The 55,341-nt window shown below is 61.7% G+C and carries 58 protein-coding genes and 2 pseudogenes (2 of these 60 only partly in view); 34 read left to right on the top strand and 26 right to left on the bottom strand.

Going from position 1 to position 55,341, the window contains the following annotated elements; translation table 11 throughout:
• From L0U81_RS08040 to L0U81_RS08030, 3 genes are all read right to left on the bottom strand, one after another.
• On the bottom strand, window positions 1-258 hold the 5' portion of the coding sequence (locus tag L0U81_RS08040) for a RidA family protein (RefSeq protein ID WP_233801518.1). The gene continues 207 nt to the left of window position 1, outside the view; only the first 258 of its 465 coding nucleotides appear in the window; its start codon is at window positions 256-258; the stop codon falls past the left edge of the window.
• Window positions 259-409: 151 nt separating this feature from the next.
• Entirely contained in the window at window positions 410-1,102 is a 693-nt protein-coding gene (locus tag L0U81_RS08035) for an NnrU family protein (protein ID WP_233801516.1), read from the bottom strand.
• A 559-nt stretch (window positions 1,103-1,661) separates the two neighbouring features.
• A complete protein-coding gene (locus tag L0U81_RS08030; protein ID WP_233801514.1) occupies window positions 1,662-2,105 on the bottom strand; it encodes a hypothetical protein in 444 nt (147 codons plus the stop codon).
• Window positions 2,106-2,451: 346 nt separating this feature from the next.
• Here L0U81_RS08030 and L0U81_RS08025 point away from each other — a divergent pair, with 346 nt between their 5' ends.
• The 14 genes from L0U81_RS08025 to L0U81_RS07960 all read left to right on the top strand — a co-directional run bounded on the left by L0U81_RS08025 (window position 2,452) and on the right by L0U81_RS07960 (window position 18,408).
• The gene (locus L0U81_RS08025) at window positions 2,452-3,495 is read left to right on the top strand and encodes an NAD(P)-dependent alcohol dehydrogenase (RefSeq protein ID WP_326489828.1); all 1,044 of its coding nucleotides are present in this window, start codon (window positions 2,452-2,454) and stop codon (window positions 3,493-3,495) included.
• 36 nt (window positions 3,496-3,531) lie between these two features.
• Window positions 3,532-3,849, top strand: coding sequence for a hypothetical protein (locus L0U81_RS08020; RefSeq protein ID WP_233801510.1), 318 nt, complete (start codon window positions 3,532-3,534; stop codon window positions 3,847-3,849).
• Complete coding sequence (locus L0U81_RS08015) at window positions 3,846-4,868, top strand: CobW family GTP-binding protein (protein ID WP_233801508.1); 1,023 nt, start codon at window positions 3,846-3,848, stop codon at window positions 4,866-4,868. Before L0U81_RS08020 ends, L0U81_RS08015 begins: the two co-directional genes overlap by 4 nt.
• Complete coding sequence (locus L0U81_RS08010) at window positions 4,865-5,959, top strand: WD40 repeat domain-containing protein (RefSeq protein ID WP_233801506.1); 1,095 nt, start codon at window positions 4,865-4,867, stop codon at window positions 5,957-5,959. The genes L0U81_RS08015 and L0U81_RS08010 overlap by 4 nt, the downstream gene beginning before the upstream one ends.
• A 40-nt stretch (window positions 5,960-5,999) precedes the next feature.
• Window positions 6,000-6,203 carry a hypothetical protein gene (locus tag L0U81_RS08005; protein ID WP_233801504.1) on the top strand — a complete coding sequence of 68 codons (204 nt, stop codon included), beginning with the start codon at window positions 6,000-6,002 and terminating at the stop codon, window positions 6,201-6,203.
• A gap of 413 nt (window positions 6,204-6,616) precedes the next feature.
• Window positions 6,617-8,287, top strand: coding sequence for an aromatic/alkene/methane monooxygenase hydroxylase/oxygenase subunit alpha (locus tag L0U81_RS08000; RefSeq protein ID WP_233801502.1), 1,671 nt, complete (start codon window positions 6,617-6,619; stop codon window positions 8,285-8,287).
• 87 nt (window positions 8,288-8,374) lie between these two features.
• A complete protein-coding gene (locus L0U81_RS07995) occupies window positions 8,375-9,427 on the top strand; it encodes an NADH:ubiquinone reductase (Na(+)-transporting) subunit F (RefSeq protein ID WP_233801500.1) in 1,053 nt (350 codons plus the stop codon).
• 70 nt (window positions 9,428-9,497) lie between these two features.
• The gene (locus tag L0U81_RS07990) at window positions 9,498-10,580 is read left to right on the top strand and encodes an aromatic/alkene monooxygenase hydroxylase subunit beta (protein ID WP_233801498.1); all 1,083 of its coding nucleotides are present in this window, start codon (window positions 9,498-9,500) and stop codon (window positions 10,578-10,580) included.
• 56 nt (window positions 10,581-10,636) lie between these two features.
• The gene (locus L0U81_RS07985) at window positions 10,637-10,990 is read left to right on the top strand and encodes an MmoB/DmpM family protein (protein ID WP_233801496.1); all 354 of its coding nucleotides are present in this window, start codon (window positions 10,637-10,639) and stop codon (window positions 10,988-10,990) included.
• An 81-nt stretch (window positions 10,991-11,071) separates the two neighbouring features.
• Window positions 11,072-12,097 (top strand): amidohydrolase family protein, encoded by a 1,026-nt coding sequence (locus L0U81_RS07980; RefSeq protein WP_233801494.1) that lies wholly within the window; start codon window positions 11,072-11,074, stop codon window positions 12,095-12,097.
• A 35-nt stretch (window positions 12,098-12,132) separates the two neighbouring features.
• On the top strand, window positions 12,133-12,975 hold the full coding sequence (locus L0U81_RS07975; protein ID WP_233801492.1) for an iron-sulfur cluster assembly protein: 843 nt from the start codon (window positions 12,133-12,135) through the stop codon (window positions 12,973-12,975).
• Between the two features lie 43 nt (window positions 12,976-13,018).
• A complete protein-coding gene (locus L0U81_RS07970) occupies window positions 13,019-14,656 on the top strand; it encodes a molecular chaperone GroEL (RefSeq protein ID WP_233801490.1) in 1,638 nt (545 codons plus the stop codon).
• A gap of 164 nt (window positions 14,657-14,820) precedes the next feature.
• A complete protein-coding gene (locus L0U81_RS07965; protein WP_233801488.1) occupies window positions 14,821-16,146 on the top strand; it encodes an Nramp family divalent metal transporter in 1,326 nt (441 codons plus the stop codon).
• Between the two features lie 294 nt (window positions 16,147-16,440).
• Complete coding sequence (locus L0U81_RS07960; RefSeq protein ID WP_233801486.1) at window positions 16,441-18,408, top strand: sigma-54-dependent Fis family transcriptional regulator; 1,968 nt, start codon at window positions 16,441-16,443, stop codon at window positions 18,406-18,408.
• 26 nt (window positions 18,409-18,434) lie between these two features.
• Here the strand turns inward: L0U81_RS07960 and L0U81_RS07955 are convergent, their stop codons facing one another.
• Window positions 18,435-18,722 carry a hypothetical protein gene (locus L0U81_RS07955; RefSeq protein WP_233801484.1) on the bottom strand — a complete coding sequence of 96 codons (288 nt, stop codon included), beginning with the start codon at window positions 18,720-18,722 and terminating at the stop codon, window positions 18,435-18,437.
• 61 nt (window positions 18,723-18,783) lie between these two features.
• On the opposite strand from L0U81_RS07955, the gene L0U81_RS07950 reads away from it, so the two are divergent.
• Window positions 18,784-20,379 carry a methyl-accepting chemotaxis protein gene (locus L0U81_RS07950; protein WP_233801482.1) on the top strand — a complete coding sequence of 532 codons (1,596 nt, stop codon included), beginning with the start codon at window positions 18,784-18,786 and terminating at the stop codon, window positions 20,377-20,379.
• 385 nt (window positions 20,380-20,764) lie between these two features.
• On the opposite strand, the gene L0U81_RS07945 is transcribed toward L0U81_RS07950, so the two are convergent.
• Together L0U81_RS07945 and L0U81_RS07940 are read right to left on the bottom strand one after the other, a co-directional pair.
• Window positions 20,765-20,974: a hypothetical protein gene (locus L0U81_RS07945; RefSeq protein WP_233801480.1), complete on the bottom strand. Its 210-nt coding sequence runs from the start codon at window positions 20,972-20,974 to the stop codon at window positions 20,765-20,767.
• A 27-nt stretch (window positions 20,975-21,001) separates the two neighbouring features.
• Entirely contained in the window at window positions 21,002-21,247 is a 246-nt protein-coding gene (locus L0U81_RS07940) for a hypothetical protein (protein WP_233801478.1), read from the bottom strand.
• A 309-nt stretch (window positions 21,248-21,556) separates the two neighbouring features.
• Here L0U81_RS07940 and L0U81_RS07935 point away from each other — a divergent pair, with 309 nt between their 5' ends.
• The 3 genes from L0U81_RS07935 (at window position 21,557) to L0U81_RS07925 (ending at window position 24,400) form a co-directional block, all read left to right on the top strand.
• Window positions 21,557-21,874, top strand: a complete 318-nt coding sequence (locus L0U81_RS07935) for a hypothetical protein (protein WP_233801476.1) — start codon at window positions 21,557-21,559, stop codon at window positions 21,872-21,874.
• Between the two features lie 313 nt (window positions 21,875-22,187).
• Window positions 22,188-23,771 (top strand): response regulator, encoded by a 1,584-nt coding sequence (locus tag L0U81_RS07930; protein ID WP_233801474.1) that lies wholly within the window; start codon window positions 22,188-22,190, stop codon window positions 23,769-23,771.
• The gene (locus L0U81_RS07925) at window positions 23,768-24,400 is read left to right on the top strand and encodes a response regulator (protein ID WP_233801472.1); all 633 of its coding nucleotides are present in this window, start codon (window positions 23,768-23,770) and stop codon (window positions 24,398-24,400) included. The genes L0U81_RS07930 and L0U81_RS07925 overlap by 4 nt, the downstream gene beginning before the upstream one ends.
• 20 nt (window positions 24,401-24,420) lie before the next feature.
• Here the strand turns inward: L0U81_RS07925 and L0U81_RS07920 are convergent, their stop codons facing one another.
• Both L0U81_RS07920 and L0U81_RS07915 read right to left on the bottom strand, forming a co-directional pair.
• On the bottom strand, window positions 24,421-27,252 hold the full coding sequence (locus L0U81_RS07920) for an ATP-binding protein (protein WP_233801470.1): 2,832 nt from the start codon (window positions 27,250-27,252) through the stop codon (window positions 24,421-24,423).
• Window positions 27,249-28,382, bottom strand: coding sequence for a substrate-binding domain-containing protein (locus tag L0U81_RS07915; RefSeq protein WP_233801468.1), 1,134 nt, complete (start codon window positions 28,380-28,382; stop codon window positions 27,249-27,251). Before L0U81_RS07915 ends, L0U81_RS07920 begins: the two co-directional genes overlap by 4 nt.
• Before the next feature lie 424 nt (window positions 28,383-28,806).
• Here L0U81_RS07915 and L0U81_RS07910 point away from each other — a divergent pair, with 424 nt between their 5' ends.
• The 4 genes from L0U81_RS07910 to L0U81_RS07895 all read left to right on the top strand — a co-directional run bounded on the left by L0U81_RS07910 (window position 28,807) and on the right by L0U81_RS07895 (window position 30,057).
• Entirely contained in the window at window positions 28,807-29,298 is a 492-nt protein-coding gene (locus L0U81_RS07910) for a phasin family protein (protein ID WP_233801466.1), read from the top strand.
• A 110-nt stretch (window positions 29,299-29,408) separates the two neighbouring features.
• Window positions 29,409-29,606 carry a hypothetical protein gene (locus L0U81_RS07905; RefSeq protein ID WP_233801464.1) on the top strand — a complete coding sequence of 66 codons (198 nt, stop codon included), beginning with the start codon at window positions 29,409-29,411 and terminating at the stop codon, window positions 29,604-29,606.
• Between the two features lie 95 nt (window positions 29,607-29,701).
• Complete coding sequence (locus L0U81_RS07900; protein WP_233801462.1) at window positions 29,702-29,860, top strand: hypothetical protein; 159 nt, start codon at window positions 29,702-29,704, stop codon at window positions 29,858-29,860.
• Window positions 29,861-29,898: 38 nt separating this feature from the next.
• Window positions 29,899-30,057, top strand: coding sequence for a hypothetical protein (locus tag L0U81_RS07895; protein WP_233801460.1), 159 nt, complete (start codon window positions 29,899-29,901; stop codon window positions 30,055-30,057).
• Here the strand turns inward: L0U81_RS07895 and L0U81_RS33675 are convergent.
• Complete coding sequence (locus L0U81_RS33675) at window positions 30,008-30,160, bottom strand: YceI family protein (protein ID WP_326489816.1); 153 nt, start codon at window positions 30,158-30,160, stop codon at window positions 30,008-30,010. The genes L0U81_RS07895 and L0U81_RS33675 overlap by 50 nt on opposite strands.
• Before the next feature lie 28 nt (window positions 30,161-30,188).
• On the bottom strand, window positions 30,189-30,404 hold the full coding sequence (locus L0U81_RS07890) for a hypothetical protein (RefSeq protein ID WP_233804260.1): 216 nt from the start codon (window positions 30,402-30,404) through the stop codon (window positions 30,189-30,191).
• A 645-nt stretch (window positions 30,405-31,049) separates the two neighbouring features.
• Between L0U81_RS07890 and L0U81_RS07885 the strand changes: the two genes are divergently transcribed.
• The gene (locus L0U81_RS07885; protein ID WP_233801458.1) at window positions 31,050-31,367 is read left to right on the top strand and encodes a DUF4148 domain-containing protein; all 318 of its coding nucleotides are present in this window, start codon (window positions 31,050-31,052) and stop codon (window positions 31,365-31,367) included.
• A gap of 58 nt (window positions 31,368-31,425) precedes the next feature.
• Here the strand turns inward: L0U81_RS07885 and L0U81_RS07880 are convergent, their stop codons facing one another.
• Both L0U81_RS07880 and L0U81_RS07875 read right to left on the bottom strand, forming a co-directional pair.
• Complete coding sequence (locus tag L0U81_RS07880) at window positions 31,426-31,689, bottom strand: hypothetical protein (RefSeq protein ID WP_233801457.1); 264 nt, start codon at window positions 31,687-31,689, stop codon at window positions 31,426-31,428.
• Window positions 31,690-32,142: 453 nt separating this feature from the next.
• Window positions 32,143-32,382, bottom strand: coding sequence for a hypothetical protein (locus L0U81_RS07875; RefSeq protein ID WP_233804382.1), 240 nt, complete (start codon window positions 32,380-32,382; stop codon window positions 32,143-32,145).
• A gap of 504 nt (window positions 32,383-32,886) precedes the next feature.
• Here L0U81_RS07875 and L0U81_RS07870 point away from each other — a divergent pair.
• The 3 genes from L0U81_RS07870 to L0U81_RS07860 all read left to right on the top strand — a co-directional run bounded on the left by L0U81_RS07870 (window position 32,887) and on the right by L0U81_RS07860 (window position 36,348).
• On the top strand, window positions 32,887-34,419 hold the full coding sequence (locus tag L0U81_RS07870; RefSeq protein WP_233801455.1) for an amino acid permease: 1,533 nt from the start codon (window positions 32,887-32,889) through the stop codon (window positions 34,417-34,419).
• Window positions 34,420-34,445: 26 nt separating this feature from the next.
• Window positions 34,446-35,228, top strand: a complete 783-nt coding sequence (locus tag L0U81_RS07865) for an SDR family NAD(P)-dependent oxidoreductase (RefSeq protein WP_233801453.1) — start codon at window positions 34,446-34,448, stop codon at window positions 35,226-35,228.
• A 121-nt stretch (window positions 35,229-35,349) separates the two neighbouring features.
• Window positions 35,350-36,348, top strand: coding sequence for a helix-turn-helix domain-containing protein (locus L0U81_RS07860; RefSeq protein ID WP_233801451.1), 999 nt, complete (start codon window positions 35,350-35,352; stop codon window positions 36,346-36,348).
• Between the two features lie 125 nt (window positions 36,349-36,473).
• Here L0U81_RS07860 and L0U81_RS07855 read toward each other — a convergent pair.
• Window positions 36,474-36,692: pseudogene (locus L0U81_RS07855) on the bottom strand (DDE-type integrase/transposase/recombinase); the annotation flags it as partial.
• A gap of 862 nt (window positions 36,693-37,554) precedes the next feature.
• Between L0U81_RS07855 and L0U81_RS07850 the strand changes: the two are divergent.
• Complete coding sequence (locus L0U81_RS07850) at window positions 37,555-37,773, top strand: YdcH family protein (protein ID WP_233801448.1); 219 nt, start codon at window positions 37,555-37,557, stop codon at window positions 37,771-37,773.
• 305 nt (window positions 37,774-38,078) lie between these two features.
• Here the strand turns inward: L0U81_RS07850 and L0U81_RS07845 are convergent, their stop codons facing one another.
• From L0U81_RS07845 to L0U81_RS07835, 3 genes are read right to left on the bottom strand one after another with little or no spacing between them, the layout of a single operon-like run.
• Complete coding sequence (locus tag L0U81_RS07845; protein WP_233801447.1) at window positions 38,079-38,855, bottom strand: ATP-binding cassette domain-containing protein; 777 nt, start codon at window positions 38,853-38,855, stop codon at window positions 38,079-38,081.
• The gene (locus tag L0U81_RS07840) at window positions 38,852-39,826 is read right to left on the bottom strand and encodes an ABC transporter permease subunit (RefSeq protein WP_233801446.1); all 975 of its coding nucleotides are present in this window, start codon (window positions 39,824-39,826) and stop codon (window positions 38,852-38,854) included. Before L0U81_RS07840 ends, L0U81_RS07845 begins: the two co-directional genes overlap by 4 nt.
• A gap of 28 nt (window positions 39,827-39,854) precedes the next feature.
• A complete protein-coding gene (locus L0U81_RS07835) occupies window positions 39,855-40,835 on the bottom strand; it encodes an ABC transporter substrate-binding protein (protein WP_233801445.1) in 981 nt (326 codons plus the stop codon).
• A 447-nt stretch (window positions 40,836-41,282) separates the two neighbouring features.
• Between L0U81_RS07835 and L0U81_RS07830 the strand changes: the two genes are divergently transcribed.
• Window positions 41,283-42,353, top strand: a complete 1,071-nt coding sequence (locus L0U81_RS07830; protein ID WP_233801444.1) for a DNA-binding protein — start codon at window positions 41,283-41,285, stop codon at window positions 42,351-42,353.
• Between the two features lie 77 nt (window positions 42,354-42,430).
• Here L0U81_RS07830 and L0U81_RS07825 read toward each other — a convergent pair whose 3' ends face one another.
• The gene (locus tag L0U81_RS07825; RefSeq protein ID WP_233801442.1) at window positions 42,431-42,838 is read right to left on the bottom strand and encodes a hypothetical protein; all 408 of its coding nucleotides are present in this window, start codon (window positions 42,836-42,838) and stop codon (window positions 42,431-42,433) included.
• A 295-nt stretch (window positions 42,839-43,133) separates the two neighbouring features.
• Between L0U81_RS07825 and L0U81_RS07820 the strand changes: the two genes are divergently transcribed.
• Entirely contained in the window at window positions 43,134-44,489 is a 1,356-nt protein-coding gene (locus L0U81_RS07820; protein WP_233801440.1) for an MFS transporter, read from the top strand.
• Between the two features lie 19 nt (window positions 44,490-44,508).
• Here L0U81_RS07820 and L0U81_RS07815 read toward each other — a convergent pair whose 3' ends face one another.
• Window positions 44,509-47,034: a penicillin-binding protein 1A gene (locus tag L0U81_RS07815; RefSeq protein ID WP_233801438.1), complete on the bottom strand. Its 2,526-nt coding sequence runs from the start codon at window positions 47,032-47,034 to the stop codon at window positions 44,509-44,511.
• A 134-nt stretch (window positions 47,035-47,168) separates the two neighbouring features.
• Here L0U81_RS07815 and fabV point away from each other — a divergent pair, with 134 nt between their 5' ends.
• The gene (gene fabV / locus L0U81_RS07810; protein WP_233801436.1) at window positions 47,169-48,365 is read left to right on the top strand and encodes an enoyl-ACP reductase FabV; all 1,197 of its coding nucleotides are present in this window, start codon (window positions 47,169-47,171) and stop codon (window positions 48,363-48,365) included.
• A gap of 82 nt (window positions 48,366-48,447) precedes the next feature.
• Here fabV and L0U81_RS07805 read toward each other — a convergent pair whose 3' ends face one another.
• The 4 genes and pseudogenes from L0U81_RS07805 to L0U81_RS07790 form a co-directional block, all read right to left on the bottom strand.
• Window positions 48,448-48,792 carry a hypothetical protein gene (locus L0U81_RS07805; RefSeq protein ID WP_233801434.1) on the bottom strand — a complete coding sequence of 115 codons (345 nt, stop codon included), beginning with the start codon at window positions 48,790-48,792 and terminating at the stop codon, window positions 48,448-48,450.
• Window positions 48,793-48,903: 111 nt separating this feature from the next.
• Window positions 48,904-49,113: pseudogene (locus L0U81_RS07800) on the bottom strand (glutathione binding-like protein); the annotation flags it as partial.
• Window positions 49,114-49,872 carry a COG4705 family protein gene (locus L0U81_RS07795; protein WP_233801430.1) on the bottom strand — a complete coding sequence of 253 codons (759 nt, stop codon included), beginning with the start codon at window positions 49,870-49,872 and terminating at the stop codon, window positions 49,114-49,116.
• 220 nt (window positions 49,873-50,092) lie between these two features.
• Window positions 50,093-50,374, bottom strand: coding sequence for a hypothetical protein (locus L0U81_RS07790; protein ID WP_233801428.1), 282 nt, complete (start codon window positions 50,372-50,374; stop codon window positions 50,093-50,095).
• Between the two features lie 108 nt (window positions 50,375-50,482).
• Between L0U81_RS07790 and L0U81_RS07785 the strand changes: the two genes are divergently transcribed.
• Window positions 50,483-50,701, top strand: coding sequence for a hypothetical protein (locus L0U81_RS07785; protein WP_233801426.1), 219 nt, complete (start codon window positions 50,483-50,485; stop codon window positions 50,699-50,701).
• Window positions 50,702-51,005: 304 nt separating this feature from the next.
• Window positions 51,006-51,155 (top strand): hypothetical protein, encoded by a 150-nt coding sequence (locus L0U81_RS07780; RefSeq protein ID WP_233801424.1) that lies wholly within the window; start codon window positions 51,006-51,008, stop codon window positions 51,153-51,155.
• Window positions 51,156-51,541: 386 nt separating this feature from the next.
• Here the strand turns inward: L0U81_RS07780 and L0U81_RS07775 are convergent, their stop codons facing one another.
• A complete protein-coding gene (locus tag L0U81_RS07775) occupies window positions 51,542-52,441 on the bottom strand; it encodes a LysR family transcriptional regulator (RefSeq protein WP_233801422.1) in 900 nt (299 codons plus the stop codon).
• Between the two features lie 93 nt (window positions 52,442-52,534).
• On the opposite strand from L0U81_RS07775, the gene tam reads away from it, so the two are divergent.
• A complete protein-coding gene (gene tam / locus L0U81_RS07770) occupies window positions 52,535-53,332 on the top strand; it encodes a trans-aconitate 2-methyltransferase (protein ID WP_233801420.1) in 798 nt (265 codons plus the stop codon).
• Window positions 53,333-53,537: 205 nt separating this feature from the next.
• Window positions 53,538-53,903, top strand: a complete 366-nt coding sequence (locus tag L0U81_RS07765; RefSeq protein ID WP_233801419.1) for a hypothetical protein — start codon at window positions 53,538-53,540, stop codon at window positions 53,901-53,903.
• A 154-nt stretch (window positions 53,904-54,057) separates the two neighbouring features.
• Here the strand turns inward: L0U81_RS07765 and L0U81_RS07760 are convergent, their stop codons facing one another.
• The 3 genes from L0U81_RS07760 to L0U81_RS07750 form a co-directional block, all read right to left on the bottom strand.
• Window positions 54,058-54,423: an ArsR/SmtB family transcription factor gene (locus L0U81_RS07760; RefSeq protein ID WP_233801417.1), complete on the bottom strand. Its 366-nt coding sequence runs from the start codon at window positions 54,421-54,423 to the stop codon at window positions 54,058-54,060.
• Window positions 54,407-54,868: an SRPBCC family protein gene (locus L0U81_RS07755; RefSeq protein ID WP_233801415.1), complete on the bottom strand. Its 462-nt coding sequence runs from the start codon at window positions 54,866-54,868 to the stop codon at window positions 54,407-54,409. The genes L0U81_RS07760 and L0U81_RS07755 overlap by 17 nt, the downstream gene beginning before the upstream one ends.
• A 116-nt stretch (window positions 54,869-54,984) precedes the next feature.
• Window positions 54,985-55,341, bottom strand: the 3' end of a protein-coding gene (locus L0U81_RS07750; protein ID WP_233801413.1) for an MFS transporter. 1,011 nt of this gene lie beyond the right edge of the window; only the last 357 of its 1,368 coding nucleotides appear in the window; its start codon lies beyond the right edge, outside the window; the stop codon is at window positions 54,985-54,987.

The raw sequence follows: 55,341 nt of genomic DNA, 5'->3' as shown, positions 1-55,341 counted from the left end.
GCGCTCGAAGCCTCCGAGATGCCGCGAGATCTGCGCGAGCACGTTGAGCGCGGCGAGTTGGGCAGCCTTGCGGCCCTGTTCGAGTGTCAAGGTCTCGCCGACGCGCCCCGTATAGGCCATCTTGCCCTCGGAAAGCGGTACCTGGCCTGAGACGAAGAGCAGGTTTCCGGCTTCGCTGACAGCCGTATAGCTGCCGAGGGGTTGCGGCGGCGCGGGCAGTTCGAGACCGAGTTCGGCGAGTTTCTCGTGGACGGACATGATGGGCTCCTTGAGCGTGGTGGCCAGTGCGAGAATAGGCGCATCCGCCGCGAACTCGAACACACACCGTGGACAAAGAGTCTTGCGTCGCGAGAACAAATCTCGTTGGACTGCTGATTGATTGGATAGTCGGAACAATGGCCGCCGGCGGCTAAAGCCAGCGCCAGATGCCTGCGGGCCAGCCGGCGAGCGGGATATGAGCCCAGGTCGCCACGAGCCAGACAACGATGCCGCCAACAAGCGCGTGCATGCCGAACCCGCCCAACCGCGCACGGCCGGCGGCGATCGCCGCGAACGGCAGATAGCTCGTCTTCGATTCCCATGCGGGCCACAGATCGGGCTGCAACCGCCGCTTCTTGCGGTCCTGTAACGCGGCACCGACAAGCGCGAGGATGATGATGGCTATGGCAAGTACGATGTTCCGGGTGACCGGGAACACGGCGATATGGCACAGTCCCCAAAGCGCGAACGACCACATCATCGGGTGACGCGTCACCGCGTACACGCCGCGCGCCGCGTCGGGCAATGCGGGGGATCCGCCGCCGGTGGGCAACGCCGGGTTGCGGATCAGGGAGCCCATCAGAAGGATCGACGCGATCAGCATGAGCACGGTCGCAACCGCCCACAGCGCGTCGCCCGCCGGCCATAGCGGCGCGGAGACGGGCGTCCGGTCGTAAGCCATGACCATCCAGCCGAATGTCAGGATCGCAATCAGCGAATAGACGCCCATGGCGCCCCGTTCGCCGATCGCGTGGACCATACCCGCCCGCAGCGGATGGGACAGGAGAAAGTGGCTGCCGACAAAAGCGAATGCCGCCACGACAAGTGTGTAGATGCTTCCCATTGGCCCGGCTCCTCAAGTCAGATCATCGGTCGACCGTGTGCACAGGGGAATAATACTTCGTGCCGCAACGACCACCGCAACCAATGCGAATAGATACAACGCCCTGCACGGACGTCGGCAGTCGATCAGGGAAGCGTGCTCAGGTAAAGGCTGTGACGGAGCTGCTCGGGCGTCGCGTCACGTGCAGCTTCAATCCGTTCGGTGGTGGAAGGGGGAGTCGGTAGATGGATACCCCGATCAACGGCCGAGGCAGGGTCGAGAATGCTTGAGGCCTGATACAGACAAACCCAATCCGGGTGCTCCGGCTGCAGCGGATCGCGTTCGACTAACCAGTTTGTATTGCAGATGCGGCAACAGTAACGTTGCAGGAGCACGGGACGACGGCCGAGCGGGCGCAGCCGGGTTCGCCCGTCGCTGATCCGCAGACCGTCGTGTGGCTGGACCGTGTCGCCCAGTTGCATTCTTTCGCAGGCTTCGCAAAACATGGCTGACCCGGTAGCGCTGAACGAGTCACCGACTATAGCACCGCGTTCGGCAACGTAGAGCGAGTCAGTCTCGCCTACTCGCCTTTTGCCGGCCGGCCCGTCTTCACGGTTTCGAGCGCCGAGATTGCAGCCACGAGCCGCTTGGCGGGAGCCGATTCCAGCATCTGAAGACCGGCGCGCAGCAGTTCGCTCTTTTTCGCCGTCACGCCCGCCTCGAGGCATTTGCGTTTGAGAAGCGCGATTCGATCGTAGTCTGTTCTGGGCATCGTGAAACTGTCACGCACGACCTTTTCTTTCTTCGCGCGCTTGCTTTTGACTTTGCCGGGAGCTTCACTAACGGGCGCATCTGCCGCAGTGCCAGCGGTACTCACCTCGACTGCTACGGACTTTGTGTTCGCGGGCTTGGCGCTACTTTTCCTGGCAGGCTTGGCTGTTTCGCCTTCCGCCTCCGGCGTGACCGAAGACTTCGGGAAATGAAATGCCTTCTTCGAGGGCTTGCGTGTGGTCGGTGCTGTCATGGCTATCTCCAGGGGCGAAAAACGATATAAACAGTATATACGGTTTATATCGAACGTCATACGCACTTTCGCTCATAGGGTCTGTTTCGATGCGTCCGATTTTCAGACAATCTGTCGCCCCGCATCCTCGTTGAGCGTCCGATTTTGCGACAGTTCGCCTGCTGGCGCGCCTGTTCGCCGCTGCGGACGAGGCCTCCTTTTCATGCCTGCACGGCAACTGAGGACTGCTTCGCTACTTTCCTGGCGTTTGGCATGGACGTTGCGAGACAAGCATTCGCCGCGCGCAAAAGCGCTATTCGTACGGTTCGCGCATTTCCTGGCCACACCTGAACGGAGGAGACAAAAAGTGAAAGCTGCCGTGCTGCATCAGTACGACGAGTCATTGACTCGCGAAGAATTCGTGCGCTACGAAGATGTCGCCGATCCGAAGATCGTGCGGCCCACCGACGTCATCGTCCGGATTGGCGGTGCGGGTGTGTGCCGTACCGATCTGCACATCGTGGAAGGTATCTGGCGCAGCAAGGTCGATGTGGCATTGCCCTACATCATGGGCCATGAAAATGCCGGCTGGGTCGAAGAGGTGGGCCGTGGAGTGGAGAGTGTCAAGGTGGGCGACCCGGTCATCTGTCATCCACTGGTGACGAGCGGACACTGCCTCGCCTGCCGGCGCGGTGACGATATGCACGCGACGGACAGCCGGTTTCCCGGCATCAACGCCAACGGTGGCTACGCGCAATACCTGTCGACTGGCGAACGCTCGCTGATCCAGTTGCCGAAATCGCTGGCGCCGAAAGACGTCGCGCCTTATACGGACGCCGGCTTGACTGCTTACCGCGCCGCAAAAAAGGCCTCGCGCCATTTGCTCCCCGGTCAATATGCCGTCGTGATCGGCGCCGGTGGCCTCGGGCACATCGGCATTCAGGTTCTCAATGCGCTTTGCGCGGCCGAAATCATCGTCGTTGACCGCTCCGACGTTGCGCTGCAACTTGCGAAGGATTGCGGCGCGCATCATACGGTCAAGGGGGACGGCAATGAAGTCGAACGCGTGCTCGAACTGACGGGGGGCAGCGGCGCGGAAGCGGTCATCGATTTTGTCGGTGAGGGCGACGCGATCGCCAAGGGCCTCGCCATGACGCGCAACGCCGGCTACTACTACATCGTCGGTTATGGCGGAAAGATCGAGTTGCCGACGATCGACATGATCACCAGCGAGAAGACCATCGTCGGCAATCTGGTCGGCACCTATCCCGAACTCGTCGAGTTGATGGCGCTGGCCGACCGTGGCCTCGTCCATCTGGCGACACGGGAGTACCGTCTGAGCGAAGCGAACCAGGCGCTCAAGGACCTGCATCACGGAAAGATCAAAGGCCGGGCGGTGTTGATTCCGTAAACGCTTTGACGGAACGACCTTAGCGTGGAGATTGCCGTGACCCTGGAGCGCGACGCAGCATCGCTTTTCGAGCGCATGCATCTGGTTATCGCACTAACCGAAGTCAATTCCCGCCACTTGCGCGGCGAAAGCCGACGCGCGGGCGCGCAGATCGAACTGGCGTGCGCACTGGCCAGCGCGGAGCGCGACGGCGTCTCACAGGAGGGCGCGGCGTATATCGAACAATTGCGCGAGCGGCTCGACGAAGCCGAATGCGCGTTGCGGGCGATCGAATCCGAGCGGGATCGGCTTGCCAACGAGCTGGCTCACCTGGACTGTCGAGCGTCGTCGGGTGCACAAGGGGGCTGGCAATGAATCGCATCCCGGTTACGGTGCTCACCGGTTTTCTCGGCGCTGGCAAAACCACGCTGCTCAATCGCATTCTGCGCGAGCAGCACGGCCGGCGTTATGCGGTGATCGTCAACGAATACGGCGCCATCGGTATCGACGGTGATCTTGTGGTCGGCGCCGAAGACGAGGTCATCGAATTGAACAACGGCTGCGTCTGCTGCAAGGTGCGCGGCGATCTGATTCGCGTGGTGTCAGCTCTCGTCAAGCGTAAGGATGGCTTCGACGGGATTCTGATTGAAACCTCCGGTCTGGCCGACCCGGCACCGGTGGTGCAAACCTTCTTTATCGACGATGAGATCCGGCAGCGCACGCGGCTCGACAGCGTGATTTGCGTGGCCGATGGCGCGCATCTGCAGGCGCGCCTCGCGGACAGCCGTGAGGCCGCGGAGCAACTCGCGCAGGCCGACGTCGTACTGATCAACAAGATCGACCTCATCGACGCGGCCGCTCTCGCTTCGGTTCAGGACGCCGTGCGGTGCATCAACCCGACCGCTGAACAGCTGACCAGCGTGCGCTGCGAAATACCGCTTGCCGTGCTGCTCGATCGCGGCGCGTTCGATCTCAAGCGCCTGCAGCTTGCGGCATCGCCCGGTTCGACTATCGGTGCGGCAAGCGGCGAGCGGACTTACCGCTACGTCCCGCTTCGTGCTGGCGCCTCCGTCAGGCAAGCTCACCATAGTCACGGGATCGATAGCATCTCGCTGCGCGTCGAGCGGCCGCTCGAACGAACACGCTTCCTCTCGTGGCTGCAGCGACTCGTGGTTGAGCAAGGCCAGGACCTGCTGCGTGCGAAAGGTATCGTCGATCTCGCGGGATCGGAGCGTCGCTTTGTGTTCCAGGGCGTGCACATGACGATGGATACCGACTTCGACCGGCCCTGGCGAGACGGCGAACAGCGTGATAGCCGCCTCGTGTTCATCGGCCGCAATCTCGACCGGCGCGAGTTGCGCGAGAGCATCAGGCACTGCGAGATCGACTCATGAACGCGCCGCATGTTCTGATGGATCTGCTTGGGGCGTGTTGGGATGTCGACGCATCCGTCGTCGAAGTCGTGTGGGACACATCGGGGCAAGGTGCTGGATTCGCGCTTGGCGACGGCACGCTTGCGCTCGCCGCCGGTGCGTGGGAGGGCGGACCTCGACTCAAGCCACGCGAGAGCGGCGGCGTCGAATTCGTGCAGCCGCAAGCGCCACCGGCGCCGCTTGCGCGCTTCGCCGTTCATGCGGGCACGTGCCTCGCCCTTGCCGCCGACCCTGCGGGCGGATTCCTCAGCGGCGGAGACGATGGCCGTCTCGTCCATCTGCGTCTCGATGGCACGAGCGAACTCGTCGCGCATGAGGCTGGCGCGTGGATTGACCGCGTGGCCACGAGCCCGGTGAGTGGCCGATGCTATGCGAGCGGCCGCAGGGTTCATTGGCTGGGGCCGAAACCTGCCTGCCTGATGCTACCCGGATCGGCAACCTCCATGGCTTTCGACCCGACCGGTACACGATTGGCGATCTCGCACCACGGTGGCGTCACGCTTTGGGCGGCCGACACACTGCGCGAGCATCAACTTGCGTGGCCGGGCTATCACCGGAACGTGGCGTGGAGTCCGGACGGCCGCTATCTCGTGAGCGGCATGGAGGAGAACGCGCTGCACGGCTGGCGACTTCCAGACGGAGCGGACATCGAAATGGGAGGCTACCCTGGGCAGCCTCGCTCGTTGTCGTTTTCCGCTGACGGTCGTTTTCTCGCCACGAGCGGCGGAATGCGCGCGGTGTGCTGGCGCTTCGATCCGCCCGGCACAGATGACGCGCCGCATGAAAGCGGCATCGCGGGCAAGACGCCGGTAAGCGTGGTGGCCTGCCACCCGGCTCATCCGCTGATTGCAGTCGGCTACCACAGCGGCGCGGTGCTGCTGTGTCAGCCAGGCAGTCGCGACATCCTGTTCATCAAGCGTTCCGGCAACAGTGCGGTAAGCGCGATGGCGTGGTCGCCGGATGGTCAGCAGCTCGCGCTCGGAACCGAGGCGGGCGAGTTAGCGCTGGTGTTTCTGCCGGACGAGCTATTCCGCTTCTCACGCCACGGGTAAGCGCGCCGTGCTTCCCTCACATAGCCAGATAGAGGCAATCATGAATAACGGACATCCTTCAAAAGAACAGTTCTTCGAACGCCTTGGCGCTGTGGCGGACGCGATGATCGAAGCGTACGGCAAGGATTTCACGCTGGGAGCGCTCATTCTTACCGCACGTTTTGTCGCTGAAGGCAAAGATCCCGCAGACGCGGCCCAAAGCATGATTCTCACGGCTGATAGCCAGGGCAGCATTACCCGGTAGACGCAGCATCTGCCCTTCGATTGCGAACGTCCCAATATCGGACAGCATCGGGAAGTCGAGTTGTCGCAGAACAAAACATGGCGCACTGCGAGATTTTTTGTCCGTTGCCTCTGTCCGTTACCAGGCTTGAAACGGAAGAAAGAAATACGTCTGGCACGCTTATCGCTCTATAAGCGCAGGTCAATCCGAAAGCGTTGACGTCAAGAAGCGCACAACGAAAACAGCAGGAGACAAGATCATGAAGACGGGTACAGCAGGACCTTCATCCGATTCGTTCTCCTCTACGTATTACTGATCAACGAGACGGGCCGCCCGCGTCGTTGAATCTGGTGTTGACTCTGGTCCCGGCGCTAGCCGGCCCTGCCCGAAGCGTCGCATTGCGACAGTTATCGAAGTGGAACAAGGAGAGCTCAATGTCTGATGGATTAACGCTCAACAAGATCACGTCCCAGCGCGGAATCAGCATTGGCGAGGCGGCACGCCGCGTCGCCGATCTCGGCTGGACTCCGAGTTATGTCCAGGAGGCCATGACCTTCCCGACGGACTACAAGATCAGCAAGGTGCCACGCGACCCGATGAAACAGGTGCTGCGCTCTTATTTCCCGATGCAGGAGGAAAAGGATAACCGCGTCTACGGCGCACTCGACGCGGCATTGCGCGGTGACATGTTCCGCAATGTCGAGCCGCGCTGGGTGGAATGGATGAAGCTGTTCCTCGCGATCATTCCGTTCCCCGAGATTTCGGCGGCGCGTTCGATGTCGATGCTTGGCCAGCTTGCGCCCGGAGAAGAACTGCGTACCGGCTTTACGATGCAGATGGTCGATGAGTTCCGGCACTCCACGATCCAGATGAACCTGAAAAAGTGGTACATGGAGAACTATATCGATCCGGCCGGGTTCGATATTACTGAAGCGGCATTTGGCAAGTGCTATGCCACCACGATCGGCCGTCAGTTCGCAGAGGGGTTCCTCACTGGCGATGCAGTCACTGCTGCCAACGTCTTCCTGCAAGTGGTGGCCGAGACGGCGTTCACGAATACGCTGTTTGTCGCGATGCCATCAGAAGCCGCCCGCAACGGCGACTATGCGCTGCCGACGGTGTTCCTTTCAGTGCAGTCGGATGAAAGCCGCCATATCGGCAATGGTCACTCGCTATTGATGTCGATCATCAATGATCCGGACAACCATCTGCTACTGGAGCGTGATCTGCGCTACGCGTTCTGGCAGAACCACGCGATCGTCGACGCCGCGATCGGCACCTTCATCGAGTACGGCACCACGGACCGCGACAAGAACAAGGAATCGTACGCCGAGTTGTGGCACCGGTGGATCTATGAGGATTACTACCGCACCTACATGCTGCCGCTCGAGAAGTACGGCATCAAGATTCACCATGACGATGTCGCTGCCGCCTGGGATCGCATCGTCAAGCAGAACTATGTCCACAAGGTCGCGCAGTTCTTCTCGGTCGGCTGGCCGGTCAACTTCTGGCGCATCGAAGCGCAGACCGAAAAAGACTTCGAATGGTTCGAGCACAAGTACCCGGGCTGGTACGCCGAATTCGGCGACTACTGGAAGTGGTATGCGAAGAAAAGCGTACCGGGCGAAACCAATATGCTGTTCGATCAGGAAAACGGTTACGTGTACCCGCACCGTTGCTGGAGCTGTCTCGTGCCTTGCCTGATTCGGGAAGACTTCGTGGTCGATGAAGTCGACGGCCAACTGTACACGTATTGCTCGGAGCTGTGCCGCTGGACGCATAAGGTCGCGTTCGCGGAGGAATACGAGGGCAGGCCGACTCCGGCGATGGGGCGCTTCAGCGGGCGCCGTCAATGGGAAGAGTGCTACCACGGCTGGGATCTGGCCGATTGCATCAAGGATCTGGGTTTCGTGCGCAGTGACGGCAAGACGCTCGTGCCGCAACCGCATCTACGCTTTGACGACAGGCAGATGTGGACGCTCGACCATGTGCGCGGGTACACGATCCAGAGCCCGCTCGTTTTGCTGCGGGGTATGACGCCGGAACAGCGCGAGAAACACATTGCCGAGTATCGCGCCGGTTTCAAGATCAATCCGGTGAATTGAGGAAGGCGCCCGATCCGGCGGCGCGTGGTTTGCCGCGGGACGGGTCATGAGCCACGGATCAGCGACACGCAAGAGACGAGGAACACAATGGCGGACAAAGGCGACGACGAGATATTCCATACCGTTTACTTCGAGCCGGTCGGTGTGCAGATGTCGGTAGCGGAAGGCGAGACCGTGCTCGATGCCGCGTTTCGCCAGGGCATCGCGGTCATGCATGGATGCAAGGAGGGACAGTGCAGCAGTTGCAAGTCGCTGCTGCTCGAAGGCGATGTCGAACTGAAGAAATATTCGACGTTCGCACTGCCCGACTACGAACGCGAATCGGGCCATATCCTGCTATGCCGAACGCTCGCCTACAGCGATCTGACCGTCGAGCTGCTGAATTACGACGAAGACCTGATGCGCCGCTCGATTGCGGTCAGCGAATATGACGCAACACTCACGAAGATCACGGCGCTCACGCACGACATCAGGTTGCTGGAAGTGAGCTTGTCGAGGCCGTTGCGCTTTTGGGCCGGACAGTATGTCGACCTGACGATTCCGGGCGCGGGCATCACGCGATCGTTCTCGATGGCCAATACGCCTGACGGCCAAAAGACGCTGCAATTCATCATCAAGAAGTATCCCAACGGGGCATTCTCGTCGCGACTCGACGGCGGCTTGAATCCAGGCGACAGGCTGATCGCGAAGGGGCCGTACGGTACCTGCTTCCGGCGCGAGGACCAGCCCGGACCGATGGTGCTCGTGGGTGGTGGTTCAGGCATGTCGCCGCTGTGGTCGATCCTCAATGATCACGTGCAAAGCGGCGAAGAGCGCCCGATCCGCTTTTTCTACGGCGCGCGCAGTCGACGCGATCTGTTTTATCTCGACGAGTTCGCGGATCTGGAGCAAAAGCTGCCGAATTTCCGATTTATTCCGGCGCTCTCGAATGCCGAACCGGACGACGGCTGGATGGGCGAGACCGGCTTTATCCACGAAGTGGTCAGCCGCACTTTGCGCGAGGAAGCGCTCGCGGGTGAGATCGACGCTTACGCATGCGGTCCCGCTCCGATGATCGAGGCGGTGATGCCGGTTCTTCAGATGGCTGGCGTCGCACCCGAGCGGCTTTATTTCGACAAGTTCACGCAGGCGGTTCGCTGAGCGGATCCGATCGAATCTGACGTAGCGCCCGTTCGTAGTGTCCATAACCGAAACATGAAGGAGGACTAACATGAGTACGTTGGCAGAGCAGTCGCCAGTGAAGTCGGGCGCGGCCGGCGCAGCCCAGTTTGTCGGCTGGGACAGTCGCAAGTACAACTACTTCGAACCGAAGGGACGCAAGGCGAGCCACTACGAAGACATGACGGTGGATGTCCAGCCCGACCCGAACCGGTATCTGCTGCAAGACTGGATCCTTTCATTCGCTGACGGAACGCCGACGTATTCGCAAACCTGGACGGCGGCCAAATGCTCGGACTGGCACAAGTTCCGCGCTGTCGACGAGGAGTGGGAGCGCACGCATTACCAGCGTCAGTCGACCATCGTTGGCATGATCACCGGCGCGATCCAGAACGCGCGGCGCTCGGGCGCAGTAAAGCGCTTCGACAAGACGTGGATCAAGGTGCTTGAAGCGCATCTGGGCGCATACAAGCATGCTGAGTTCGGTTTGGGAACGGCAACGATGCATGCGCAGCGTTACGGCTATACCCAGATGATCAATAGCGCCATCCTGACGAACGCGTCGTACAAGCTGCGCTTCGCTCAGGACCTGACGCTTTACCTGGGTGAGATCGCCCTGGATCTCCCGAATCTCGACCTCGATGCGGGCAAGCAGCACTGGCTGACCGACCCAATCTGGCAGGACACGCGCCTGGCGGTGGAAACCATTGGCGGAGTCAGCGATTTTCTCGAGAAGTACTTCGCGGTGAACATCGTATTCGAGCCCCTCGTCGCGGATCTGTTTCGCAGCGGATTCATCATGCAGGTTGCCGCCGCGCAAAACGATTTTCTGACGCCGACTGTCGTGTCCGCGGCGGAAGGCGACTACGAGCGCAATCTGGCCAATGCCGTCGAGCTTTTCCACATGCTCGCCAACGATCCGCAGCACGGTGACGCCAATCGCAAGCTGTTTGCCGAATGGCTCGAAAAGCACGGCGTGCTGGCCCTGGCCGCAGCGCAGCGGTTGCAGCCGATCTGGTCGATTCCGCATGTGAAGACGGCCCAGTTCAACGACTGTCTGGATAGCGCGATAGAGCGGGCGGAGATGATCGCCAGAGAAATCGGCGTTCATTTTCCCTCGTCGGTCCATGCCTGAGCGCTCTCCGAACCATTGCTCGAACCATTCGAACCAACCGCGCAGAGGAGTACGCAATGTCAGTGCATACAGCCAATATTTTCAAGTCGATGAAAGATGTCCGCTTCGAACAGACCATCTCGCATCAATGTGGTGTGACGATGAACGACAGCGTCGAGGCCCGGGCGATTGCCGAGCTGATGTCTACCAAACCCGGCATTACGGTGACCTATCTGCCCGCGATGATCCGCATCGACGGACAGGGCAAGATCGAGTTCAGGATGAGCGAAATCAGCGAAGTGCTAGGCCGCGAGATGACGCCGCATCTGTTCGAGATCTCCACCTCGACCCATTACGGGCGAATGGTGATGATCGATGACGAGACGGTCGTGCTGTTCGGCAATATGGATGACGCGATGGCTTACGAGTGAGCGAACACATTGCCAGCTAAACAGGCGGCCGGTTTCCCGCAACGGCGACGGGCCGCTCGTGCAACCAAGGAGACGAATGTCATGTATCGAACCGCGGACGGAGAAGAAATCTTCATCATCGACGGGCACGTTCATCTATGGGACGGCAGCAAGGCCAACATCAAAAACGTGCACGGCCAGCAATTCATCGACTGCTTCTACGCGTATCACTCGAACCTGAGCCCCAAGGAGTATTTGTGGCCCAAAGAAAAGTTCGACAAATACGGCGAAGAAGCGATGTACAACGACCTGTTCGTCACGGGTTATGACGACATGGCGATCTGCCAGCCGACCTATTTGACGGACTTCTACAAGAACGGCTTCAACACGACCGAGGCCAACTATGTGTTGAAGAAAAAGTATCCGAACCGCTTTATCGTCAACGGCGCGTTCGATCCCCGCGATGGGGAAGCGGGACTCGATCATCTCGAGGAACTCGCGGCACTCTACAAGATTCAGGGCGTCAAGCTGTACACGGCGGAATGGCGCGGCGACAGCAAGGGCTACAAGCTGTCGGACCCCAGCGCGCAACGCTTTTTTGAACGCTGCGAGAAGCTGGGGATCAAGAACATCCACGTCCACAAGGGGCCGACGATTCTGCCGCTGAATCGCGACGCGTTCGACGTCGCCGATGTCGACGATGCTGCAACCAGTTTCCAGAACCTGAATTTCATTGTCGAGCACTGCGGTTTGCCGCGCCTCGACGACTTCTGCTGGATCGCCACCCAGGAGACGAACGTCTACGGCGGTCTTGCCGTCGTGCTGCCGTTTATCCATACACGGCCTGAGTACTTCGCGCATGTGATCTCGGAACTGCTGTTCTGGATCGGCGAGGACAAGATCCTTTATGGCAGTGACTATGGCATCTGGTCGCCGAAATGGCTGATCGAAAAGTTCATGGCCTTCGAATTGCCCGAGTCCGTCAGTAAGGAAACCGGCGTCCAGTTGTCGCTGACGGCCAAGAAGAAGATCCTTGGACTCAACGCGGCGCGCTTGTATGGCATCGACGTCGAAGCGCAAAAGACACAGCTGGAGGACGTTCGGCACTCGGCAGCGGTTGGCGCATGAGCACCCCGCATGCTGTGCAAGCACCGGCGCTCGTCGTGTCGAAGGGCGCTTCGAGCCGGGTTGCCGAGGTCTGGTCCCGGCTCGAGGCGGTGTCCGACCCGGAACTCGACGAGCCGGTGACGGAGCTGGGTTTCGTCACCGCAGTGGAGGTCGATGACGGCTGTGTATCGATCGGCTTCCGCTTGCCGACCTACTGGTGCGCGGCCAACTTCGCGTACCTGATGGCGGACGACATGCGACGAGCGATCATGGTCCTGCCGTGGGTGACGAACATCACGATCACACTCGACGAGCATATGTATGCCACCGAGATCAATCGAGGTGTAGCCGCTGGACACACGTTCCAGCAGACCTTTGGCAGCGAGGCCAATGGCGAGGTGGAAGACGTACGGCGCATTTTCCTCGTCAAGGCTTTCCAGCGGCGGCAGGAGGCGCTTTTGAGTTGGCTGCTGGCACAAGGCAGCGACCCTGCGATGCTGGTTCGGCTGAGCATGGCGCAGCTGTCGACGTTAGCAGACGCGAGCACGGACGATGGGAAAACCCGGCGCCTTGTCGCGCGCTATCGGGAACGGCGTTTTGTAGTGGGCCTCTGTCCCGACGAAGCAGCGCAGGAGGATGAACCGGCTTTTATCGACACGCAAGGTGCTCCGCTGAATCCGGACGGACTGGGGGCGTACCTGCGCGCGTTGCGAAGAGTCGGTGTCAATGCCGAATTCAACGGCGCGCTATGCCGCGGTCTTCTGGCTGCGCGCTATGGCGAAAGCTGCGCCTCGGCGCAAACGGTCGAGATCAAACCGGTGCACTTCGTCCGCACTGGCGGCGTGAAGCCTCAGGCTCCATTCGCGCCGGCACGAGAGGCGTCTAGCGCAGCAGAGTAAAAAAAGAGCAATCGGAACTAACCGGATCAGGAGAGACAGGATCATGCCGAATATCATGCTGCATGACGACGAGGCGCGCATGGCGCTAGGTCGAGGCATTGCGAAACTCGCCAGGGCAGTCCGAGGCACGCTCGGCCCGCGCGGAATGAACGCAATCATCGACCGGCCGATCGGCACGCCGATCATTTCGCGCGACGGTGTCAGCATTGCCAGTGAGATCGAACTCGAAGATCCGTTCGAGAATATCGGCGCGCAGGTCGTGCGCGAAGTGGCGAGGCAAACCAACGAAGTCGCCGGCGACGGTACGACCACCGCGACTGTTCTCGCGGACGCACTGGTGCAGGACGGTCTCGCCTGTCTCGCGCAAGGCGCAAACCCGGTTGAACTGGTGCAAGGCCTGGAACTTGCCGTCAACGAGGCAATCGACTCGCTCAAGCGCGCTGCGACGCCCCTGCGCAGCAGTGACGAAGTGCGCGCCGTAGCGGTGGTGGCGGCCAACGACGAGTTCACCGGGAAGCTGGTGGCTGAGGCGTTGGAGCGAGTGGGCGCCGACGGGATTGTCGATGTGGAGTACGGCAACACCGTCGAAACCCGTCTTGAGGTCGTGGACGGGATGGCGTTCGATCGAGGCTACCTGTCTCACCACATGGTGACGGACATCGAGAGAATGCAGGTGGTGCTGGACAACCCGCTCATTCTGATGACCGACCAGCGGCTGCAATCACAGGACGAAGTCGCGGTGCTTCAGGCGCTTGCGACTCATAGCAAACGGCCGCTACTGATCATTGCCGAAGAGGTCGCGCCAGCCTGCGTGATGGCGTTGCTGGCGTGGCGCGACAACGGCGGCATGCCCGTGGCGGCGATTCATCCACCGGAGTACGGGCACTGGCGCAAGGCGATGCTCGAGGACATCGCCATCGTTACCGGTGGCAAGGTCGTTGCCCGCGACCTCGGCGGGAAACTGCAAGCCACGCAATTGAGCGACCTCGGCAGCGCGCGCCAGGTGCGCATCTCCTCGAACCAGACCATCATCACGGCCGGCAGCGGCGATCCGGCGGCGGTAGCGGCACGCCGTCAGCAGGTGACGCGCCAGTACGAAATGGCGCCGGAGAACGTTGAGCGCGACAAGTTTCAGGTGCGCCTTGCGAAACTGTCGGGCGGCACCGCGCTGATTCTCGCGGGTGGCGCGACCCCGGTCGAACAGAAGCGTCGGCTGCATCTGATCGACGATGCGATTCACGCGGCGCGCGCGGCGATCGCCGAAGGCGTCGTGCCGGGTGGTGGCATGGCCCTGTTGCGGGTCGCATCCGAACTCGAGGGCGTCATTGCTCGTAGTCATGGCAGCGTGCAGCAAGGCGCGCGGCTCTTGCAGGCAGCGTTGGCCAAGCCGCTCTTTCACATCGCGACGAATTGCGGCCTCGACGGGACTGCGATGGTAAGCGAAGCGGTGCGGGCGAAACCCGGCATGGGTCTCGACGCACGTCGTGGCGCATTCGTGAACCTGGCCGAAGCAGGCATCATCGATCCGGTCAAGGTCAGTTACAGCGCGGTGCGCAATGCGGCCTCGGTAGCAGGGTTGATTCTCACCACCCAGACGCTGATCGCGAAGAAACCGGAGACGATCGATCCGACCGCCGGACCGGCGCTGGGCGCTGGCGCCGAACGGCTTGGCCGTCCATAGACTCGTGAGACCGATCTGGCCGGCCTCCGTATCCGCGGAGACCGGCACAGAAACCCGCCGGTAGGGGGCGGTGTCGCCGGCGCGATCATGAAAGCAATCATGTGATCTCCATGCATGCCGGGGCGCCCACTCCTGCGAATTGCAGGAAAAAGGGGAGAACCCGCATGGATGATCGCGTCCGGGCGACAAGCCTCGCGAATTTGGGGGCGAGCACCGCCCGTACGGCGCTCGCCGCGCAAGAGGTACTGGAAGGACGCCGCCGCGGTGCGTTGAATCTGCTGCCGTTTGCCGGTCCCGCAGTCGTCGTTTCCGTGGCCTACATGGACCCCGGCAACTTCGCGACGAATATTCAGGCGGGCGCCAGATACGGTTACGCGTTGCTGTGGGTGGTGTTGTTGGCGAACCTTGTGGCCATGTTGTTTCAGGTGATGTCGGCGAAACTTGGCATCGTGACTGGCAAAAACCTCGCGCAATTGTGCCGCGAACGGTTTCCGAAGCCGGTTGCGCTATTGATGTGGGCAGTGAGCGAAATCGCAGCGATGGCCACCGATCTGGCCGAATTTCTTGGCGGCGCAATCGGACTCGCGTTGCTATTTCACCTCCCGTTACTCGCGGGTATGGCCATTACGGCGTTGGTAACGTATGGACTCCTGCTGTTCGAAAGCGCGGGATTTCGGCCTCTCGAACTGGCCATTGGCGCACTGGTGGGCGTCATTGGCCTCTCTTATCTCGCCGAACTGTTCATCGCGCCTGTGATCTGGCCGCAGGTTCTCCTCCATACGTTTTCGCCGCGCTTGCCGGACAAGGATGCGTTGACGATCTCGGTTGGTATCGTCGGCGCGACGGTCATGCCTCATACATTGTTCTTGCACTCGGGACTCACGCAGGATCGCGTGCGTGCACGGACCGAAAAGGAGCGTAGAAAGCTGCTGAAGTTTTCGAACATCGAAGTGCTTGTCGCGCTGAGCATCGCCGGCGTGATCAATATGGCAATGGTGATCATGGCCGCGAGTGCATTCCATCAAGGCCATCCCGAGGTCGCGGAAATCAGGGAGGCCTACCAGACACTCGCGCCACTACTCGGCGCAGGCGCGGCGGGCGTCTTCCTGATGTCTCTGATCGCTTCGGGCGTATCCAGTTCGGTAGTGGGCACCATGGCGGGCCAGATGATCATGCAGGGGTTTGTCGGCTTTCGAATTCCGCTGTGGTTGCGCAGAGCCATCACAATGGTCCCCGCATTCGCAGTGGTAGCGCTCGGCGTCGACGCGACCCGTGCGCTGATCCTGAGTCAGGTGGTATTGAGTCTCGCGCTGCCGTTTCCGATGGCGGCCTTGCTGTGGTTCACGCGTTGCGAAGCGGTGATGCGCGGCTATACGAATCGCGCCTCGATGACAATCATCGCCACGTTCGCCGCGCTGGCGGTTTTATCGTTCAACGTCGTGCTGGTGCTGCAAACGTTCGGTGTTGGATTTCCCGGTTTGGGGGGCTGACAATCTGGCTGGCAAAGAGATCAACAAAAGACTCTGGCATAAGGGTGCGATTCGGCGTGCAGACCGCGTTTCTCCCGAAGACTTGCTGAAGATCCAGGCATATACTAGGTGCGCGTTAGCTGCTGGGTTTGATTGATTGAAGTCAGCAAAAATGCGCCCGGCCATAACACTCTAGCTAGTCATGACGAAGCCAGCCACAGAACCAGGCTGCGCGTTGAACCATCGCCCAGGAGGAAAGTAGTGGCGAGGAGACATCAGCTTGGCAGCATGTTGGGTCTAGGTGACGAGGCCACGATGCGTGGCATCGTAGCCAACGCGCAGCGCGCTAACCTGCGTCATTCCGACCGGGGCACGATGCGAGCGTGGGAGCGATTTCTTGCCGGCGAGTCGTCGACGTCCGCTCCCCAGGCACTCGTCGACTCATGGAAACGCAGCTTGCAATCCGGCGTCAGTCCAACTGCGGTCTCGGCGCCGATCGCGGTACACGGTGACGAAGTCGCGGCGCTACTCTGGCGCCATCGCGACCTTCTAGCCGCAGCTGATCGTCTGTTCACCGTTACGGCCGATCTTTTCGCTGATTCACATTCAATCCTGCTGCTCACGAACCAGGACGGCGTAATCCTTAAGGCGGCCGGCGATTTGCGCACGCGAGCGGCGGGCGAAAAAATCCATTTGACGATCGGCGGCGACTGGGGCGAGGGGAGAGCGGGCACGAATGGTATCGGCACCGCGCTCGCAACCCATGAGCCGACCTATATCCATGCTTCGGAGCATTTCTGTGAAGGCATCAAGTCGTGGAGTTGCGCGGCGGCGCCGATATGCGAGCCAGGCACCGGCGCGGTGATCGGTGTGCTTGATATCTCCGGACCACCTTCCACCTATCAGATCAACAACCTCACATTGGCCGTGACCGCGGCGCGGCAGATTGAAATGGTGCTCGCCGAACAGGCCGCTCGCGAGCGTTTGCGTTTGTTGGCCTGCTGCCTGCAGCGGGTGTCGTCGTCGTCGGACGCAACCGGGATGGTGGCTATCGACCGCAGTGGCCGGCTTGTGCACACCACGGGCAGAGTCACTTTACCGGTCGGCATCGGCGAGCGTTTCCCGGGGATGAGCGAGACGTCGCCGGTGGAGGACTGGGTGCAGCATTTGCCCGCGGGCTTGCACGCCGATTGGTTCAATCCTGTCGTCGTCGATGGCAACACGATCGGGGCGATGCTCGTCGTGCCGGCGCGAAGCCGACCCGTCACCGTGCCGCTCGCGGAGCGCAACGGGGAAGCGGATCCCCAGCGTAATCGCTTCGCGCAAATCCAGGGGCAAAGTGCGGCGATGCTGGCCGCCATTCATCGCGGGCGTCAACTCGCCAGCAGGCGTGTACCGGTGCTGATCGAGGGTGAGACCGGGGTTGGAAAGGAACTGTTCGCGCGCGCGATTCATGGCGAAGAGGGCGGAGGCGGCCCGTTCGTCGCCTATAACTGTGGGGCTGCGTCGAAAGAGCTGATTGCCAGCGAGTTGTTCGGTCACGTGCGTGGTGCTTTTACCGGCGCGACGACGGAAGGGCGGGCGGGCCGATTCGAACTGGCTCACGGTGGAACGCTTTGTCTCGATGAGATCGGTGAGATGCCGCTCGAACTTCAGCCCGTACTGTTACGCGTGCTGGAAGAGGGCGTGATCTACCGGCTTGGCGACACGCAACCGCGCCGCGTCGATGTGCGTCTGCTCGCAATGACCAATCGCAATCTGCGCAAAGAGGTCGAGTCCGGTCGCTTTCGGCGCGATCTTTATTACCGGATCAGTGTTACGCGCCTACGCATTCCGCCGCTGCGCGAGCGGGATATCGACATCGATCTGCTAGTCGAGCACTTTAACCGGAAGCTTGCCTTGCGCCACGGTGTCCCCGAACGACAACTGAGCGCGGAGGTCATGGCGGTGCTGCGCGCTTATTCCTGGCCCGGCAATGTCAGGGAAATGCGCAACGTAATCGAGAATATGCTTTTGACGTCCAGCGAACCTGCCGTGTCGCTCGATGATTTGCCCGCCGAGTTGCTCGATGAAGTCTCAACGTCCGAGGTCATCCCATCGGCGCCGGATGAGGGGGCAAGTCTGGAGGCAGCAGAACGTTTAGCGATCGCTCGCGCCGTACACAATACACACGGCAACCTTGCCCAGGCCGCTCGAGCCCTCGGTGTTTCGCGAAGCACACTCTATCGCAAGATCGAGTTCTATCAGATGGAAGGTCTCGTCAAGCCAATGCCCAGGGAATGAGGCTTTAATTATTGACAGGGTAAAAATTACGGAAAACCGTAATTTAAAACCGCTTTCGCGAATATCACGCCTTTTTTACAGAAATCATACAAGCCGGCGTAGTCTGCGAAAATCGCTGATTTTATTTGTCTAATAAATACAAGACTTAACGATAAATAATTTCGATAGAAGAATTCAATATTTTGCAAACGTTTGCGGATTGGACCTGGGGCCAATCCGCACTTCAGTTCGTCAAGTCCGCCGCCGTAAATGAATATGCGAGGCGCATTCTTTTGCTGGCAGCGCGGGCGCATACCGTTGAGTGACTTGGGCATCGAGAATGCGATCGCGATCGCCCGAATTTACTTGCCCCTCCGTTGAAAATGGGATCGAAAGATGACTCTGAATAAACTATCCGTGAAGGCAAAGCTAACAGGGGCTTTCGGGGCATTGGCCGTGGTCGTGCTGATCGTTTCAGGACTATCGCTGAAGGAACTGAACGACGCGAACGAGCGCTTTTCCGGCTATATCAGTGGTATCAAAGCACGCGCCGACATGGCCGAAGCCGTTCGCACCGCCGTTGATGATCGAGCCGTGGCGGTGCGCAATCTTGTGCTGGTCACCACGCCTGCCGATATCGAGCAGGAAAAGACCGCTGTCATCGACGCGGAACACAGAGTCGAGGCCAACCTGGAAAAGTTCAATGCCATGGTAGCTGGCGCTTCCGACATGAGTGACAAGGCACGACAACTCGCGGGTGAACTTCCGCGAATCGAAGCGCTTTACCGTCCCGTGGCCCTGGAAATTGACAGGCTGGCGGTCAATAACCAGCGCGACGCGGCGATTGCGGATATCGACACCAAGTGCAGGCCACTGCTTGCGGCCTTGATCAAGGCGTCCAACGAATATGCGAACTTTACCCGTGAACGCGCAGAACAAATGGTCCGCCAGTCGGGTGATGAATTCGCCACCCAGCGGAACCTGCTGATTGTGATCTGTCTGGCTGCGCTCACGCTGGCGGTCGTGGCGGGTGTCATCATCACGCGGAGTCTGCTGCGCGCTTTGGGTGCCGAGCCCGCGGCACTGGTCGAAGTGACGCAGCGCGTGGCCGGCGGAGATCTGAGTCCGGTGCCGGGGGCGGACAATGCGCCGAGCGCCAGCGTGCTCGCCTCGATGGGCAAGATGCAGGCTAGCCTCGTTCGCCTGATCGGTCAGGTTCGTACGTCGGCAGACAGTATCGCGACGGGTTCGAGCCAGATCGCTTCGGGCAATGTGGATCTTTCCACGCGCACGGAACAGCAGGCTGCGTCCTTGCAGGAAACCGCCGCGAGCATGGAAGAGCTGACCTCGACAGTGAAGCAGAATGCCGAGAACGCCCAGCAGGCGAGCTCGCTCTCGGCCAACGCATCCGAAGTCGCGGGACGGGGCAATCAGGTCGTTGGCAAGGTGGTCGACACGATGAGCGAGATCAGGACGAGTTCCACCCGAATCGCGGATATCACCGGGATCATCGAAGGGATCGCCTTCCAGACCAACATCCTTGCGCTGAATGCTGCGGTGGAGGCTGCCCGTGCAGGCGAGCAGGGACGTGGGTTCGCGGTGGTCGCGAGTGAAGTACGCAGCCTCGCTCAGCGCTCGTCCAGTGCCGCGAAGGAGATCAAGGATCTGATCAACGAGTCGGTGCAGAAGATCCAGGATGGATCGTCCCTTGCCAACGAGGCGGGAAGGACGATGGCGGAGGTGACGCAGGCCGTGGCGCGAGTGACCGACATCATGGGGGAAATCGCAGCCGCGTCGACCGAACAGAGCCGGGGGATCGAGCAGGTCAATCTGGCGATCACGCAGATGGACGAAGTCACGCAGCAGAATGCCGCGCTGGTGGAGGAAGCCGCGGCTGCGTCGAAATCGCTCGAGGATCAGGGCGGTCAGTTGAACCAGGCAGTTTCGTTCTTCCGGCTGGACTCCCGGGCCGCGGCCCATTCAATGGCTTGAGCCGCTGGCGCGGCAAACCTGCCGATATGCCGCGTGCGCACCGCGCGGCCAGGGGCAGTTCGGGCTAGCATCATAGTTACAACGCTAAGGTTTTTAACGCTCGCTGATTGGCCAGCATCGCATCGATAACAGCGCGAGCCTCGCGGTCAACGCACGTGAGCGCAACGCTCTCCGACTCGTATGTAACGGGATCGGCGAACTCACCTGTGACGTCCTGTTTTCGTGTGTCTCTATGCAACGACCACGTAACGCGATATATCAGCGCGAGTCGATCGGACAAACGGGCAGTCCGCGGCTCCATGTGCGCTTCGATAACGAATCCGCGATAACGCCCGACGATGTGATGTTTCATTGATTGGCTTCACCGTTTTTCGGGCCTCGCCTCTCAGTGCACGACGCCGAAGAACAGAGTCGCGCCTTCGGCTGGCGTCAGGCCCGCCTTGAAGTAGCCTTCGAGCCGGTAGGCTGTCGCTTCGTCGAGCGTGAAGGGTGGATGGACGTAGCCCACGGCGAATGCATGGTCGTACCAGTCATTGAGCCACGCGCGCAGTTCGATCACGTCCTTCGGCAGTGGGTTCAAAGCATCGTCGTGCATGTGCGTTTCCCCTGGCTTGCTGAACGATCAGGCCGCCATGCGGCCTATCCCCATTTCCGGACGGCGCTGATCCGGCGGAAACACGTGCCATGTGCGGTCGGCATGGCGAAAGAAGAAGAGTGAAAAGGCCCCGGTCGGCCCATCGATTTGAATGTGCACCCGGCATGTTCCACCCGAGCGCGAGCGTTCCAGCAGACGCACGCGCGCCCCGTGCCCCCCCGTCGGTCCAACGAGTTTTTCGACCTGAGAACGCAGCGATCTGTTGCCCGCCATGATTTTCCCCGCGATGCACGATGAGTCGATGCTATGGCGATCGGTGAGTGGGTCCAATCGGCGCAGGCGGAATGTCGTCTCAGGAAACACTGGTTTCAGGCGTCAGGATTTCCTGAATCAGAACCGGCCTGTCAAACGGCATTCAAGGGTTTTTCCCATCGGCGGGGCTTTTCAGCATGAATGGCACTAAGGATTTCCTGACACGCGAATCAGGATGTCACACCCTGATTTTCCAGCTTGTGCTGAATGCGACCCACGTTCTGGTCGTAGATGATGAGCCATCTAAATGCCATGTCGAATTGATGCATCATGATCGGCTATCTGTCAGAGCGGGAGAACGTCATTGAGCAAATCGACTCGATATGTCTGCGACTGTTCGACACCTGGTGCGAGACGCGCAGCGTGACATCGCTTGCGTATTTGATGCACTGCTGGCCGTTGATCGACAGCACACCCAACGCGCTCAGGCGTCTGGGTGAAACAATGCGTGATCTGCGGCGCAATCACGCGGATCAGATCGACGAGCATGACTTTCGCGCGCTGTGCGAAGTGGCCGATCTGATCGACGAACTGACCGAGCGGCGCACGGTCCGACTGATGGCTGTAGTGGGAGAGGTGCTGGAATAGCGAACGGCAACGCCGGCAAAAGCACAGAAAAGCATGCCGGCGGCGTGGGGTGGCAGGGAGGCTGCGACGCGCGCCGTTTCATCGGAAGTTTGAATCCCGATGCGAGCGCGGTAGACCAGGCTCCGGCATCGAGTGCAGAATAGGACACACACAAAGGCAGCACTCGCGGGGATATATGGCGCTCGACATTTTCGACGCATGGTGGAGCGGGCTCCGTTACGTGCGGCGCAGCGGGGCGCTGCGCCTGCTCGTGACGGTGCTCGTCCGTGATCCGGCAACTCGCTGAGCGGTATCTCGAAGGGAACACCGCATCATGAGCCATCTCGCCGCTCCAGCCGCGTATACGGGCACGATTCTGATCGTCGACGATACGCCGGGCAATCTTGGCGTGGTTGTCGACAGTCTCGAGGCGCGCGGCATTCGCGTGCTGGTGGCCCTCGACGGTATCGAAGCGTTGGAGCGCGCGGCGTTCTCGCAGCCCGATGTGATCCTGCTCGACGTGAAGATGCCGGGCATCGACGGCTTCGAGACCTGTCGGCGCCTCAAGCGTGATGAGCGCACGCGCGATATCGCCGTCATCTTCATGACCTCGCTGATGGAAACCGAGGACCGCGTCGAAGGCTTCCTCGTGGGCGGTGTCGATTATGTAACCAAGCCGTTGCGCGTCGAAGAGATGGTCGCGCGCGTGGGCGTGCACCTCGAGCTGCGGGTGATGCACAAGCAGGCTCTCGCGCAGAACCGGCAACTGCTCGCGGAAGTCGCCGTGCGCAAGGAGACGGAGGCTGCGCTATCGCAGGCGCGCGACGATCTCGAGCGGCGCGTCGCATTGCGCACCGAAGAACTGGCGCGCGCCAACGCGAACTTGCAGGCAAGCGAGGCCCGCTTTCGCGCGATCGTCCAAACGAGTCCGGTGCCACTGTGCATCACGTCGATGCCGGATGGCCACATCCTGTACACGAACCAGCCGCTGCGCGAACTCTTCGGCATGGACGAAGGCTTGTCTGCCAATATCGCGGATTTCTACGCCGAGCGGAGCGAGCGCGAGCGACTGATCGAGCATCTGCGCACGTACGGCAGCTTGCGCAATACGGAGGTACAGTTCCGGCGCCCGGACGGTACCCGGTTCTGGGCGATGGCGACGGCGCGCGTCGCGACTTACGACGATTCTCCCGCGATCTATGTCGGCCTGAACGACATCACGGGGCGCAAGCAGATGGAACAGGAACTCGTCGAATCGCGCGAGCAGCAGCGCGAACTGTCCGCCTACATGGAGGCGATCCGCGAGGAGGAGAGAAAGCGCATTGCGATGGAAATTCACGACGAACTGGGGCAATTGCTGACTGCGCTCAAGATGGACGTGTCTCTGCTCAAAATGCGCATCGCGCACGACGCGGAAGCGACAAAAAAGACCGACGATATGCGCCAACTGGTCGAAGGCACGATCTCGATGGTGCGCAATGTCGCGAGCCACCTGCGGCCCGCCGCGCTTAACTTCGGAATCGTGTCTGCGCTCGAATGGCTTGTCGACGAGTTCCACCGTCGCCATGCCATTGCGTGTGAATTGCGCATCGAAGGCGGCGAACCCGCGCTGTCCGACGCCCATGCGACGGCCCTGTTCCGCATCGCGCAGGCTTCACTGACGAACGTCGCGCGTCATGCCGATGCCACACGTGTCGAGGTGACGCTTGTTTCGACGGCGACGGAACTCTTATTGCAGGTGCGTGACGACGGCCGCGGCTTCGACCCGCAATTGGTGAGGCGGGACTATTCGTATGGCCTGCTCGGCATGAACGAGCGCGCGCGGCTGATCGGCGGATCGCTTTCAATCGACAGCTCGCCGGGTGCGGGCACGATGGTTTCGATTCATATTCCGCTCGATGGCGGACCTAGAACATGATCAGGATACTCATTGCGGACGATCATGCGATCGTCCGTGGCGGACTCAAACAGATCATCGCGACCACGAGCGATATCGTCGTTGCGGCCGAAGCGGCACAAGGAGCGGAAGTGATCGACAAGCTGCGCTCTTGCGCAGTCGATCTTCTATTGCTCGACATGACGATGCCCGGCATCAGCGGCGTCGCTCTGATCCGCAGAGTACGGGCGGATCATCCTTCGTTGCCGGTGCTGGTGCTGAGCATTCACGACGAGGCTCAGGTCGCGTCGCGCGCGCTGCGTGCGGGAGCAACGGGATATCTGACCAAGGACAGTGACCCGGAGGTGCTGCTCGCGGCGATCCGCAAGCTCGCGGGCGGCGGCCGTTTCATCGATCCGAAGCTCGTCGACGCAATGGTGTTCGAAACGCAGCGCGGCGATGTGCCGCCGCACGAAGTACTGTCGGACCGCGAATTCCAGGTGCTGCAGATGCTCGCGGCTGGCAGAAGCATCAATGAAATCGCCCAGGCATGTGCGCTCAGCGCGAAAACGATCAGTACACACAAGATGCGGCTGATGCAGAAACTCGGGCTTTCCAACAACGCTGAGGTGATCCGGTACGCGATCCGGCACGGCATGATCGTCGAGTAGAAGGATGGGGCAGGCGCAAGTCATCGCATGAGCCTCCTTTCCAGATATTGCTCGACGAAGCTGAGGATTGCCTTGGACCGGTAAGCCTTCGCCAACCGGGAAAGGTGATCCGCGAAAGGTCGATAGCGCTCGTCAAGCTCGATCAGGTGTTGGGCGTGTTGCACGATGGCACTCATGTCGCCGAGTCGCGCCAGGTAGTGCAGCGCTTCGATCTCCTGCGGCGGCGGTGCCATCAAGGGCCCGGTAAAAGCAGCGGCAGCGGGTACAAGCGTTTGGCCCGCTCCATTGACTTGTGCCTCCGTGGCTGCGTCGATCCACTCGACCTTCAGGAGTGCCGCGACATGGGACAACAGCCGGGCGAAGTCGATCGGTTTGGCAAGAAAAGCGTTTGCGCCGGCCGCGAGACTTTGCGCCGCATCGGTCCCCGAGGCGCTGGCGGAGACTGCCACGATGGGCAGATCCCGGAACTCGGGCATCTGGCGCAGGCGACGCGTGGCTTCTAGCCCGTCCATCCCGGGCATGACGACATCCATCAGGACGAGCGCAGGATGCAGGGATCGGGCTTTCTCGAGGGCTTCAGATCCACTACCAGCCTCTACCATGTCGAATCCGAGCGGAGCCAGCATATCGACCATCACGGCACGGTTCTCCGCTACGTCATCCACGACCAGGATGGCCTTGCGCGGCCCCTTGTAGCCGCTCACGATCCGCTCGGATACGGCGACAGCGGTGGGGAGCGCCACCACCTGGACGTCCAGCTCAATCGAGAAGACGCTGCCCATATCGCGGCGGCTCTTGACATGGATATCGCCACCCATCAGGCGCACGAGCTGCCGGCTGATGGCGAGCCCGAGCCCCGTACCGCCGAAGCGGTGGCGCTCGTCGCTGACTTGCTCGAAAGGCCTGAAGATTTCCTTCAGACGTCCTTCGTCGATGCCGATGCCGGTGTCCTGCACTTCGAAACATAGTCGCGCGGGCGGCACGAAAGCGACGCTCAGACGCACGCTTCCCTGCTCGGTAAATCTGATCGCATTGGAGAGCAGGTTGAGCAGCGCCTGGCGCAAGCGTATTTCGTCCACTCGCACACCCGCGGGCAGATCGGGCGGCATCTCGCACGCGAAGGCCAGGCCTTTTTCCGTTGCCTTCACCCGTATTGTCTCGGCGATAAAATGGACGAACTGTTCCAGAGGAACGTCGGAAAGATTGAGTTCCATTCTGCCGGCTTCGATTTTGGCTATATCGAGGATGTCGTCGATGAGCATAAGCAGGTGTTCGCCGCTGCGCTGGATCACTGTGAGTCCGTCGATCTGGCGTTGATCGAGGGTCGTGTCACGTTTGAGGATTTGCGCGTAACCAAGAATCGCGTTCAACGGCGTGCGCAGTTCGTGGCTCATGTGCGCCAGAAAGTCACTCTTTGCCTGGTTTGCCGCATCGGCATGTTCCTTGGCAACGGCCAGTTGCGCCGTCCGTTCGCGGATCATGTCTTCGAGGTGCTCGCGATAGCGCCGTAATTCCGCTTCGGCAAACTTGTGCTCCGTGATGTCACGTGAGATGCCGAGCAGGAATTGCGGCACGCCACGCATATCGGCGATCGGTATCTTCGTCGTGTGCACGAGGCGTGGTCCATGACGTGTATGAACCGGCTCCTCCGGTATGTCGATCATTTGTCGCGACTCCAGTACGTCGCGATCCTTGAGCGCGAAGAACTCAGCCTCCTCTGCGGGAAACAGGTCGTGGACGGACCGGCCGAGGATTTCCTCGCGACGGTAGCCGAGAAGTTCCTCTGCCGCCTTGTTGCAGCGTACGAAGTTCAAGGTCGCGGCCTCCTTGACAAACACCATGTCCGGAATGTTTTCGATGATGTTGTTAAGAAAGGTCTCGCTTTCCCGGACGGCATTTTCGGCGCGCTGACGTTCGGCGATCTCGGCCGCTTGGCCCGCAAGCGCCGTACTGAGTTCGGCCGTGCGCTGCGCGACGCGCGCCTCGAGGCTGGCGTTAAGCTCCTTCAACGCGTCCTCGGCCTGGCGGCGCTGGCGCCGGTCTTCGAGGAACTGCTCGACTGCGCGCGCCATATCGGCAATCTCGTCGCCGCCGTGCACAGGGACTCCGGCTTGCGCGCTCCCGACATCGCCATGCCGCAAAAAATGGCTGACGCGGCGCAGGCGCGCCACGACATGGCGCCCCAGGAATTCGCGGGCGATCAGCCAGGCGAGCAGCAGGCTCACCGCGACTTCGGCGCCTACCCATCTGCGTGTGCGATCGGCGTGAGCGGCCAGATTCTGGACTGCTTCGCGATAGTCGCGCGTCAAATATTCCGACTGGCGGTGCGCCGCGACGGCGAGAGCCTGGGCCGCGTCGCGCAGATCCTTGTCGAGGCTGGCCAGCGGCACGCCTGGCCGTTGCCCGGACGCCGGCGCATTCTGGGGGGCGAGCGCGGTCTCGCGCATCTGCGCCTCGATGTTGACGATGTTGCGAAAGCGTTGGCTCGACCGATATAGCGTCAGCGCGTCGACACCTGGGGCGTCGCTTGCGGTCGCGGAGGCGAGGCGGTCAACCAGGCTGTCAAAGGATGCCAACTGTTCGAGCACGTGCCGATGCGTCTCGCGCACGGCATCGACCGTATCGTCGCGAGACAACTGCAATGCGAGGCGTTCGATCGTCAGCGTGTGCTGCACCAGATCCTGCGCATCCGCGAGGCGCGCGAGCCGCTCTTCGGCCAACTGGCGGATCGAGTGGGCCGAACCGGCCAACGAGTAAATCGTCGTGGCACCGACCACGACCACCAGCGCGGCCAGGCACGACACAACGAGCGCAAACTGAGCGGTGAGCGATTGTGGGAAAGGCAGTTTCACGGTCGTTGCCAGATCCTGCGATAAATGTCGCGATAGCCGTTGTCGGGGTCATACAGCAGACGATCGCCCCCGTCCGCGGCGATGTTGTCCGCCGTCACGAGATGCACCGGGCTCACGTAACCCGTGACGCCTTCTCCTGCGAAAAGCCTGTTCATTTCGTCGACCAGTTGCCAGCCGTGCAGATTCAGGGGTTCCGCCACGGTGCCCGTCTGGAACGTGCCCGTGCGGATGCGCAGGAACGCGGACTCGCTGCCGTCGCCGGCCGACAGCATGATCATGGCAGCGTTCGGCATTCCCGCCTGGGTCAACACCGGGGCGGCGTAGTCAAAGTAGATGTCATTGATCGCGAGCGCACAGTTCCAGCGCGAGCCGTAACGCGCGAGCAGGGCGCGTGTCGTCCCCGGCACCAGTTCGTGGCTGCGCGAGATCGCCACGTCGCGCACTTCAAGCAGGGTACAGCCGCTGCACGCGCGAACGACGGCAGCCATTGCATTCGCCTTGTCCTGTGCAATCCGGAAACTGCTATCCGTGAAGATGACGACGCCAGCATGCCCGGCGGACTGCACGATGGCCGCGAGCGCGGTCACGCGCGCGACCTCGAGCGGATCCGTCGACACGTTCATCGCGACGGGCGTGCCTGGCACTGGTCCGGCCCGGGCCGCGACATGCCAGCCTACGATCGGGATGTTGCTCTCGGCAAACGGCCGCAGGGCAGGGAGCAGGGCGCGTGCGTCGCCGCCTACGAGGATCAGACCGTCGGGCTGGCTTGCCAGCGCATTCGCGAGCATCTTCAGACGCAGGTCAGCCGCCCCTGCGGAATCGAAGATCTTCACGCGCCAACCGATCACCTTGGCCGCCTCCAGCACACCATCGACCACTCCGAGGATGCCGCCGTTGCGCAAATCCTCGGCGACCACCGCGATTTGTTTTCCGGATTGCGCGCGTGGCCCGTCGCGCGGCCCGTTCCAGGGGGCAGCGGGTCGCGAAGCGGCGTCGACCACTCGCCTCGCAAGGGCCAGGAAGTCCGTCGTGGCGGCCGGGGCTCCGGGCCCACGGGCAGGCAATAAATCCTGCGCCGCGGCGGCCGACAGCACACACGCGCAAGCCGATGCCAGAAGGAAGCCCCTCATGCTGTCCCCCCATGGGCTCCGTCGAGGTCGTTTGGTGTCGCCCAAATCCGCTCGCGGAGGATCTTGTGAGCAGGATATTACAACCCGATTCTCGCGTGTCGTCGGATCAGTCGTCCGGCGGGACGCTTGGGTGGAACCTTCACACATCGCTTGAGCCTGCTCGCGCATGACGCTCAATTACAGCAGGGGCCCGTTTCCCATATATTGGGGAAACTCCCTGGCTCGCCGAAGTAATAGTGGGGCTTAACAAAGTTAGAATGGGTGCTCTAGGACGGCGTCAGACCGTTTGCCAGGCCAACGGGCCCGGTATGGGAACGCCCTTCACGAATCCCTGTGGCAGCGCTCGCCTTGTCAGCGAGAACCGGAGAGATATTCCGTGAGCACCCCTAAACAGATGCCATTCACCCTATCCGTTCCGATCATCGTGTCGCAACTGTCCGACCAATTCCTCGCCGGCCTTTGCGCGCTGACGCAACTGAACGTGGATACGTGCACGTCCGCGTTCACAGGTGCCGCGCTGCACGGGGAGAGCGTATTGCACGCCCAGACGCCGGAACAATTCGTCAGACGGCAGGCCGAGATGATGCCGTGGCTCGCGCTGCATTTCGCCGGATACACGCGCGGCTGGATGGACATCGCGTCAGAAGCAATAGGTCCGCGCCGCGCCGCGCGCAATCTCGACGACGGGCATGAGCCCCGGGCGGGCGACATGCCCGCCGGCATGTCTGCCTGTGCAACGGGCGTCGACGCGATGCTGCGCGAGGCCGTGCGGCCGCAGGTGCAGGCGGATGGCGAGGCTGTCGCCGAGCCTCACGCACGGGACATGGCCCGTGCCGTCATCGCGCACGCCGCAAAGGCGGCCGCCGACACGGCGAAACGCGGAAGTACGCCCCCCACGCCTCGCTCGTCAACCTGATGGGCGAGAGCCTTCGACAAAACCTGCCGGGTTCGGTTTTCGCGCCCTGTCAATGCGGCCGTGGCCGGAACCGGTTACCCGTTCTTCGTTCTCGCCGGGAGGCAAACGACATGTTGAGCCCGCACGAAGTGGCCACGTTGTTGCTGGTGAAGGATGCGCCTGAACGGATTGATTCGGACCGGGCAGAGCTTGGCGCGCTCCGAGAACTGCAGTTGATTGCGAACGAGCCAGCCGGGCCGGGCTGCCGGTTGCCTCGCGTGACGCCGCGTGGCGACGCCGTGCTGCGTGCGTTTGCACGGGTACGTTGACCGGCGCACAGACAACCCGTTGAGACCACCCATACTCGTTGGACGTGCCGCCTTCGCGGGCGGGTGGCAATTCGGGTGTACCTGAGGAGGCTGACGTGGACACATCGTGGCTGGGTACGGCTGTGGGCCTGATCGTGCTGATGATGGCCGCGTGCGGCGTGATTGCACACTACCGCCGCGAGCGGCGTCGCGCTGATCTGCTGCGCCATCTCGATCACCACGACTGGTGCCGCTGGACGCGGTCGCGACACTGAAGGTCTTCGGGGCTGCGGTCACGCACTATTGCGCAGACATGAGCGCGACGGCCGGCGATCCACATCGCGACCCGCTGGTGTTCATGCGGCAGTTGATCGACAGCACGGCGCAGATCGAGTTACAGGCTGCGCTGGCCTCCGCCGCATTTACTGTAGAAGCGGGTCGTGCGCCACGTCGAACATATCTGCACCTCTGACGAGCCTGTCGAGCAGCGGCACGTTGGTATCCGCGCTGGCGGCATTGATGGTCGCAGCGACTGAACTCCTATCGAGCCCGCCTTCGTCCCAGTTGAAGTACATCCTGCACCAGGCCGACTCGTCTTGACACTCAATTCTTCGACGGCACGACATAGGTCCTCACGCCGGCTAGTGCCGATCCGTATCCACCAGACTGCGCATTGTTTGGCAAACCATTGGCGAGTTGCGCCCGCGGATCCGTCGGATTCAGATTTAGCTCTCCCGCCTGCCGATCACCGTGAGTAGGATACTCACTCCCGCGTGCAGCCTGCGGCATCAACCGGGTGCTGTTCTCCGGCGCGTTGATATCGTCAGATGGGCTGAGACCTTGCGCCGCGACAGAGCCCGCGGCACGCTCGTTCTCTCTGAGACGCTCTTCATATCAAACTCCTTAAGGTGCTGAAAGCGCGCAACATGCCAGCGGCCTTCTTCTTCATAAAGACGCTCCATACAAGAAGTCGGCCGCGCCGGCTTCCACTCTTCCAACGTCGATTCGCTGCTTGCATCTTCATGCGCGCAGCACCCGGTACCCGTGAGCGGTTGCGATATGTAATGAGTAGACTCTGTTTCGTGGCTGGATATTCCCATTTCCGTGAAAAAGGGAATCTATGTGGCAGAACGCCTGAAAATGAAATCGATTGCGAGGTGAGTAACAGGGCCGTGAGGCCATGGGCCAGGCCAACTGGCCACATCTTCAGGCTGGATGGAGCAATACTCGAAGGGCGCATCACGGCGTCATTGGAGACGCTCTGCGGGGCATGATGAAGCGGACATGAATGTTTTAGGTTTCACTGTGTCCGTTTGTCGCCGATGGCAAAGATGCCTTTTTGTCCTGCGAATGAGAGTTGGGAATAAGGACGCTTGTTCAGTGGTTTATCGCTGCAGGGCGCCGTGTGCCATAGTCACAGTTGGACCGTGGACATAACGCGCTCAGGAACCAAGGAGTAGCGTCATGAAATCGAATTCGCTTGATCGGCTTGTTGGTCGATCTGCGCGTGGTTCGCTCATCGTGAGTGCGGTGCTGTTGGCGACATCAGGCTGTGTGTACGCGCAAACGTCGGTGGAGCCCAGCACGCATCAGATCACCCGCGCAGAAGTACGGCATGAACTCGAGGAGTTAGAGGCGGCCGGATATCGCCCTGTTCCCAATGACCTCTACTACCCAGATGACATTCGGGCGGCGGAAGAGAGGCTGGCGGCCAAACATCAAAGGGAACAGGATGCGTTGAAGAGCGGAACCCCGATAGCGCAGACGAAGCCTACCCCATGAATGGGACAGATAGCGCAAAGATGGAAGACGGTCTCTCCAGAATGGAGAGACCTGCTACTCAGGAGCCGAAGTACGGCTGGCAGTAGCCGACTGGACCTACACACTCATTGCTGCCGGCCTGAGGGAGAGACGTGCATCCCGCAGCTATCAGTCCCGCGAGCGCGACGGAGATCCAGACTGCGTGGCGAAGGCGCGACGAAGCCCTCGTGTCAACCGGTTGGTCGCGCAAACCTGAGATGCCGTTCGCCGCCTCGTGGTCGCAGGTCGCGCCGGAGCTGTACGCACCAAGAACCGGGCTGTCGTGTAGATAGAACTGGCTCATTTGCACTTCTCCTGTCTTCAGGTTAGAACGAAGGACGGGCCTGCAATTCTTTGAACTTTTAGGCGCGGCTTCGCAAGGGCATGAGCATGTCTAATCGACGTGCACATGTAGTTAGGTTTAGCGCCCGGAATATCGACTCCCACACCCTTGCTGGTCGAAGTTGGTCGGGGCGAGCTGTTGTTGCTTCAGGCGGGTAATCTGGGTTGCGAGCATCAGGCGACCGCAGAAAACTCCTTCTATGCGGACTCCTGAGTATGAAGCGCGATATGCAATGTAGACGCGGTCTGGTCGCTGGTTATTCCCGCCTTCAATAAAACACGATTCCTCGAACGCAAAGTCAGTTCACCGTCGGCTCGCGAGCATCAGGTGACCGTGATGCGAGTGGTGGTGCGAGGAGGGGACGCATGCGTGTCGTCAATCGCCATGAGCGATCAGCCGGAACGAAGCGCGTGTTCAATGGGCAGTGCTGACCTTCACGGCTGTGCGCTGTGGCGCAAGATGCCGCTGTAGTTGGGCGACCTGCGCCGCGAAGATCGGATTGCCTTTCGAGCTTGCGTTGGAGTGACGTACTGCCTCAGCAAATCGCTGCAACGCCGATAGCGAACCACAAACGCTCTGGTATTCCTCCCGGCCGATTTTTCCATCGAGGATAACTGTCATTCCCGACGCACGGGCCATGTCGATGATGTCCATTTCGATCACCTCTTTCGTGTCTTCCTGCTTGCAAGACTGTCGGTTGGGCCCGGTTATTCCAGCATCCAACAGACGACCAGACACGCCGGGGGTGTCGTCAACTTGCCGAGCACGAGACGAAAAGCTGGCAGGTGTGGTGATCGTTGAGAAATCGGTCGACGGATTTTTGGCGAGTTGCGTGAATTCGCGTCAGTCTACGAACCTTGCTGCACAGAGAAGCGCACGGCGTCGCCGCTGTCGGAGAGGAAAGCGCGGCCTCCTCGTTGCGCCAAACGGCCGATCGTACGCCGACAGTCGGTCCCGTACGCCTTCAATTTGCGGCCGTTTGCCGAAATCTGATAGTGCTCCCGATTTTGGCTTTCTACCTTCCGTATGTCGGAGCGAGACGGCGGCTTCCCGCGGAGGCAGTTGTCCGAGTCCGATGGGCCAGGTTGAGCCACGCGCGCGACGCAGCATCGCGGTAAGCCCCGGCCTGGAGACTGTGACATCAGGGATGGAGCGCATATGGATACTAAACACCAGTTGAAAACAGCGGCCGACAGCGACGTTGGCCTGCTCCACAAGATGGGGTACGCCCAGGAACTATCGCGGCGCATGAACGGATTCTCGAATTTCGCCGTTTCCTTTTCCGTGATCTGCATTCTGTCGGGCGGCATTACGGCGTTCCAGATGGGATTTTCAGCGGCGGGCGGCGCTTCCATCGGATTGGGCTGGCCACTGGGGTCAATATTTGCACTGATCGTCGCCGTCTCCATGTCGCAGATCGCTTCCGCGTATCCGACCGCGGGCGGCCTTTACCACTGGGGCGCGATTCTCGGCGGGAAGTGGTGGGGCTGGCTGACCGCCTGGATCAATCTGATCGGACTCATTTTCGTCATCGCCGCGATCAATTTCGGCACCTACGATCCGTTCTTCAAGACACTGATTGCGCCGATGTTCGGCGTCGACCCCGACAGCCTCAACTGGTGGCACCAAACCGCGTTTCTGACGCTGATTACTGTTTCGCAAGCGTTCCTGAACGCGCGCGGAATCCGGATAGCCAGCAAAATCACCGACCTTTCCGGCTATCTGATCTTCATCGTCACGATCGTCCTGGTCGCCGCGCTTCTGTATTACTCGCCTGTCCCGTTTGATCTTCACCGCCTGTTCAGCTTCACCAACTTTACGGGTGCCGACGGCAGCGCCTGGCCAAAGCAGGCGACTCCCTTAGCGTTTCTTTCGGGACTGCTGCTCGTGACTTACACGATCACCGGATTCGATGCCTCCGCCCACACCTCGGAGGAGACGCACGACGCAGCCCGCAACGTGCCGCGCGGAATCATCGGGTCGGTGTTCTGGTCAGCCGTGTTCGGTTACGTCATGGTGTGCGCCTTCGTTCTCGTGATGCCTGATCTGACTGCCGCGATGAAACAGGGAACGGGCTTCTTCAGCGCGATCCTCGCGCCGATCCCGCCCGCCCTCCGGGTCTGTCTGGAGCTGTCGATGTTCTTCATCAACTACGTCTGCGGGCTCGCTGCGATCATGTCGACGTCGCGCATGGTGTATGCGTTCGCGCGCGACGGCGGATTGCCAGGTTCGAAGTACCTGCGCAGGGTGAACGAGCAGCATCGCACGCCCGGCGCAGCGATCTGGACGTGCGCGGTGCTCGCTATCGTCGTTACGCTCTACGGCGACGCGTTCTCGGTCCTGAGCGCGGGCAGTGCGGTGTTTCTTTACATTTCGTACGCGATGCCCGTTGCGTCCGGCCTGCTCGCGGAGGGCCGAACATGGAATGAAAAAGGTCCGTTTCAGCTCGGCATCTGGTCGAAGCCTTGCGCGTTGCTCGCACTGGTCGGCGCGTGTGTGCTGGCCTACGTCGGCATCCAGGCGCCGAACGAGAAGGTGCTCTATGTGTTGGTGGGATTCGTGGCGGCGCTCATGGTGATCTGGTACGGGCTCGGCGTTCGCAAGAGTTTCAAGGGACCACCCGTTCTCGGTTCGCAAGTCAATCTCGACCGCATCCGGCAGATCGAGGCGGGCGTCGACCCGTCCATTTGAGAACCGCAAGCCCATCAGGACCAACCATGACTCAATCGAAGAATGGCGGCCGCCTGGCAGGGAAGGTCGCGATCGTGAGCGGCGGTGCCGGCGGCTGCGGTGCGGCGGCGTCAACGCTGTTCGCTGCCGAGGGTGCCCGCGTGGTAATCATCGACCGCGATGGCGATGCGGCCGAAACGCTCGCGGCACGGCTGCGCGATGACGGCAAGAGCGCGCTCGGCCTGCAAGCCGACGTGTCGCGGCAAGCGGACGTACAGACAGCGGTGGCTGCGGCACGGGTGCAGTTTGGAAACGCCGACGTCCTGTTCAACCATGCCGGCACGCTCATCGTGAAGCCCTTCCTCGAGATCGACGAGACGGAATGGGACTGGCTGATGAGCGTCAACGTCAAAAGCATGTTCCTGATGACGAAGGCGGTGTTGCCACAGATGCTGGAAAAGGGGCGAGGCAGCATCATCTGTACGTCTTCGATTTCCGCCGTCCTTGCGACGCCGGGCGAAGTGCTGTACGACGCCACCAAAGGCGCGTGCCATATGTTTGCGCGCGCCATCGCGGTCGAGTACCGTGACCGGGGAATCCGCTGCAACGCAGTCGCGCCCGGCTTCATCCGGACACCGCATGGCATGCGCGAACTGAAGGAGCTTCAGGCGATGGGCGTGGACGCAACGGAAGCTGCGATATCTATCCAGCAAGGGCGCTTGTGCGATCCATCGGAAGTCGCGGCGGCGGCACTCTTTCTGGCGTCCGACGATGCGAGTTTTGTCAACGGCACGCAACTGTTCGTCGACAATTGTTTTTCGGCGGTGTAGGCGCTGCAATTGGGCCAGGCGGTCCCGATCGGATGCGTGCGAAAGTGCGCCTGAGGAGGAAATTTTTTCGGGCATAGGGGTGTGTAAAATCAAAAGCACACGCCGGCACTTTCGAACGCCCATGACAGCGCATGCTCAGCCGACCTCAGGAGATGTCACGGATGCCTCGTATGCGCAGGCCGTGTCGTATTGCGCATATCGAGACGTAGACGAGCAGGCGAGGGCGTTCGAGGGCTGGTCCGCAACCTATACCCAGATATCGGGCGGCGTATTTCATGGCGCACTGTCGACCGTTTCGCTAGGCGGTGTTCGCCTTCTGGTCGAAGAACTCGACAAGGTGATCTATCAGCAAGGCGCCATTGCCCCGGATCGGCTGGTGATTGCCGTTCCACTCGAACTGGAAGGGCACGCGAGACTGTGCGGCGAAAAGAGCGGGCGTGACAGTCTTCATGTGTTTTCCAGTGTGCCGCAGTTCGAGTTCTATTCGCCTGCCCAGCACACTCTGGTTAACGTCGAAATCCAGCTGCAATCCCTTTCGTCGGAGCAGACCAGTCTCGTCGCCGCTTCGCTGCGCGCCAGGGCTCTGGCGCCCGTGATTCCCCTCGACGCCGACGTCGCCCAAAACCTGCGCGAACTGCTTCGCGCCGCGATGGCCGCGAGCACGCGATCGTTGCAGGCCCGCCTGGTCGACGCTGACGAACGGGAACGCCTGCTGGAGCGCACCATCCTGTATGCGATCTCGGAGACGCTTGCCGTTTATCCCGATACGGTGGGCGCCGGCCGCGAGCGCGATGTGAGGCACTGGATACTGGTAAAAGCGGTTGAGGAAAAGCTGCAAGACGCGGCGACATGTCCGCTTTCGATTGCGGAGCTCTGCGTGGAACTGGGCGTCAGCAGACGAACGGTGCAGTACGCCTTTAATGAAGCCCTTGACCTGAACCCCGTTGCCTATCTGCGAGCGGTTCGTCTGAACCACGTCAGGCGGGAACTGCGGTTGGGGCTTTCCGTAACCAACGCGGCGACGAAATGGGGATTCCTGCACCTGGGCAGTTTCGCAAGCGACTATCGCCGCATGTTCGGCGAGTTACCGTCGGCGACGGTCAGGCGCTTTGCGTCGTAAGGGCGTGGAGCGCGCCGCACAAGTCAGTGCATAGGAGTTGGCTTGGAGTGAACCCCTGAGATCTGAACGGATCTGGTGCAAATAGATGATCCGAAAAAGATCGTTGAAATAGAGCGGATTACTTATCAAACAGACAGGACAGCAGTCCAGACGGTGGGCGCGATAGCCTCTTTGAGGCCGAGCGTCGCAACATTGAATTGGCCATTGCGGATGCGATGCATCGACTCGATGCCTGAAAGAGTAATCGCGGCATTACCGAAATGTTCGAAGCCGGGCATGACATTGATTCGGCACTTGATGCAGCGATGGTCCTGCTCGATCAGGTTGTTGAAATGCAGTGAACTAGACAAAATCTGACAGTGGTTGGTTTCTCATGTTGGCGCGCATTGGCGCGAAGGGCATCACGACCTGCCCACTTTGGGATGAATCTCTCGCCATTTAGCGGGAGTCGTCCATCACATCACAGCCGTTGCCTTAACCTACTGACGGCTCCGATTTTCACCGGAGCCCCTCAGAATCGGTTCAAGTTGTGCGACAAAACCCCTCATGGCCCGTGCGTCATGCGACTGTTACAGTTTCCTTACTGAACTGTCGTTGGAGGGCAATATGTCTTGTGAGCATTTTGTCGCTACGCTGGACGAGCGGCTCATGGATCTGATAGCCAACGGTCAAGATTGGACGACCGAGCGTTTGGCTCAAGCATTGGGCACAACGTGCAACCGCATCAGCCCCACGCTTTTGAAGCTAGCGGCCGACGGCGACTTGTGTATCGTGCCAGATGCGTCTGCGGATCACCCCACGTGCGCGTTCAGACATCAGCCGAGCGAGCAAGCGGGAACTTGTGTTCGAGCGAGGCGTGCAGGGCGAGCGCTGGCAATGCGTTGGCCGGCTGTAGACCCGGCAATCCCATCGGCCTTTTTCTCTATGGCGCTTGTTGGCCGATACCTCAATATGAGCCGACCCCGACGCACAACGCTCGATCGCCGATAGATAAATTGAATGCCATTGCGGCGGGACGCCGCAATTCACGAAAGCAGCCGACGAAGATGTGTGGCGCTGAGGTAGCTCACATGGAGTCAGCATCCGAATCGACCAGCTCGATATCAATGCCATCCCGAAGACTTCGCGCAAGTGAGAAGTTGTTGCGGGTGGGGCAAAGGACGTCCCCCTCGCAGAATCGGTCTGTTACACCCCGGAGGAATCACGATGTTTCCAGAATACCGCGACCGTATTTCCAAGTTAAAGATCAAGGACGCCCATTTCGCGCGTCTGTTCCATAAGCATAACGATCTGGACCAGCAGATTAAGAACCTGGAATGCGCCCGTACAAACGGCAAAGAATCGCTCATCACCGGCCTGAAGAAAGAAAAGCTCCTACTCAAGGACCAGCTTTATTCGATTCTGCGCAGGTCCACTGCCCACTGATGGTGATTCTTGCGGAATCCACCAGCCGGTTGCTCTCGACCCGGTATGTCGCCTCGGCTGGTGACTTCAGTAGTGAATGTTTCCACGCTTTCTGCTCCCGTATCCGCGTTTTCTTCTGGCTTGCTTTATTTGGTGAGACCGGGACTCTCTCCAAGATTCGGGCCGACAATGGTGGCGCCACGTTTCTCGGTGGTAGCTGCAAACTGCATCGGATCGTCCCAGCCAAGCTTGCTGAACGCAACGATCAATAAGCCTACCTTGTTGATCCCCCTTGATCTCCTGCGCGTGTGCAGGCATCAGCGTCATCAGCGTGCGCCATTCGCGTAAGTATCGCCCACCATGAGCCGCACGATCTCGTCACCGTTCGTCTGCTCGATGCGGCGCTCGCCGGCCACCTCGCCACGGCGCAACACGATGATCCGGTCGGACACCGCAAAAATATCGTGCAGATTATGGGAGATGAGAATCACGGCCACGCCCTGCGCCTTCAACGAGCCGATCAGCGCCATCACCTTGCGCTGCTCCGGCACGCCGAGCGCTGCCGTAGGTTCGTCCATGATGAGAACGCGCGCGTTCCAGTAGATGGCACGGCCGATGGCGATAGCCTGGCGCTGGCCGCCCGAGAGCATCTTCACCGGGCCGGTCAGCTTACGCTGCGCAATCACGATATCGAGCCGTTCGAGCACCTCGCGTGCGACCTGGGCCATGCGCGGCCGGTCGATGACCCGAAAGCCCAATTTCCGGCGCGTGGGTTCGCGGCCCAGAAAGATGTTGCTGCCAACGTCGAGATTGTCGGCGAGTGCGAGATCCTGATAGATCGTCTCGATGCCTTGTTCCCGGGCGTCCTGCGGGTCGCGCAACTGCATCGGGCGGCCGTCGAAGCGCAATTCGCCTGCATCGGCATGATAGACACCAGAGAGTATCTTGATGAGCGTGGACTTGCCCGCACCGTTATCACCCGCGAGCGCGAGCACTTCACCAGGCGTCAATTGGAGCGAGACGCGCTTGAGGGCCTCCACGCCGCCGAAACGGATCGAGATGTCGCGTGCTTCGAGTATCGGCGTCGCCGCCGCGTCGCTCATTGCGCGCCCCCCAGCCGCTCCTTGTATTGATCGATCAACACCGAGACGATGATGACGATCCCCACGACGATGAATTGCCAGAACGCATTGACGTCGATAAATACGAGCCCGAATTCAATTACGGCGATGATGAGCGAACCGATCAGCGTGCCGATGACAGTGCCGGTACCGCCAAAGAGGCTCGCACCGCCGATCACGACTGCGGCAATCGAGTTGAGCAGCATCGGCTCGCCGGCGTTGGCCGCGCCTGCTGCGAAGCGCGCGGTGTAGACGATACCGCCGACCGCAGCGAAGGCTGCAGCGATCAGATAGATTGCAAACAGATGGCGGCGCACATTGATGCCAGCGCGCACGGCTGATTGCGGATTTCCTCCGATGGCGTACGTGTACTGGCCGAAGCGCGTTTGCGACAAGACGAAGTGCATGAGGGAGAGCAGCAGGGCAGTGAGCACGACGGGCGCCCAGCCGCGCCCAAGCCAGGCGAGGCCGGGATTGTCGACGGCCACCGTCATGCCGCTGCCTGCGGCGAGAAAGCCCGCTCCACGCGCGACGCCGTACATGCCAAGCGTGCCGATGAACGCGGGTACGCCGAGTCGCGCGATCAGCACGCCATTGACGAAGCCCGGAATCAGGCACACAGCGATTGTGAGTGGAATAGAGAGCAGCAGTACCCACGGCGAGCCGCCCCCCAGAAGCGTGAACTGCGCGATGCACACGGCAGCAAGGCCCATGACGAACCCGACCGAAAGGTCGATGCCTGCCGTGACGATCACGAAAGTCTGCCCAATGGCAAGCAACAGCGGTGCACTCGCAGCGAGCGCGATCGACTGCAGGTTATAGGCGTTGAAGACGAACGAGCGGTGGGCGGCAATGCGCGCCCACGCTTCGAAAAACACAAGCAGCGCGCCGAAGAACAGCCACGGCCATACCTTGCTGACCAGACCGAGGCGATCCAGACGCTTGTCATTCATGTTGTGTGCGCAGGCCCCTTCGCTTCGGTCAATTCGAGTAGATGTACTGCTTCATCTCGGGCTTGTCGATGTTCGAGCGGTCGAGCACGACGAAGCCGGTACTCTTGATGGTGGGGATCGACTTGCCACGGATTGCGTCGGCGGCAAATTTCACGCCGTAGTAGCCAATTTCGTCAGGACGTTGCGCGATGGCGATATCGACGAGTCCGCTCCTGATCTGTTCGTCGATGCCGGGCACTGCGTCGAACACCACGACCTTCACCTGGCCTTGCTTGCCCGCCGCCTTGACGCCTTGCGCGGCACCGCTGCCCGAGAACGTGTTTGCGCCGAACACGCCCGCAAGGTCGGGATTGCGCGCGAGCACGGCCGCCACATGCGCGGCGGCACGGTTGGCATCGTCCTCGTTGTACTGCGTTTCGAGCACCTTGATGTTCGGGTGCTTCTTCATCTCCTCCATGAAGCCTTGCGCGCGAGCGTCGGTGCTGGAGATGCCAGGCTTGTTGTTCTCGCAATAGACCGTGCCCTTGTCGCCGACTGCCTTCGCCAGCGCGCGGGCCGCCACGCGGCCGCCTTCCAGGTTATCCGAAGCAATATAGGAGAGGGGGAAATCGGCATCGCCTTTGCCGGTCTGGTAGTGACCATCGCCGATATAGGTGTCGACGGTGACGACCTTGATGCCGGCGTCGGCGGCCTCCTTGAGCGGGCCGATCATCTGCTGCTTGTCGACGGGCGAGACGAGCAGCACGTCGGGATGCTTGGCGATGAACGCCTTGAGGATCGGCACCTGCTCGCTCGTGTTCCAGGCCTTCGGAACCTGGAAGAGCAACTGCACGTTCTCTTCTTTCGCTGCACGCTGGGCGCCACGATACATGGTGAAGTAGAACGGATCAGTCACCCCGGGCAGCAACGCGACTACGGGGTGCGCGGCATCCGCATACGCTACCCCGGGCAGGGCACCGGCAACGATCGTGGAAAGAGCCATCAGACAGCCAAGAACGATGCGCAGCATGTTTGTCATCCTCCAGGTGGGTCCGACGCGCGACGCCCAGTCTTTCCGAGGCGACGACGCCCGGCAGCAGTGGCTCAGTATACTGACGCGTCCTCTCGTAGGGCCTGGTGTTTTCCAGCAGGTCTGGCCTGCCATGCTCGATGCGGCCGGGGGGATGATGCAGTGTGCATCGTTGCAGGAACAACCGATATGCGGATTCTGCGTTTCTTCGCAAGACAGGCGGTCGGGCGTGGAGAGAAAGCGCCGGGACTCGCTTTAGTTCCCAGAAAGTTGGGAATTTAGTTCCACGCGCTGAGTATGAGCCGCCAACACGCTCAGATTCCGAAAGCCAAACCAATAACACGACATTATAGTACTAATGTCGTGTATAAGAATGATTGATGTAGTGTTTTGACGGTTTTACGTTGTATTATCAACACACCGCCACTTTCGCAGCCCGCGCCCACCATGACCCTCGAATCCGACATCGAAGTCGCTCGCCAAAACGCGTCCGACACGCAAACGCTTTATCGCGAGGTCTGCGCATTGCTGTTTTTCCGCTACGGCGAGACGCCTACCGCGAACCGCCTGTATCAACTGGTGCGCAAAGGCAGCATGAGCGCGCCGGCCAAAGCGCTGCGCGATTTCTGGACCGATGTGCGTGACAAAACGCGTGTCGACGTCGGCCGTCCGGATTTGCCGCCCGAGGTCGCGGCGGCGGCCGGCGAGTTCGCGGCCCAGATGTGGCGCCTGACGAGCGACGCCGCGAACGCCGCGCTCGACGTGTTCAGGCAGGACGCCGACGAGCAGATCGCCGCAGCGCGTGAACAGGCCGGGCAACAAAACAGGGAGCGTCAGGAAGCCGTGGACAAAGCCGACCAGGCGGCCAACGATGCCGCGTCCCTTCGCATGCGCATTGCCGGACTCGAGGCGCGCATCGTCGAGCTGCAAACCGCCAACGACATGCTGACGACGCAACTGGCGGCATCGAAGGAAGAAATCACGGCCGGAGCCGCCGCGCTCGCCGACGCCCGGCGCGATTTCGCCGACGAGCTCGCCAAGCTGCGCCGCTCGCACGAGCAGAACGAGCAGCGGCTTGCCGCGGCGGAAAAGCGCGCATTGCTCGAAATCGACAGCGAACGGGCGACGGCGCTACGTCTGCGCAAGGAACTGCAGGCGAGTCAGGAGCGTGCGGCGATGCTCGAAGCCGAATCGAGAACCGAGCGCGACGCGCTGCGCGACGAGTTGGCCGAATCGAAAGGTGCACTGGCCGCCTCCGATGCTCGGCATGCCGTGACCCGTGCGCAGCTCGCGGAAAAGGATGCATTGCTGGCCGAACGCGTGGCTGCGACCGACCTGTTGCGCGATCGTATCGACATGCTGTCACGGCGGATCGAAACGGCGCGGACGGAAAAAACATCCGCGCGCCCTGCCCGCCGCACCCGCGAAAAATCGCCGGCGCAAGGCCATGCGACGACGGGTTTTTCAGGTGGACCGTTCGTCAAACGTTCGACGACCGCTAAAGCACGCGAGGATTGAGGACCTCGTGATGTGGCGGCGGCACTCGCCGCCCGCCCGCATCGATGCACGTGCAACAACCCGCGCGCTACGCTGCGTCAGAAGCGCGGATGACACTCGAAACTGACCGACGACCCATGCTCGGTCATCACGCTGACGCCGCTGACCGTCTCCATATTCACGCTGCTTTGCATGCCGCGACGCTCGCAGTAGTCGCGCGCCTCGTTGATCGCGAGTTCGTGGGCGCGCGCCCAGGCCATGCGTCCACCGGTTGCGCTGGCCGCGACCGTGTAGGTGCCGGGCTTGTCGCTCGCGACCACATCCGTGCTCGACGCACACCCGACGAGACTCGCGCATGCGAGCGCCACCGCGGCCACCCCGCGCATGCGCGTGATGAGCCGGGCCCTCTTCCTTCCCATGTTTGCCGCCCGCGCGAGGGATGCGGCACCGCGTACCTGCACCCTTTTGCGCGCCTCGGCAAGACTGTCCGAACCGTGATTCGACATCGTGGAGCACCTGCATCTTGAACCAAATAGTGAGGCCGCAATTATCCGGATTCGTTCGCGCGAGATCAGCCGATACCAGCGAAAACACTGTTGCGAGCCTCTTAACAATCGACGCCAGCGTCACGCTGTAACGACCTCGGCAATGAGCGGACCATATGGTTCACAAAAGAACTTCCGGAATCGCGATTCACCGTCTAGTCTGTATCGATGCCTTTTCGACAGAGAGGCATACGAACCGCCAGCAGACCCCACAACATAGCGGCATGCACCGGTCGTCGAACCGGAGGAGACATCAATGGATCTCGAGGCACGTACCCTTCATCGCGTCACGGTTCGGCTCATACCGTTCCTGATGCTCTGCTATTTCATCGCTTATCTCGATCGCGTGAACGTCGGCTTCGCGGCGTTGCAGATGAACAAGGCGCTCGATCTGTCCGCGAGCGCGTTCGGCTTCGGCGCGGGTGTGTTCTTTATCGCTTACTTCTTTTTCGAAGTGCCGTCGAACCTGCTGCTCGAACGATTCGGTGCGCGCCGCTGGATCGCGCGAATCATGTTCACGTGGGGCATTCTCGCGGGTGCGATGGCGTTCATCCCGAACATTGCGAGTTTTACCGGACTCTCGCCCGCACACGTGTTTTACGGCCTGCGCATTCTGCTCGGCATCGCTGAGGCCGGCTTCTTCCCCGGCATCATCTTTCTGCTGACCTTGTGGTTTCCGGCCGCCTATCGCGGGCGCGTGGTCGGTTATTTCATGGCGGCGATTCCGCTGTCGACGGTGATCGGCGGCCCGATCTCCGGCGCGCTGCTGTCGCTCGACGGCCGCGCCGGACTCGGCGGCTGGCAGTGGCTGTACCTGATCGAGGCGATGCCCGCGGTGCTGCTGTCGTTCGCGGTGCTGTTCTATCTGACCGACAAACCCGCCGACGCCCACTGGCTCAGCAACGAGGAACGTGACTGGCTGATCGCGCGCCAGAAGCGGGAGCGCGAGCATCGTGAGGCGGTGCGTCACTTCAGCGTGAAGGAGGCGCTCATCCATCCGCGCGTGCTGGCCATCGCGCTGATCTATTTCGGCGCCAATGCAACCAACTACGGCCTGAGCTTCTTCCTGCCGCAGATCGTGAAGTCGTTCGGCCTGACCAATCTGCAGACGGGTTTCGTGACGTCGCTGCCGTACGTGGTCGGCCTGATCGGCATGCTCGTGTGGGGGCGGCGTTCGGATCGCCTGCTCGAACGCCGCTGGCATGTCGCGATTGCGCTGTTGATCGCGGCCGGCGGCATCGCGGCCGCGGCTGGACTCGACAATCCGGTGCAGAAGATGATCGCGCTGTCGATCGCCGGGTTTGGCATCTTTGGCTGCCTGCCGGTGATCTGGACATTGCCGGCCGCGTTCCTGTCGGGCGCGGCCGCCGCGGGCGGTATCGCCGCGATCAATTCGCTCGGCAATCTGGCGGGCTTCTTCGGTCCGTTCGCGATGGGCTGGATCAAGGACAGCACCGGCGGCTTCGGCGCCGGGCTGCTATGCCTCGCGGGCGCGGGGCTCGTCGGGGTGGCGGCGGTGTTGCTGCTGCATCACGACTCGTCGCTCGAGACGGCGCATGGGAATCCGCATGCGCGGCCGTCGTCGGGCGAACCGGGAGTCGCGAGGTCCTAGCGGGCCGCCGGGGGCGCGTTCAGTTCGCCCCGCTCCCGTTATTCGCCCCTTCTCCACCCTGTCCACCCGCGTCGGGCGGCACGACATCGTCCGGCGTCGGGGTTGGCGCGAGCGCCGCGGCACCGCCGCCATGCGTTTCACCGTCGACGGTATTACCGGGCGCCGGCGCGGGGGCCGATTCCGACCCTGGAGCCGGCAGCAACGGCGGCAACGCGCGCGCTTCGCCCTGCACCGCGGACCCGCCCGCTGCCTCTGACGCCGCCGGCGCAGCCACGGCAGACGCCGCCGGCTCAGCCGGCGCAACCGGCGCACGCCGCACCGGCGCATGCGCGACGACCTGCCTGTCCGGCTGAGACGGCGTGTGCGTGAACAGGTGCCCGATCCAGTCGCGCAAGCGTTCGGCGCGCTGCGCGAACCAGCCGGGCTGCTGCTCGGTGTCGAACTTCACGCGACTATCGACGAGCCGCGCACGCTGCGCGTGCTGGAAGAAATCGCCGACGATCGGTAGCGCGCTATGCGCACCCTGCCCCCAGTAATCGCTGCGCAGCGTCACGCGGCTGTCGTTGAATCCGACCCACGCGCCCGCCACCAGTTGCGGTTGAATCAGGATGAACCAGCCGTCCGCATTGCCCTGGGTCGTGCCGGTCTTGCCCGCGACGTCGCCGCGCACGCCAAAGCGGGTGCGGATGCTAGCGCCAGTGCCGCGGCTGACCACGTCGCGCATCACGTCAACGAGCGTGCGCGCGGTGTCGGCGGGCAGCTCGCGTCTCGGCGTGGCCGGCGCGAATTCGGCGAGCACGTTGCCATTGCGATCCTCGATGCGGGTGACCATCAGCGGCTCGACATAGCTGCCGAGGTTCGCGATCGTGCCGTACGCCGAGACCATTTCCTTTAGCGTGACCGGGCTCGTCCCGAGTGCGAGCGACGGCACCGGGTCGAGCTGGCTGTCGCGCACGCCCATCGCACGGGCGAGCTTCGCGACCTTGTTCGGGCCGACCGACTCCATCACTTGGGCGGTGATGCGGTTGCGCGAATACGCGAGCGCGTCGCGCAGGCTGATCGCGCGGCCGCTAGGCTCGTCCTCGTCGTTCGGCTTCCAGATTTCGCCGCCGGCGAGCTGGATCTGGACCGGGTTGTCGGGCAGTTTGTCGTCGGGCTTCGCGCCGGCCTCGAAGGCCGCCGCGTAGACGAACGGTTTGAAGGTCGAGCCCGGCTGACGACGCGCCTGCTGCACGTGATCGAACGGATCCTCGCCGAAGTCGCGGCTGCCGACCCACGCCTTGATCTCGCCGGTACGCGGGTCCATCGCGAGGAAGTCGGCCTGCACGCGCGTCTTCGTGTCGCAGACACTCTGCACGAGCTTGCGATCGGCGAGCAGGTGTTTCAGCGCGTCGTCGTCGGAGAGGCCCGTGTCTTTTGCCGCGCGGAAGTCAGGTGTTTCGCGCAGGAACGTGCGCAGCAGGTCCTTGTCCGCCGAGCAGCCCGCGCGCGTGCCCCATGCCGAGTTCGCGATGCCCTGCAACTGGTTGCCCTGCTGCGTCACGGCCTGATTTGCCATCGTCTGCAGACGCGAGTCGATCGTCGTGCGCACGACGAGTCCATCGGAGTAGATGTTGTAGTCGTTGCGGTCGGCCCACGCGACGAGCCACTTGCGCAGCTGCTGCGTGAAGTGCGGCGCGGGTCCGGGCGGCTCGATCTGGCGCTCGAAGTAGAGGCGCAGCGGCCTGCGGCTCAGGAAGTCGTATTGGGCGGGCGTCAGCTTGCCGTATTTGACCATCTGCCCGAGCACCGTATTGCGCCGCTGCAGTGCGCGCTCCGGATTGATCACCGGGTTGTAGTACGCGTTGCCCTTCAGCATGCCGGTCAGCGTCGCCGCTTCGAGCACGTTCAGCTCGGACGCGGACTTGTCGAAATAGGTGCGCGCGGCCATTTCGATGCCGTAGGCGTTGTACAGGAACGGCACCGTGTTCAGGTAGGTTTCGAGGATTTCGTCCTTGGTGTAGAACGCCTCGATTTTCAGCGCGGTGATCGCTTCCTTCAGCTTGCGCGTCAACGTCGGCGCGCGGCCGATTTCGTCGGGATAAAGATTGCGCGCGAGCTGCTGCGTGATCGTCGAGCCGCCCTGGCGCTGGCCCGAAAACGTGTGCAGCGCGGCCGATGCGGTGCGCCGCCAGTCGAGCCCGAAATGCTGGTAGAAGCGGTGATCCTCGGTCGCGATCAGCGCGTTCACGACGGTCGGCGAGATGTCCTGCAGCTTGACCCACTCCCGGTTCGACGGCTTGAACTCGGCGAGCAGCTTGCCGTCCGCCGACATAATCTGCGCGGGCTGCTCGATTTTCGCTTTGCGGATGTCGCCGATGCTGGGCGTGAACGGAATCAGCAGCAGCACGTACAGCACGAATAGCACCGGCAGCGCGGCGAGCCCCCACGCGAACGTGCGGCGGCTCGGATGGCGCAGATGCCACGCGGCCTTCGCGAAGAGCAGGTTCGCGAGGGTCAGCCCTTTGTCGAGGGCCGCCAGAAAGAAGGAAAAGAGGCGCTTCACGTGCTGTCGTCGGCTGGGAAAGGCGCAATCGTACCAAGATGTGCGGGGTGCGCCGATTTTTGCTTCATCCGCGGGATGGCGTGCGGCTCCGGCAGGGCCACTATAATGTCGCCAATTCCGACAAGAGGTGCTTCATGATCATCAAACCGCGTGTGCGTGGCTTCATCTGCGTATCGACCCATCCGACCGGCTGCGAAGCCAACGTCAAGGAACAGATCGAGTATGTGAAGGCACGCGGCCCCATCGCCAATGGCCCGAAGAAGGTGCTCGTGATCGGCGCGTCGACCGGCTATGGCCTCGCCGCCCGCATCAGCGCCGCGTTCGGCTCGGGCGCGTCGACTCTCGGCGTGTTCTTCGAACGCGCCGGCAGCGAAACCAAGGCTGGCACGGCCGGCTGGTACAACACCGCCGCGTTCGAGAAGTTCGCCACCGCCGAAGGCCTGTACGCGACCAGCATCAACGGCGACGCGTTCTCCGACGAAGTGAAGGCGCGCACGATCGAAGTCATCAAGCGCGATCTCGGCCAGGTCGATCTCGTCGTGTATAGCCTCGCGGCGCCCAAGCGCCAGCATCCGAAGACCGGCGAAGTGTTCAGCTCAGTGCTCAAGCCGATCGGCAAGGCGGTCAACCTGCGCGGCATCGACACCGACAAGGAAGTGATCAAGGAAACCGTGCTCGAACCGGCGACGCCGGAAGAAATCGCGCACACGGTCGCGGTGATGGGCGGCGAGGACTGGCAGATGTGGATGGACGCGCTCGCCGAAGCCGGCGTGCTCGCCGACGGCGCGAAGACCACCGCGTTCACCTACCTCGGCGAGAAGATCACCCACGACATCTACTGGAACGGCTCGATCGGCGCGGCCAAGAAAGATCTCGACCAGAAGGTGCTCGGCATCCGCGAAAAGCTCGCGGCCACGGGTGGCGATGCGCGCGTCGCGGTGCTGAAGGCGGTCGTCACGCAGGCAAGCTCGGCCATTCCGATGATGCCGCTCTATCTGTCGCTGCTCTTCAAGGTGATGAAGGAAAAAGGCACGCACGAGGGCTGCATCGAACAGGTCTACGGCCTGTACAAGGACAGCCTCTACGGCAGCGAGCCGCATCTGGACGACGAAGGCCGTCTACGCGCCGACTACAAGGAGCTCGATCCGCAGGTGCAAGGCCGCGTGCAGGAGCTGTGGAACCAGGTCACGAACGACAACATCTACGAGCTCACCGATTTCGCCGGCTACAAGACCGATTTCCTGCGTCTGTTCGGCTTTGAAATGAAGGGCGTCGATTACGACGCGGACGTCAATCCGGACGTGCAGATTCCGAATCTCGTGCAGGTTTGATGCCGCCAGGCGGGCTCGCCTCGCGAGTCCGCCCCTTCCTTACTCCCTCCCCTCACCGCTTACCCGGCGCGGCCGAGCACCATCAACACGGATAGGTGCCTTGCAACGCACGCAGAATCGCGAGCCCGATCGGGAAATCGTCGGAAATGCCCGGATGGTTCGCGAAGAACGCATCGAGCAACGGATAAACCGTCTGGTTGCCGATCGCGAGCGTTTGCGGCGGACAGAACAGCGGTTTCAGTTTCCTCGAGACCAGATCTCCGTTCGCCCAGCCGAATGCGTTGATCGTGCCGGTGATATACGCCGCGTAGATCGAGTTGTTGTCGGCGTGCGCCCATTTCTTGTATTGGGCGGCCGTCATCTCGGCGCTCGCGTTCAGAGCGAAGCACGCCGTCAGCAAAGCCAGCGCGAATTTTGTTACCCGCATCGTTGGACCTTCAATGTCGCCAAATGGCCGCCATTGTAGGCGACGCGGGGTGCACTGCGCAGAAGCGGTTGCGCCCGGCAATCCGTAAGCGTTGACGCCGGATTTTTGTCATCACGGCGTGCCGTTACGACAATACCTGCGATACCCGTCCCTCCCGGCCAACCGCTCCATATACCCGGCCAGCGCCGGAAAATCTTCGTGCTCGTGCGGCGTTTCGAGCCAGCGGTTCGCGGACAGCACGATCGGAATATCGGCGAGCGAGAACGCGTCGCCCGCGATATACGCGCCGGTGAGCGCGAGCTGCTGTTCGACGAATTTCAATCAGTGAGCGGCCTTTGCTGCTCTTTGCCTGAAGACCATCAGACTGGTCAGGATGAAGCCGAGAAGCGCGATCGAAGCGGCATAACGGTTCATCGCCAGACCACCATGATCGATTGGCTTGTCGAGGAAGTCACCCAGTGCCGCCCCGAGCGGACGAGTCAGAATGAACGCGGCCCAAAAGAGTATCGTCGATGAGATGTTGGTCCAGTAGTGCGCAACAACGAGCACCAGCAGCAGGCCGCCGAATACAATGGCCGCGCCGGTGTAGCCGAGCGCAACCGTGTCAGCAGTCCAGTCGCCCAACGCGGTGCCGAGCGTCTGGGAAAACATGATCGTCACCCAGTAAAACATCTCCGCCTTGGGCGAAGATACAGTCGTCACCGACACCGAACCCATCACCCTGTACCAGGTAAAGAGCGAGCCCAGCAGCAAAACGAGAAGGATCGCACTTCCGCCCGCGTAGCCGATCCCGAGAGACCGGTCGGCAAAGTCGGCAAGCGTCGTACCGACTGTCGTTGTGGCGACGATCGTTACCCAGTAACGAAGCGGATTAAACCGGTTAGCCCGGATCTGGGCGCTGACAGCGACGAAGAATATCGCCGCGAAAATCATCGTGCCGACAAGGTAGCCGAGATTCATCGACATCGAGACTGCATCTCCGCCGGTCTCGCCTAGTGTCGTCGCTGCGATCTTGACGATCCAGAAACCAAGCGTGACCTCGGGCACTTTGGTCATTGTCATGTGCTTCGTTGTGTCCATATTCCCTCATGTAGACAGTTCAGGGTGCCCATCACCGACATGCAGAGAAGACGCGGCACTAAAAAGCGCCTACTTCGCATCTTCCTCCGCAATATGGGGGCATCCTGTTAAGAAAAGTAAGCCAACGTTGGACGCTAGAGTGCATGACGCTTCCTTAAGATAGCCTTAGACCCAACGTTGCTTTCCTGTAAAGGCGATCCGCCTATTAGGACCTCCCCGTCTATTCTCTGCGCCGCCTCGTGAGCCGCTTGAGCCAGCCGCCACGTCCAAAATCGGTCTGCTGCAGGAACACGGCGATCACGATAATCAGGCCTTTGAGCACAAGCTGGGTATTGCTGTCGATGTCGTTAAGCAACAGGATATTGCCGAGAAAGCCGAAGATGATCACGCCCGCCAGCCCCCTGGACGCCGTGCCCAGCGAGACGCCCGTTGCGTTCGCGACGTCCTTGAGCGTACTGGCACCCTTATTGCGGCTGTCAATGGCGGGCAGCCACTCGAACATGAAAAGTTTCAAGGAGTAGGAAGCGGGCTTTCGGGCTTCAAGGGAGACTTCTACGGTGTCCCGCGCGCCCGTTTCTTCCCCGAAAGCAGTAACGAAACGGAGGTCGTCATGAACTGGCTGGTAATCGTGTCGGGCGCGCACTGGCGCGACATTGTTCCAGAACTGTTCCTTGAGCACCAGGCCGTGAAGGACTGGAGCATCATCGAATGTGATGAGGTGGATGTGACGGGTGAGATGGTCGAATTGCGGTGCCGCGATTTCAGGATCCTCATCCCGTACGGCGCGGTAGTGGCAGCGATCAATGCGCGAGCCGGACCGCTCGCGTAGAGTGACCGGGCGGACAGTCGGCATCGAAAGCGAATTTTCGCGACGCCGCTGCCCGGAACAGCGCCTGGCGGGCGCTTACGCCTCTCGTGCTGGCCGTTGGATCACTCGCCCGATTCATCCCAGGAAAGCTACAGCCTGCAATGAGTGGACGATCTCGCGGAATATATCGCACGTCGCAACTGTTTACAGTAAAGAGATCACAGCAGGGCCACGGCATCCGCCAACTAGCATTGCGTGCGCCTCGTCGGTTTCGGCGCATCGCGTGTGGCAGGCGCGGCGTGGTCCGTGCACAGGAGGGTTCAACATGAAACTGTCAAGACTAGTATCGGCCGCATTCATGATCATCGCGCTAGGGTTCGCGTCGCTCTCGCTGAGCGCCTGTCAATCAATGGGCGACATGAACTCGTCGGGCAGCGGCAGTAGCGGCAGTAGCAGCAGTAGCGGCGGCTACTGATGCCGACGCTTGCATGAGCGCTTTCTCTGGGTGAACTTCGAAGCGTAAGCAATCTAGCGGCTGCCGCGGTTGCAAAGCCGTCTGTTCATCGATTTCGAGGGGCGCCGAAGCATGCTGCGGCGATTCGTCAAAATACTCGGCGCGCGATCCAGTGCAGCCCGCACAAGACTGTGAACCGCCTCGTCGATGCGTTCCGCGGTCGCTTCGCTATACGTGCGGCGTGGTTCCCGGAACGCCGGGCTATCCGGCCCGCACGGCACTTTGCAGCTTTTTCAAACGCCTGGATGCTACGCGGCGCATTGATCAATGCCGAGGCATTCTCCCTAACGTCAGCCACCGCCGATACCCTGCAGCACCTTGCCCGTGCCGCCGCACAGGGCGCACCGTCATGCGATTCTCGGCGTAGCCTGCTCGCGGATCATGTCGTACAGCGCCTGCGCGGCTGGCGATAACTGGGCGGTCTTGCGCGCGACGAGCACCAGCGTGCGCGACACGGTGGGTTGCGTGAGCTCGACAGTGCGCACAGTCGGATACGCGCCCTTCTGCAACGCGAGCGCCGGCACCACGGCCACGCCGACGCGTTGCGCGACGAGCCCGAGCGCGGTCGAACTGCGCTGCACCTCGTAAAACGATCGCAGCGCGAGTCCGCTCGATTCCAGTGCGACGTCGAGCAACGCGCGGTTGCCGCTGACCTCGCCGGCGAAAATTAGCGGGAACGCCTGCAACTGCCGCCAGGCGATGCGCCGCCGCTTCGCGAGCGGATGATCCTCGTGGCAGATCACCACGTAGCGGTCTTCGGTGAGCGGCACGGTCGCGAGATCGGGATGATGCTCGCGCGCGATATTGATGCCGAACTCGACCTCCCGGCGCAGCACCGCCTCCTCCACCGCCGACGACGCGTGATCGAGAATCTTGATGCGGTTATGCGGATAGCGCGCCGAATACGCCTGCAGGATGCGCGGCAGATACTGCACGCCGACGGTCGGCACGCACGCGATCGACACGTCGCCGCGCCGCGCGATCCCCGTTTCGCGAATCTCGACCAGCGCTTCGGCGAGTTCGCCGAGCAGCCGGCGCGCCTGCGGCAGAAAGTTGCGGCCGATTTCGGTCAGCGCCATCGACCGCGTGGTGCGCTCGATCAGCGTGACGCCGAGATAGGTTTCGAGCTTGCGCAGCCGCTGCGTGATCGCCGTTTGCGTAACGTGCAGCGAATCGGCCGCACTCTGGAAGCTGCCGCGATCGGCAATCGCGACGAAAGCCTGCACGCCGAGGGTGTCGATTTTCATTAGAAAAATGAAGCAATCGGAATCATAAATTCATTTTACGCTGCCCCGCGAGCGGCCGAGAATGGCCGTACGGAACCCACTAAGGAGCGAGCAATGGCCGGAAAAACCACCCAGGAGCCTGGCGACTGGCACGCGAAGCAGTACATGCTGTTCGAGAACGAGCGCACGCGCCCGGTGCGCGATCTGCTCGCGGCGGTGCCGGTGGACGGCGCGCGGCTCGCGGTCGACATCGGCTGCGGGCCCGGTAATTCGACCGAGGTGCTGGTAGGGCGGCTGCCGGGCGCAGCGGTCAGCGGCATCGACAGCTCCGCCGACATGATCGCGGCGGCCCGCGAGCGTCTGCCGCAATTGCGCTTCGAGATCGGCGACGTTTCGACTTGGGACGCGCCCGGCCCCTACGACGTGATCCTCGCGAACGCGGTGCTGCAATGGGTGCCGGACCACGAACGGCTGTTCCCCGCCCTGGTCGCAAAACTGGCCGCGGGCGGCAGCCTCGCCGTGCAGATGCCCGACAATCTCGACGAACCCGCGCACCGGCTGCTGCGCGAAATCGCCGCCGACGGGCCGTGGACGCCAAAGCTGACGGGCGTCGAGCGTGCGATGCGCCACGACGCGAGCTGGTACTACGCGCTTCTCAAACCGCTGTGCGCGCGTGTCGACGTGTGGCGCACGGTGTACCACCACCCGCTCGCGGGCGCGGACGCGGTGGTCGAATGGTTCAAGGGCAGCGCGCTGCGGCCGTTTCTCGCCGCGCTCGACGACGCCGAGCGCGGCCCGTTCCTGCAACGCTATCGCGACGAAATCGCCAGGGCCTACCCGGCGCTCGCCGACGGCACGGTGCTGCTGCCGTTTCCGCGGCTTTTCATCGTGGCGACGCGCGGCAAGCGCTGAAGCCGCTCCGGCAGATCGCCCGCGGGTCGTTCGGGGCGCCGGCGCAGCTTGTTGATGCGTCGCTCGAAGCCCGCCTGTGGCCGCGTTGCGCGCCAGGGTTGGACAGGAATTGCCGCCCGGGAATACGGCATGCTAATGTTAATAAAAGCGGAGGACGGCGCCCGCCGGCCTCACCGGGAAGCCATTTACTGCAGCGAGCGTCGCCATGAGTGATGTACGCCAACATCTGAGTCCCCGTGACCGCCTGGAGCTGTTGTGCTGGCTCACATGCGGAAGCCTCGGCGCCTATTACCTGAACGAAGACTGGCCCGACGCGGCGTTTCACGTACAGGCCGCGCATAAGTGGCTCGACCGCCGCGCGCGCGAGGCCGACTGGCTGTGTATCGCCAAGCTGTCGGCCACCGCGGTCGAAATCGCGCGGCGCCATGCGCGGTTCGTCGACACCGACTGGGCACGCGACGCGGTCGAGGAAATTCTCGACACCGACGAACTCGACCCGCAGGCGCGGCTCGTCAGGCAGGTTCTGGCCGACTGCCAGAGCGCGCTGGCCGACAAGCGCATTGCTGATTAGACGCGCGCCGGCTTTTATTCCCGCGTTTCTTCCCTCTTTTTGCAACGGTTCTGGGGCCAGTTTCTGGCCCCTTGGCGTTCTTTCGCTCGATGCGTCACTCCACCCAGGCGCACCGCCGCGGATCGGCAAAATCTGCGAGCGTCGCCGTCGCCCGTCATTCTTCGACCATCGTCTTCAGCTTCAGCAGCGCCTGATCCCATTGCTGCGAAATCGCGTCGAGCGCGCGCCGCGCCGCGTCGAGATGCGTGGGCTCGAACGCCCACAGGCGTTCGCGTCCCACCTTCACGTCGTGCACGAGGCCCGCCTGCGCGAGCACCTGCAGATGCTGCGTGACCGACTGCCGTGTGATGTCCGTGCCGGCCGTCAATTGCGCGATCGACATCGCGCTGCCTGCGCACAAGGCCGCGACGAGGCGCAGGCGGGTCTCGTCACCGAGCGCCGCGAAAACCGGCGCCGAACTGCTCAGTGTCGCCGCCTTGAGGCCCGCCTTCGCGGAGGCGGCCTTAGCTCGCGCCGACATATCGTTCGATGTTGCCCATCTGCTGTTCCCAACCACCCTCGTTCAACCGGAACGCTTGCGCGCGGCGCTCGACCGGCAACTGATCAAAGCCCGATTCGACGACGCGCAGCAGCGTGCCGGACTCGACCTCGGTCAGGTCGAATTCCACGAGGGTGGTCGGCTCCGGCGTGTAGTCGACCGTGATATCGATCGCGGCCGGATGCCAGCGAAACGACAAGTGATGCTCGGGCTCGACGCGCTCGACTAGCACGTTCATCACCAGATGCTCATAGCCCGGATAGGTGATGTGCCCCTGCGTGGATTGTCCCGCGACGAACTGCTTGCCGGTCAGATTCACGCCGAACCATTTACCGAATTCCTCGGCGTCGGACAGCGCGCGCCAAACGCGCGAGCGCGGCGCTTTCAACAGAATCTGCTTTTCGATGCGATCGGTCGATGAGTTCATATGCAGCCTCCTGACTGCATATTGGAAACTTCATCCGCGATAGGCAAGTATTCGACTGTGCTTTTTCCCAAGCCACGCGTGCGGCGCCGTGACGATCGAACGCGGCACGCCGTGCTTTACTCCGTCGCGTGCGCATGCATGACGCTGCTTTGCATCGACCACGCCATCCACGGCCGGCGCAGCGCGACGATCGCGAGAAACGCGCAGGCGGACAACGTGCCGAACGTCGCAAAGCCCATCTGGTAACTGCCGGTGCTCTCCTTCGCGATGCCCATCACGACCGGCAGATAGAAGCCGCCGATGCCACCCGCCGCGCCGACGATGCCCGACATCAGACCGGTGCGGCCAGCCCAGCGATGCGGCACGAGCTGGAACGTTGCGCCATTGCCGAGACCGAACGCGACGTACATGCATAGCAGCAGCGCGATGCCCCCCGCGAACGATGGCATCGCCGAGGCGAACAGGAAGTCGCA

This window comes from Paraburkholderia sp. HP33-1 (assembly GCF_021390595.1).
GTDB lineage: Bacteria > Pseudomonadota > Gammaproteobacteria > Burkholderiales > Burkholderiaceae > Paraburkholderia.
Note: the sequence above shows the minus strand (reverse complement) of the source record. Positions and strands in the feature narration are given on the sequence as shown.

Bases quoted from the DNA above. Each gene is read 5' to 3' on its own strand.
- fabV (WP_233801436.1), top strand. From the start codon at position 47,169: ATGATCATCAAACCGCGTGTGCGTGGCTTCATCTGCGTATCGACCCAT.
- L0U81_RS07840 (WP_233801446.1), bottom strand. From the start codon at position 39,826: ATGAATGACAAGCGTCTGGATCGCCTCGGTCTGGTCAGCAAGGTATGG.
- L0U81_RS07845 (WP_233801447.1), bottom strand. From the start codon at position 38,855: ATGAGCGACGCGGCGGCGACGCCGATACTCGAAGCACGCGACATCTCG.
- L0U81_RS07950 (WP_233801482.1), top strand. From the start codon at position 18,784: ATGACTCTGAATAAACTATCCGTGAAGGCAAAGCTAACAGGGGCTTTC.
- L0U81_RS07930 (WP_233801474.1), top strand. From the start codon at position 22,188: ATGAGCCATCTCGCCGCTCCAGCCGCGTATACGGGCACGATTCTGATC.
- tam (WP_233801420.1), top strand. From the start codon at position 52,535: ATGGCCGGAAAAACCACCCAGGAGCCTGGCGACTGGCACGCGAAGCAG.
- L0U81_RS07785 (WP_233801426.1), top strand. From the start codon at position 50,483: ATGAACTGGCTGGTAATCGTGTCGGGCGCGCACTGGCGCGACATTGTT.
- L0U81_RS07915 (WP_233801468.1), bottom strand. From the start codon at position 28,382: ATGAGGGGCTTCCTTCTGGCATCGGCTTGCGCGTGTGTGCTGTCGGCC.
- L0U81_RS07860 (WP_233801451.1), top strand. From the start codon at position 35,350: ATGACAGCGCATGCTCAGCCGACCTCAGGAGATGTCACGGATGCCTCG.
- L0U81_RS07905 (WP_233801464.1), top strand. From the start codon at position 29,409: ATGTTGAGCCCGCACGAAGTGGCCACGTTGTTGCTGGTGAAGGATGCG.
- L0U81_RS07955 (WP_233801484.1), bottom strand. From the start codon at position 18,722: ATGCCCAAGTCACTCAACGGTATGCGCCCGCGCTGCCAGCAAAAGAAT.
- L0U81_RS07865 (WP_233801453.1), top strand. From the start codon at position 34,446: ATGACTCAATCGAAGAATGGCGGCCGCCTGGCAGGGAAGGTCGCGATC.
- L0U81_RS07760 (WP_233801417.1), bottom strand. From the start codon at position 54,423: ATGTCGGCGCGAGCTAAGGCCGCCTCCGCGAAGGCGGGCCTCAAGGCG.
- L0U81_RS07960 (WP_233801486.1), top strand. From the start codon at position 16,441: ATGCGTGGCATCGTAGCCAACGCGCAGCGCGCTAACCTGCGTCATTCC.
- L0U81_RS07870 (WP_233801455.1), top strand. From the start codon at position 32,887: ATGGATACTAAACACCAGTTGAAAACAGCGGCCGACAGCGACGTTGGC.
- L0U81_RS07765 (WP_233801419.1), top strand. From the start codon at position 53,538: ATGAGTGATGTACGCCAACATCTGAGTCCCCGTGACCGCCTGGAGCTG.
- L0U81_RS07895 (WP_233801460.1), top strand. From the start codon at position 29,899: ATGAGCGCGACGGCCGGCGATCCACATCGCGACCCGCTGGTGTTCATG.
- L0U81_RS07830 (WP_233801444.1), top strand. From the start codon at position 41,283: ATGACCCTCGAATCCGACATCGAAGTCGCTCGCCAAAACGCGTCCGAC.
- L0U81_RS07875 (WP_233804382.1), bottom strand. From the start codon at position 32,382: ATGGACATCATCGACATGGCCCGTGCGTCGGGAATGACAGTTATCCTC.
- L0U81_RS07965 (WP_233801488.1), top strand. From the start codon at position 14,821: ATGGATGATCGCGTCCGGGCGACAAGCCTCGCGAATTTGGGGGCGAGC.
- L0U81_RS07790 (WP_233801428.1), bottom strand. From the start codon at position 50,374: ATGTTCGAGTGGCTGCCCGCCATTGACAGCCGCAATAAGGGTGCCAGT.
- L0U81_RS07805 (WP_233801434.1), bottom strand. From the start codon at position 48,792: ATGCGGGTAACAAAATTCGCGCTGGCTTTGCTGACGGCGTGCTTCGCT.
- L0U81_RS07885 (WP_233801458.1), top strand. From the start codon at position 31,050: ATGAAATCGAATTCGCTTGATCGGCTTGTTGGTCGATCTGCGCGTGGT.
- L0U81_RS07925 (WP_233801472.1), top strand. From the start codon at position 23,768: ATGATCAGGATACTCATTGCGGACGATCATGCGATCGTCCGTGGCGGA.
- L0U81_RS08030 (WP_233801514.1), bottom strand. From the start codon at position 2,105: ATGACAGCACCGACCACACGCAAGCCCTCGAAGAAGGCATTTCATTTC.
- L0U81_RS08005 (WP_233801504.1), top strand. From the start codon at position 6,000: ATGAATAACGGACATCCTTCAAAAGAACAGTTCTTCGAACGCCTTGGC.
- L0U81_RS08010 (WP_233801506.1), top strand. From the start codon at position 4,865: ATGAACGCGCCGCATGTTCTGATGGATCTGCTTGGGGCGTGTTGGGAT.
- L0U81_RS07880 (WP_233801457.1), bottom strand. From the start codon at position 31,689: ATGAGCCAGTTCTATCTACACGACAGCCCGGTTCTTGGTGCGTACAGC.
- L0U81_RS07995 (WP_233801500.1), top strand. From the start codon at position 8,375: ATGGCGGACAAAGGCGACGACGAGATATTCCATACCGTTTACTTCGAG.
- L0U81_RS07945 (WP_233801480.1), bottom strand. From the start codon at position 20,974: ATGCACGACGATGCTTTGAACCCACTGCCGAAGGACGTGATCGAACTG.
- L0U81_RS07985 (WP_233801496.1), top strand. From the start codon at position 10,637: ATGTCAGTGCATACAGCCAATATTTTCAAGTCGATGAAAGATGTCCGC.
- L0U81_RS07775 (WP_233801422.1), bottom strand. From the start codon at position 52,441: ATGAAAATCGACACCCTCGGCGTGCAGGCTTTCGTCGCGATTGCCGAT.
- L0U81_RS07935 (WP_233801476.1), top strand. From the start codon at position 21,557: ATGATCGGCTATCTGTCAGAGCGGGAGAACGTCATTGAGCAAATCGAC.
- L0U81_RS07780 (WP_233801424.1), top strand. From the start codon at position 51,006: ATGAAACTGTCAAGACTAGTATCGGCCGCATTCATGATCATCGCGCTA.
- L0U81_RS07755 (WP_233801415.1), bottom strand. From the start codon at position 54,868: ATGAACTCATCGACCGATCGCATCGAAAAGCAGATTCTGTTGAAAGCG.
- L0U81_RS08015 (WP_233801508.1), top strand. From the start codon at position 3,846: ATGAATCGCATCCCGGTTACGGTGCTCACCGGTTTTCTCGGCGCTGGC.
- L0U81_RS07820 (WP_233801440.1), top strand. From the start codon at position 43,134: ATGGATCTCGAGGCACGTACCCTTCATCGCGTCACGGTTCGGCTCATA.
- L0U81_RS07825 (WP_233801442.1), bottom strand. From the start codon at position 42,838: ATGTCGAATCACGGTTCGGACAGTCTTGCCGAGGCGCGCAAAAGGGTG.
- L0U81_RS07940 (WP_233801478.1), bottom strand. From the start codon at position 21,247: ATGGCGGGCAACAGATCGCTGCGTTCTCAGGTCGAAAAACTCGTTGGA.
- L0U81_RS08035 (WP_233801516.1), bottom strand. From the start codon at position 1,102: ATGGGAAGCATCTACACACTTGTCGTGGCGGCATTCGCTTTTGTCGGC.
- L0U81_RS07850 (WP_233801448.1), top strand. From the start codon at position 37,555: ATGTTTCCAGAATACCGCGACCGTATTTCCAAGTTAAAGATCAAGGAC.
- L0U81_RS07980 (WP_233801494.1), top strand. From the start codon at position 11,072: ATGTATCGAACCGCGGACGGAGAAGAAATCTTCATCATCGACGGGCAC.
- L0U81_RS07795 (WP_233801430.1), bottom strand. From the start codon at position 49,872: ATGGACACAACGAAGCACATGACAATGACCAAAGTGCCCGAGGTCACG.
- L0U81_RS07835 (WP_233801445.1), bottom strand. From the start codon at position 40,835: ATGCTGCGCATCGTTCTTGGCTGTCTGATGGCTCTTTCCACGATCGTT.
- L0U81_RS33675 (WP_326489816.1), bottom strand. From the start codon at position 30,160: ATGTACTTCAACTGGGACGAAGGCGGGCTCGATAGGAGTTCAGTCGCT.
- L0U81_RS07970 (WP_233801490.1), top strand. From the start codon at position 13,019: ATGCCGAATATCATGCTGCATGACGACGAGGCGCGCATGGCGCTAGGT.
- L0U81_RS07990 (WP_233801498.1), top strand. From the start codon at position 9,498: ATGAGTACGTTGGCAGAGCAGTCGCCAGTGAAGTCGGGCGCGGCCGGC.
- L0U81_RS08000 (WP_233801502.1), top strand. From the start codon at position 6,617: ATGTCTGATGGATTAACGCTCAACAAGATCACGTCCCAGCGCGGAATC.